Origin of the sequence: Streptomyces sp. AM8-1-1, assembly GCF_032229325.1 — a bacterium.
Classification (GTDB): Bacteria; Actinomycetota; Actinomycetes; order Streptomycetales; family Streptomycetaceae; genus Streptomyces; species Streptomyces achmelvichensis.
In genome coordinates this window covers 5076697-5134367 of the sequence record NZ_CP135086.1, presented here as the reverse complement: position 1 = coordinate 5134367, position 57671 = coordinate 5076697, and the positions used below count along the sequence as shown (strand labels likewise).

Genomic DNA, 57671 nt, shown 5'->3' with positions numbered 1-57671 from the left:
CGACCACCGAGAGGGAGGGAGGTCGACCACCGGGACCGGGGGGAGGCGCGGGATCGGGGGGCGGCGCGGGATCAGGGGGAGGCGCGGGACCCGGGGGCGGCGCGGGACGCCGGCCGCTCGCCGCCGTACTGGCCGCCAACGCCGTCTCCATCACCGGCAATTCGCTCACCCTCGTCGGCGTCCCGTGGTTCGCGCTGGAGACGACGGGCAGCCCTGCCAAGGCCGGTCTGGTCGCCTTCTGCGCCACCGTGCCGGTCGTCGTGTCCGCCCTCACCGGCGGACCGGTCATCGACCGCATCGGCCGCCGGCGGGTGAGCATCGCTTCCGACCTGATCTGCGCCCTCGCCGTCGCCGCGATCCCGCTGCTGCACTACGCCGGTGTGCTGGCCTTCTGGATGCTGTGCGCGCTGATGGCCGTCACCGGCCTCTTCCACGCACCGGGCGAGACCTCGCGCTACGTCCTCGTACCCGACCTCGCGAAAGCGGCGGGGACCCCGCTGTCCCGGGCCGCGAGCCTCTTCGACGCGGTGTCCCGCGGCGCACGCATGGCCGGTGCCGCACTCGCGGGCGCACTGATCGCGTTCACCGGCGCCGAGGCCGTCCTGCTGCTGGACGCCGCGACCTTCGGCGTATCGGCCCTGCTCATCGCCGTGGGGGTCCGCGGACTCGGCGCGGCCGAACCGCGTAAGGCATCCGCCCCTGTCTCGCTCGCGGCCTACCGCCGCGAACTGCGCGAGGGCTGCGCCTTCCTCGTCCGCCACCGGCTGCTGCTGGCCGTCATGCTGATGGTGATGCTCACCAACGGGCTGGACCAGGGCTGGAGTTCGGTGCTCCTGCCGGTCCACGCCAAGGACAACCTCGGTGGCCCGGGCCATCTCGGGCTGCTCGTCGCCGTCTTCGCGGGCTGCGCCCTGCTCGGCGCGCTGCTGTACGGCGCGATCGGCCACCGCTTCCCCCGGCGCGCCCTGTTCACCGTGGCGTTCCTCCTCTGCGGACTGCCCCGGTTCGCAGTGGCGGCCCTGGTGGACGGTACGGCGCCACTGGCCGTGACCATGGCGATCGGCGGACTCGGGGCGGGCATGCTCAACCCGATTCTGACGACGGTCATGTACGAACGCGTGCCGGACGAACTGCGCAGCCGGGTCGCGGGCGTGAGTACGGCCGGGGTGCTGCTGACGACACCACTCGGCGGACTCGCGGCGGGATTCGTCGTCGAGCAGTCGGGCCTGCCGGCCGCGATGCTGACGTTCGGCGCGCTCTACTTCCTCGCCACGCTCGCCCCGGCCCTCTTCCCGGCCTGGCGGGAGATGGACGTGCCAGCGCCCGAGGCAACCCGGCCCGGCCCCGCGGACGGGCAGGCCCCGGAGGATCGGCCCCGCCCGGAGGATCGGCCCCGCCCGGCGGAACAGGTCAGCAGGAAGGGACCTTCGCGCCCTTGTTCAGAGCCCGAAGCGATTCCACGGTGCCCTTCAGAGTCGTGACGGGGATCAGCCGCAGCCCTTTGGGCAGTTCGGCCTGAGCGTCCGAGCACTCCCCCTTCGGCACGAGGAAGACGGTCGCGCCGTCGCGCCGCGCCGCCTGCGTCTTCAGGGAGACCCCACCGACGGCGCCGACCTTGCCGTCCGCGGTGATCGTGCCCGTACCGGCGATCGTGCGCCCGCCGGTGAGGTCGCCGCCGGCACCGTCACCGTCGAGCTTGTCCACGACACCGAGGGAGAACAGCAGCCCGGCACTCGGCCCGCCGATGTCGGCGAGCTCGAGAGTGACCTTCACCTTCGCCGGGTCCTCGTCGAGATAGTCGAGCGCGGCCTGCGAGGCGGCGTCCTGCGACTTGACCATGTCCTCGAGGTTGCGGCGCTCGACCTCCTGGTCCGACTTGCCCGCGGGATAGACGGAGTCCCGGGGCATGACGGCCCGGTCGGTCCGGAACCAGCTGTCGACCACGTCCCCGAGGAAGACGTCGGCGGACGGCCCGGTCGCGATGATCGTCGTCATCCGCAGCTCACCGGACGTCTTGCGGACGGGCGCCCCGCTGATCGTGATGACCGGCTTGCCCTTGTCGCTCCCCAGCACGTTCGCGGTGGAGCCGGGCTGTGCGACGGCGTACGGCAGCGGTGCGAAACCCGCGGCGGCGAGGAGCGCGACGACGGGCAGGGCGCAGACGAGGACAGCGCGGTGACGCGTGAGACTGGAGAGCACGGCGCCAATGTATCTGGGCGCGCTTCCCCACTCCGGTCCGCACCCGGACCGCCGCGCCCGGACCGGACGGTTCCGTGAGGGCGAGCGCAGGGGGTACGCCCTTGCCGCGTCGGCGCCCGGACGGGTCCGGTGGCGGTGTGAGCGCACCCTGTACGCCCGCTTCCTTCGCCTTGTCGACGCCGGGACCGGACCATGTCGGCGTCCCGACGACCCAGGTCGGCAGCTGTCTCCCGCACCGCTCAGCACCAGGGCCGGGCGGCCGTGGTGCTGAGCACCGGGGCCGGGCGGCCGTTCGGCATCCCGGGTACCCGCGTCAGCGCAGCGCGTCCGCCACTTCCTTCGCCGCGTCGACCACCCGCGGCCCCACTCTCTCCGGGACCGAGTCCGCGAGCATCACCACACCCACGCTCCCCTCTATCCCCGTCACCCCCACGAGCGCGGCCGCCGCCCCGCTCGCCCCGGCCTCCAGCTCGCCATGGGTGAGCGTGTACCCGGCCTCCTTGGCGCCCCCCTGGCGGGCCGCCAGGATCGCCTTGCCCGCGGCGCCCCGGTCCAGCGGGTGCCGGAACCCCGCCCGGTAGGCCACGTGGTAGTCCGTCCAGGTCGGTTCGACGACCGCGACCGCCAGCGCCTCCGCGCCGTCGACCAGGGTGAGATGTGCGGTGGCCCCTATGTCCTCCGCCAGCGACCGCAGCGCCGGCATCGCCGCCTCCCGCACCAGCGGGTGCACCTGGCGGCCCAGGCGCAGCACGCCGAGGCCCACCCGGGCCCGGCCGCCGAGGTCGCGGCGGACGAGTGCGTGCTGTTCAAGGGTGGCGAGCAGGCGGTACACGACCGTGCGGTTGACGCCGAGCTTGTTGGACAGCTCGGTGACGGTGAGGCCGTGGTCGGTGTCGGCGAGCAGCTTGAGGACTCGTAGTCCCCGGTCGAGCGTCTGGGAGGTCTCCGCGGTCACAACGCCCTCTCCTTCGGAGTGAAGTGACGGCGGCCCGCTCACGGCAACGACTGACACCGGTCCCGTCGGCGTCGCACCCAGAGGCCGCCGGCAGGCCATGGCACGCCGGCTGCGCTCCGCGGCGGCGCTGCCACGGGGCGTATGCGTTGCCGGGACAGTAGCGAGATGGTCCGCTCAGCGGAAGACCTCGTCCAGAATCCGGGCGCGCCACGGAAACCCGGCCGCACAGGGGAACCGCGGGCACGGGAGTCCCGAGGGGCCGGGCAGGGGGGCTGCCCGGGGGACGGTCAGCGCGTCAGCGCGTACGGACAGGTGCGGGACTGCCGACAGGTGCCGGACCACCGACAGGTGCCCGAGCACGAACAGGTGCGGGACTGCCGACAGGCACCCGAGCACGGACAGGCACCGGCCTCAGCGCATGCGCGTCGCCCACTCCTGGACCTTCTTGATCCGTTCCCGGATCTGCCCGGCCGTCGCCTCCGCGCTCGGCGGCCCGCCGCACACCCGCCGCAGCTCGGTGTGGATGACCCCGTGCGGCTTGCCGCTCTGGTGGACGTAGGCGCCGACCATCGTGTTCAACTGCTTGCGCAGCTCCAGCAGTTCCTTGTGCGAGACGACCGGCCGCCGTTCCGCGGGCAGCTCCAGGAGGTCGGCCTCCTCGTCCGGCTTCTTGCGGCTGTGCGCGATCTGCCGTGCCTGCCGCTTCTGGAGCAGCATCTGCACCTGGTCGGGTTCGAGCAGGCCCGGGATGCCGAGGTAGTCCTGCTCCTCCTCGCTCCCCGGGTGCGCCTGCATGCCGAACTCGGCGCCGTTGTACATCACCCGGTCGAAGACGGCGTCGGACTCCAGCGCCTCGAACGGCAGCATGTCCTGCTCGCCGGTGTCCTCGTCCTGCTGCTTGTTCGCGTCGTCCATCTCCTGCTCGGACTCGGCGTACGGATCCTCCTCGCCGTCCTTCTTCGGCTTGTCGAGGACGTGGTCGCGCTCGACCTCCATCTCGTTGGCGAAGCCGAGCAGCATCGGAATCGTCGGCAGGAACACCGACGCCGTCTCGCCCCGGCGCCGGGAGCGCACGAAACGGCCGACGGCCTGGGCGAAGAAGAGGGGCGTCGAGATGGTGGTGGCGTACACACCGACGGCCAGGCGCGGCACGTCGACGCCCTCGGACACCATGCGGACCGCGACCATCCAGCGGTCGGTGCCCTCGCTGAAGTCGTCGATGCGCTTGGAGGATCCGGTGTCGTCGGACAGGACGACGGTCGCCTTGGTCCCGGTGATCTCGCGGATGAGCTTGGCGTACGCGCGCGCCGAGTCCTGGTCGGAGGCGATGACGAGGCCGCCGGCGTCGGGGATGGACTTCCGTACCTCACCGAGGCGCTGGTCGGCCGCGCGCAGCACGTTCGGCATCCACTCACCGCGCGCGTCGAGCGCGGTGCGCCAGGCCTGCGAGATGGCGTCCTTCGTCATCGGCTCGCCGAGCCGCGCCGCGATCTCGTCGCCGGCCTTGGTGCGCCAGCGCATGTTGCCGCTGTAGCTGAGGAATATGACGGGCCTGACGACTCCGTCGGCGAGGGCGTTGCCGTAGCCGTACGTGTAGTCGGCGGAGGACCGCCGGATGCCGTCGTTGCCTTCCTCGTACGTGACGAAGGGGATCGGGTTGGTGTCGGAGCGGAAGGGCGTACCGGTGAGGGCGAGCCGCCGGGTCGCCGGGTCGAAGGCCTCCAGGCAGGCCTCGCCCCAGGACTTGGAGTCACCGGCGTGGTGGATCTCGTCGAGGATGACGAGGGTCTTGCGCTGCTCACAGCGGTTGCGGTGCAGCATCGGGCGTACGCCGACACCGGCGTACGTCACGGCGACGCCGTGGTACTCCTTGCTGAGCGGTCCGGCGCTGTAGTCGGGGTCGAGCTTGATCCCTATCCGCGCGGCCGCGGCCGCCCACTGCTTCTTCAGATGCTCGGTCGGCGCGACCACGGTCACCTGCTGGACGACGTGGTGGTGCAGCAGCCAGGACGCGAGGGTGAGCGCGAAGGTCGTCTTGCCGGCGCCGGGGGTGGCGACCGCGAGGAAGTCACGCGGCTGCTCCTGGAGATATCTCTCCATGGCCCCTTGCTGCCAGGCACGCAGCTTGTTGGCGGTACCCCACGGAGCACGCCCGGGAAAGGCGGGTGAGAGGTGATGGGAGTGGGAGGCGGTAGTAGTCACGATCTCCGGTTCGCCGCTCGTCCAGATATGACAACCGGGCCACCCTACCGGTGCGACGGGTGCGGGCTGAGGGGGACGGGGCCGGTGACGTGGGTGTTGAGATGTGACTCACAGCGGGCGCGAGCCGTGCGGGTCGCGGGCGCGGGGGTGCGCGAAAGAGCCTCTCCCCTGTTCCCGCACCGCCCTCACCGTTCCCCGAGCCGGGTCCCCACCCAGGCCCCCACCAGCGCGACGGCGGCCATGGGAAGGAACACCGCCGCGAACGCCGCCGGGTGCGAGCCCGCCGCCGAGACGCCGTGGCCGGCGACCGACCCGCCGCCCAGTGCCGCGAACGCCGCACCGCCGATCGCCAGCAGCAGCACGTTCGACAGACCGTCCGAGATCTGGAGCGCCGCCGAGTTCGCGCCGGCCTCCTCGGGCGCCGACAGCTTCAGCAGCAGCACGCTCGTGGAGGCGATCACCATGCCCATGCCGAAGCAGCCGAACGCCCAGGCGACGCCGACGATCCACACGGGGACCTGCGGGATCAGCACGCTCGGCGCCGCGGCGATCGATGCCGCGACCAAGACCATGCCGGTCAGCATCAGCCGCTCCCGGTGCGGTTCGAGCCGCGGCCGGGACTGTACGTACGAACCGAGCGCCCAGGTCGCGCCGCCCACCGCGAGCGAGAGGCCTGCCATCGTGGGCGACAGCCCGCGCTGGGTCACCAGCATCAGCGGGACGAAGGACTCGGCGGCGATGAAGGAGCCCGCGGCAATGCCCCGCAGCAGGACGACGGAGGGCAGCCCGCGCGCCGCGCGGTACGTCCCCGGTGGCAGCAGACCGAGCACCGCCGGCACCAGCAGGGCGGCGCCCGCCGCGGCCGGTACGAGCGAGAGCCAGCGCAGGTCCTGACCCGCGTACTGGAGCAGCCCGGCACCCGTGGAGATGCCCAGCGCCAGCCGGATGCGACGGCCGTCGAAGACGGGCCGCGGCCCGGCGGGATCCGCCGGGCCGGACGCCATCCGCCGGATCGCGGGCAGCGCGAGCGCCAGCGGGAAGACGACCAGCGCGGGGATCCCGACGAACACCCAGCGCCAGCCGAGGTGTTCGGTGACCGTGCCGGACGCGAGCGGCCCCACGACCGAGGGGATCACCCAGCTCGCGGCGAAGGCGGCCATGATGGCGGGCCGCAGCCGCTCGGAGTAGGCGCGCCCGACGACGACGTACAGCGCGACGATCACGAGCCCGCCGCCGAGACCCTGAACGGCTCGCCCCACGATGAACAGCCACATCGCACCGGCGGTCCCCGACAGCAGCAGCCCGGCCCCGAAGGCTGCCATGCCGGTGGCGAGCGGCCGGAGCGGCCCGTCCCGGTCGGCCCACTGCCCGGAGAGCACCATGGCGAAGAGGCTGGTGGTGAAGTACGCGGAGAAGGCGAAGGCGTAGAGCTCGATGCCGTGCAGCTCGTGGGCGGCGACGGGCATCGCGGTACCGACGGCGGTCGCCTCGAAGGCGATCAGCAGCACGACGGAGACGATGCCGACGCTGAGCGCACGATGGGTCCGGCCGAGGACCCCGCCCTGCTCACCGTCGTCGGACGGCGCGACGCCGGTGGGCAGGGGCGGGGTGACCTCGGCGTCACGGGGTTCGAGGACGGTCATGCCCCCCACAGTAAGGGGCAAAGCGCATCGTGAACCCTGTCGCTGGACGGGTCCGGACTGGTCCCTTGGTCGTACGACCATGAACGCCGTGTGGCAGTCGTATTGCAGGGCGCCCGCCGCTCTTGAGCGGCGCGGGGGCCGCGCCTACGGTCGGTGGAGAAGAGAAACACGGCCGTGTGCCCGAGTGGTTCAGGGACTCGCCTGCAAAGCGAGTTACGCGGGTTCGATTCCCGCCACGGCCTCACCGTCCGACCAGGCACGACGAAAGGGCGGCACCCCCGGGTGCCGCCCTTTTGAGCACCATCCGTCTCGAACCCGGTCTCAGCCCCCCACGCGTTCCTCCGCGCGCGGGCAACGCCGGAGGGCCGTCCGCGGGCCCCTTCGCCGGCCGTTGCCGTCAGGTCGTACGCGGGAGGACCGCGGTCGGCCCGTTCGCCTGCGGGACGCCGATGCCGCCCTCGTCCGACGCGGTCCGCGAGACCCGCACAGGGCTCCCGCCTCCGCATCTCCCGTGCCCATTGCCCCTGTTGCGTCTGCGCAGCCCACACCCCCGACGTCTTCGGCTCCGATCGCAGGCCGGGGCAGCGGCCGTTGTCGCCGGAATCCGTGTCCGGGTTGCATCCGCAAGGCTGTTGTCAGGGCCACCCTCCGGGCCGCACCAGCTCGTGAGTAGGCTCCTGTTCGTTCATGAACGACACGGGGGCTCTGCACATGGAACGAGCGCACACGGAAGGCTCGCGCGCGCCCAATCGGCGCCTGATCGGGCCGTACCACCTCATCACCCGGCTCGATCCGTCCGGCCCGGGCTTCCCGCCCGTGCCTCAGCGCCGGTTCATCGCGCGCAGCCCGGACGGCGACCGTACGGTGCTTCTCAGCGCGCCCCTGGACGGAACCGATCCCGCCCGCTTCCTCGTCGAGGCGGACGCGGCCCGACTGCTGTCCGTCCCCTGGGTCGCTCCCGTCACCGAGGTCTCGCCCCCGTCCGGCGCCCCCTGGTACTCCTCCCCCTACCTGCCCGCGCTGCCGCTGCCCGTGGCGCTCGCCGTTCACGGCGGACCGCTGCCCGAACGCACCGTGCGGGTCATCGGCGCGGCACTCGCCGAGACGCTGGCGGGCGCGCACGCCGCCGGTGTCACACACGCCGGACTCTCCCCGGCTGCCGTCCTGCTCGGCGGGGACGGCCCTCGCCTGACCTCCTTCGGCGCCGTGCGGGCCGCGGCACCGGACGGTGAGCAGCGTTCCGGGCTGCCCGGTCTGGAGCCCGGCAGCCTCGCGCCCGAGCAGGCGTCGGGCGGGCGGCCGCGGCCGCCGGGCGACATCTACGCCCTGGGCGCGGTCCTCGCCTACGCGGCGACCGGTCACACCGTTCCCGACAGCGCCGAACTCCCTGCTTCCCTGCGCTCGTTGATCTCCAGGTGCCTGACCCGCGACCCGGCGGCCCGCCCGAGCGCGGTCGAGGTGCTGACGGCCCTTCCTACGGTGTCGGCCGCGCCCTCGGCCACGGTTCTGGACTCGGCCGCGGCCCTGCTGACGCCCGGCTGGCTCCCCGGCCGGGTAGTGGCCGCGGTGGCCCGGCAGTCCGCCGAAGTACTCGCCGCCGAAATCCGTGTCCCGCAGACCCCGGAGCGGTGAGGGGTGCTCTCTCCTCTCACTCACGACGACCCCTCCGGTCTCGGCGCGTACCGGCTGATCGCCCGTCTCGGCACCGGCGGCATGGGCACGGTCTACCTCGCGCGGTCGGCGGGCGGCCGCACCGTCGCGCTCAAGACGATGCACCAGGGCATCGCGTCGGACCCCGCCTCACGCACGCGCTTCCAGCTGGAGACGGACGCGGCGCGTGTCATCGGCGGCCACCACGGCGCGACCGTCGTGGACGCCGACCCCCTCGCCGAGACGCCCTGGCTGGCCACGGAATACGTCCTCGGCCCTCCGCTGGACGATGCCGTCGCGCTGGCGGGACCGCTGCCCGAACCGTCGGTCCGCGCGCTGGGTGCGGCGCTCGCGGGGGCACTCGGTCAGCTGCATCTGTCCGATGTCGTCCACCGCGACCTCAAGCCCTCGAACGTGATGGTCACGGGGTACGGACCCAAGATCATCGACTTCGGCATCGCGCGGGCGGCGGGCGACGACCGCCTCACACGGACGGGTTCGGCGGCGGGCACGCCCGCCTTCATGTCCCCCGAGCAGGCGACCGGCCAGGAACACACCCCGGCGGGTGACGTGTTCGCCCTCGCCGGTGTGCTGGTCTTCGCCGCCTCCGGCCACGGTCCCTTCGGCACCGGGCAGGCCGCAGACCTGATCTACCGCGTCCGCTACGCCGAACCGGACCTGACGGGAGTCCCGGAGGCCCTGATCCCGATCCTGGCGCGCTGCCTCGCCAAGGCCCCGGAGGAACGCCCCGGCACGGCACGACTCGCCGCCGAACTCCACGACGGGCGGGGCGACTTCGCCGACCATCTTCCCGACACCCTCCTCGCGGAGATCGCCCGCCGAGCGACCGAGGTCTGGCAGTACGCCCCGTACCGCCTCCCGGTGCCGGACCATGCCCAGGCGCCGTTCGCCGAAACCGTCGCCGACTCCGGGCTCCGTACCGGGATGAGCCGCCGCAGGCTCCTGTCCGTCTCCGGCGGATCGGCGCTCGCGGCCGCGGGCGCGGGTGTCGGCGCATGGGCGTGGCTGCGGGATCCCGACGGCGGGACGGCCGGCGGGGCCGGCGGTGCGGCAGGCCCGACGGCGACCGCTCAGCCGGTCACCGGGACACCCGCCCCGCCCGTCAAGGGCCAGGCCTGGCGCAAGAACGTCCTCCCCCCGAAGAACGGCGAGGCGGGAGCGGCGGCGCCGCTCGCGCCGCTCCCCGTCGGGGACGTCGTGATGATGGCGACCGGTGAGGGGTTGCTGGGGCTCGCGGCCCTGAACGGAGAGCGCCGTTGGCTCGTGAAGGACGTCCGGGAATCCCGGCACGTCCACACGGACGGCAAGCTGATCCACATCCTGCTCCCCGGCGGCCCGTACCGCGACCGGCTGTTGCTGCACACCGTCGACCCGCTGGGCGGACGCACGACCCCCGTGGCCACGTTCACCACGCCCATGCGCCGGACCGCGCTGCTCAGGGTCGCCGACGGCACGGCGTACGTCGCCGCGGAGCACCGAGGAGGCTTCCTCTGGAGCCTCAGGGCATTCGACGTCCGCACCGGCAAGGAGAAGTGGAGTTCACCCCTGCGCGGGAAGGACGTCGGGAGCTCCGACGACGTCATCGTCGCCGCCGTCGCCGGCGGTCGGCTCATTCTCCGCAGACCGGCGGAGAACGGCAGCGGCCTCGACGTCAGTGCCTTCGACGTCCGCACCGGCCGGCAGGTGTGGCGGATCACCCTGCCCGGCGGGAAGCACGGCGGCTCCGCGCTCGCACCGAACTCACTCGCCGCGGACGACAGGCATGTGTACGTGGGCGGGCAGCGGCTCCAGGCGCTCCGCCTCGCCGACGGCAAGGCGGCCTGGGCCTTCGGCGCGGGCCGGCCGGCGGGCGCGTACGGTACGCCCGCCCTGCGCGACGGTGTGGTCTACGCGGCGGAGCAGGACAAGGGCGTCGTGGCCGTGTCCGCCACGGACGGGAAGCTGCGGTGGGAGGCGGAGACCAAGGACCGGCCCGACCCGGCGGTACCGGTGGTCGTGAACGACAGGTTCGTGTACGTCGTGGCCGACAGCAGCGTGTGCTCCGTCGATCTGGAGACGCACCGCCAGGGGTGGTCCTTCGCACGGGGTTCGCAGAGCCTCGGTCTCCATGAACGCGTCCCGCGTCTCTTCCTCACGGACGACGCGGAAGTCATCGCCGTCAATCTCCTCTTCACCTGAACCTGAACCCGGCCCCCGGACCGAACCCCGGGCTCGGACCCGGGCCTGCCCGGACCAACCCCAGCCCCAGCCGCAGCCGCAGACCCAGACCCAGACCAAGACCTGAGGACGAACCTCCGATGAACCCCCTCGGCCCCGGCGATCCGCTCCGGCTCGGCCCCTACCGTCTCGTCGGCGTCCTCGGTGCCGGTGGCATGGGCAAGGTGTACTTCGGCCACGACAACCAGGGCCGGACAGCGGCCGTCAAGGTCCTGTTGCCGCAGCTCTCGAACGACGCTCACATGGTGCAGCGGTTCCTGCGCGAGGCCGAGGCCGCCCGGTCCGTCACCGGGCGGGGTGTCGCGCGGGTCCTCGCCGCCCAGACCGAGGGCGGCCGCCTCTGGATAGCCTCGGAGTTCCTCGCGGGGCCGACCCTGGAGCAGGCGGTCGACGCTTACGGGCCGCTGCCCGACGACGCCCTGCGCGCACTCGCCGCCTCCCTCGCCGACACCCTCGGGACCATTCACGCCGCCGGGCTGATCCACCGCGACCTCAAGCCCGCGAACATCGTGCTGACCTCGTCCGGGCCGCGCGTCATCGACTTCGGTATCGCACGGCCCGAGCACGGACTCACCCTCACCACCACCGGCCAGGCGCCGGTGACACCGGGCTACGGCGCGCCCGAGCAGGTGCTGGGACAGCGCGTCGGGCCGCCCGCCGACATCTTCTCGCTGGGGGCGGTACTGGCTTACGCGGCCAGTGGCGTACGGACGTACTCGGGCGGTCATGTGGCGGCCGTGCAGTACGAAGTGGTGCACGGGGAACCGGATCTGAGCCGCGTCCCCGAACCGCTGCGCGTGCTCATCGGCCCGTGCCTGGCGAAGGATCCCGCCTTCCGCCCCTCCCCCGACCAGATCCGCACGGCCTTCGCCCCGCCGCGGCGCGCGGATCGGATCTGGCAGCAGGGGGCGCTGGCCGCGGACATCCAGCACCGTGAGACCGGTGCGCGGCAGTGGTCGACCCAGCCCGGCACGGTCGTCGCGCAGCCTCCGGGCCGCCGCCGCTTCCTCACCGGACTCGCGGCGGGCGTGGCCGTCCTCGCCGCCGGAGGCGGCACAGCCGCCTGGCTGCTGAGCCGCGAACAGGCGGAGGGCGCGACCACGGGGAACGGTACGAAGACCGCCCCGGCGGGCACGCGGCTCTGGGGCCCCCTGGCAGTCGCCGATCCGTTCAGCCCTCCGGCGGTCGCGATCGACGGGGTCCTCGTCTTCGGGGCGAAGGACGGCGGTCTCGTCGCCTACGGAGCGGATGACGGCAAGCAGAAGTGGCAGACGTCGAAGGTCACCGCGTCCTTGGAACTCGTGGTCATGCCCAGCGGTCTGATCGCGGCCGGGGACGGGTCCGGCACCGTGCACGCCATCAGTCCGGCGACCGGCAAGGAGCGATGGGCCGCCGGCATGGAGGCCGCCATGCTCCTCGCCGCGAACGACGACGCGCTGTTCGCCGTGACCCACGACGGTGCCATCCGCGCCCTCGACACGAAAACCCACAAGACCTTGTGGACCGCCAAATCCGTGTTCGGCACCGGCTACGCCGCGGCGAGCAAGGACCACCTGGTCCTCCAGTCCGACTCGGGCGCCATCACCGCGCTCGACACCCGTACCGGAGACACTCTCTGGATGCGGCCCAAGGGGAACAGCTTCGGCTCGATGCCGGTGATCCACGAGGGCCTCGTGATCGTGGGCGGTGGATCGCTCATCGCGATCCGCCTGGCGGACGGCAAGGACGCGTGGACGGTCGCCCCCGAAGCGGGGCGGGACTGGGGTTCGCCCACCGTCGACGGGGACCGCGTGTACGTCGCCGCGTGGCAGACCCTGAACTGCCGCCGGCTCAGCGACGGCGGCAAGGTCTGGGCGACCGACATCAAGAGCGTGCCGCTGCCCAGCCTCCGCCCCCAACTCCTCGGGGACCACGTCTGCGACGTCTCCGGCAAGGACCCCAAGTCCTTCGACGCGGTGGCTCTCCACAAGGACACGGGCAAACAGGCCTGGACCCACGCCCAGCACAGCACCAAGTCCCTGAAGCTGACGTCCGACGGCAAGCGGCTCTTCCTGCTGCAGAACGAGACGGTGACGACGGTGTCGGGAGGCGTCGCGTAGAGCTGCTCTCGCGGGGGCGCGCCTCTAGTGGTAACGAGGCCAGTTCGCGTCGGCGACCTGTGGAGCAGTCTTCGGAAGGTTGGTGTCGTTGGTGCAGCCCGCCTGGTCCGCGACCTTGTGTGCGACCTCCAGGACCATGTCGAGGCCCACTTCACGGGCCTGCTTCGCGCTCAGGTGGGCAGAACGCATGGGGTGGGCGAGAACGTTCACCCTCACGTACTTGTCGTTCCGGATGTATTCCGGAGCGTCCTTCGGCTGATCCACATCGCACGGGAAGTAGACCCGGTTCGTGGGCCCCAGGTAGTAGGCGTGCACCCCGGCTTCGAACGTCTTCGCCTTGTCACCCCTCAGAGCACCAGCAGCCTCGAAATCATCCGCCTTGGGAGGCTCACTGCTCCAACTGAGGCTCACGGTCAGCACGGGCTCAACGCCATCGTCACGCTCGACGTCGTAAGCGCAGTAACTCGGCCAGTGGTCCTTGATCACCCTGTACGGCGACTTCTCGAGGGAGAACCGGTTGCCCGGCCCGAGCAGCTTCTGCATCGACCCCTGGCTCGGCGTCCCGTCCCAGCACGGCTTCGCCGGCGCGCTCAGCGGCTTGGCCTCCCCCTTGTCGCCCACCCAGAGCCAGACACCCAGCCCGGCACCCGCGATCGCCAACACGGCAGCGAAAGCAACGACCCTGCCCCGCACGGACATTCTCGACATCGTCATGCCCCCACCCCTAATGGAACCGAGGCCAATTCGGCTCGTCGACCTGTGGAGCACTCTTCGGAAGGTTGGTGTCGTTGGTGCAACCCGCCTGGCCCGCGACCTTGTGGGCAACCTCCAGGACCATGTCGAGACCGACTTCACGGGCCTGCTTCGCCGTGAGATGAGCGGAGTCCATCGGGCGTGCCAGGACGTCCACCATCGCGTACTTGCCGTTGCCGACGTCGCCCCCGGCATCCTTCGGCTGATCCGCATCGCACTGGAAGTAGAGCCGGTTCGTGGCCCGCAGATAGTAGGAGTGCACACCGGCGTCGAACTTCGTCGCCTTGTCGCCGTCGAGAGCCCCTGCGGCCTGGAAGTCGTCCGCCTTGGGAGGTTCGCTCGTCCAACTGAGGTTCACGGTGAGCACATGCTCTACGCCAGCATCGCTCTCGACGTCGTAAGCGCAGTAACTCAGGGAGTGGTCCTTGATCGCCCCGCGCAGTGACTTCTTGAGGAGCAGCTCCTTGCCGGGCCCGAGCAGTTTCTGCACCGACGCCTGGCTGGGCGTCCCGTCCGGTGTCCCGTCCCAACACGGCTTGGCCGGCGCACTCAACGGCTTGTCCTCCCCCTTACCGACGCCCACCCAGAGCCAGACACCCAGCCCGGCAGCCGCGATCGCCAACACTCCAGCGAGAACAAGGACCTTGCCCCGTTTGGACGTCGCTGCCACCGGCATGCCTCCACCTCTAATCGAACTGAGGCCAGTTCGGCTCATCGACCCGTGGAGCATTCTTCGGAAGGTTGGTGTCGTTGGCGCAACCCGCCTGGTCGGCAACCTTGTTGGCGACCTCCAGGACCATGTCGAGACCTACCTCACGAGCCTGCTTCGCGCTCAGGTTGGCGGAAGGCATGGGGCGGGCCAAGACGTCCACCGACACATACCGGCTCTTCTTCAAGTGGGCCGGTGCGTCGGCCGGATAGTCCGGCCGACATTCGAAGTAGATCCGCTGCGTGGCCCGCAGATAGTAGGCGCGAGCACCGGCGGCGAAAGGCGTCGGCTTGTCTCCGGGGCGGGCATCGGCGCCGAGGGGGTCGTCTGCTCCGGGCAGCGCCTGTCCCCAGGCGACATCCATGTCAAGCACCGTGTCCAGCCGCTTGTCACCGAGCGCCTCGTACTGGCAGTGGGCGGACGAATGGTCCGTGACGACACCGAACTCCGATTTCTCGTGCAGCAGTTCCTTGCCCGGCCCGAGCAACTTCTGCAACGACGCCCGGCTCGGCGTCCCGTCCCAGCACGGCTTCGCGGGTGCGCTCAGCGGCTCGGCCTCGCTTTCGCCGTCGCCCGCATAGAGCCAGACGCCCAGCCCGGCGGCCACGATCGTCAACACTCCGGCGAGCACCAAAACCCCACTCCGCACGGACATTCTCGTCACCGACATGCTCGCCTACTTCGGAGGGTTGCGCTTGTAGTGGTCCTTGGCCTCACGCTGTAGTTCCTTACCGTGGTCGTATCCGTCGCCGGTCCGAGTGTGTACTTCCTGGCGCAGCAGGGTCGGGTCGACCCCGTTCGGTGTCCCGGCGGTGGACAGACCGCTCAGTGACTGGTCGGCGGCGGTCTCACGCGCATTGAACGAGCTCTCGCCCGCCTTGTGGGCCGTCTCCGCCGACGTGTTCCGCTCGGCACCCTCGACGATTTCACCGACCACGGTCTCGGTGACTCCGGTGACGATCTCGCCGGCGATGGGGACGCGCTCGGTGGCAAGGCCGACCGTCGAACCGAACACGGTGTTGAACATGTCGGCGCGCTTCTGCAGCTGGTCGTTGTAGTCCTGGTCGCTCAACTGGCCCTTCGTGAGGATCTCGTCGTGGCGTGCGCCACCCAGGATCCCCTCGACGGTGCCCGTCCCATAGGCGATGTGCTTGAGGTTGTCCGCCGGGTTGCCGGTGAACCCGTCCGGGTTGTTGACGACCTGGTGCATCAACGTCGCCGAGTAGTTCTCCGCACCGAATGTCGCCTCGGCGTATGACTCCGGGTTCCGGCCGACGGTGTCCAGGAACTCGGTGGTCGCGACAGCATTGAAGCTGGTCGGATTGCCATACAGATCGGCGAACGTATCGCCGAGCCGCAGCGTGTTGTTGATCTCCGGCATGTACTCGCCCGCCATGCGCCCCATGCTGTCGGCCATCTTGTCGTCCATCAGCTTGGGGTCCCCCGCCAGCGAGTTGACCACCTTCTCCATGATGGCCAGGCGCTCCGGCGTGTGCTCCGGGTGCGGGGACACCGGGCCGTGGTCGAACGGCATGCCCGTCGTCGCCGCCTCCAGCGCGTGGCCGAGCGCGTCCTTGCCGAAGACCTTGTCCTCGCCCGCGGTCATCGGGGACGTTGCGTCGGGGATCCAGGTGCGGGCGCCCTCGCCCTTGCCGTCGGAGCCCATGCCCATCAGGTAGTCGAGGTTGGTCATGCTCTCGCCGGGACCCGCGACATTCGCCTGGAGGAAGGCGGTGGAGGCGTCGGGGTTGCGGCCGTACGCCTCCAGGAGGCCCGTGAGCGGGTCCCAGCCGCCTCCGCCGGTCGCGTCGGCGTTGAGGCCGAAGCCCTTCATGCCCGCGTAGCTGCCGTCCGGGCGGGACCAGGCGCCGCCGTCCAACTCCCGTTCGTACGCGATCATGTCGTTGCCGACCTTGTCGAGAAAGCCCTTCTCGTACGTGCCGTGGCGCAAGAGGGTGCCGAGCACCTGGTAGCCCTTGGGCTCGATGCGGTTGCCCAGCATCTCCAGGTCGAGGTTGCTGCGCCCGAGCTTCATCAGCTCCTGGGTGTACTCGTCGCCGAGCTTCGGCTGCGCGGTGGCGAGCGCGACGCCCATGCTGTCCTGGATGCTGCGGGCGAGCTGGAGCTGGGTGCCGCCCTCCGCGGTGCCGTCCAGGGAGATCTGTGCCTGGAACCTGAGCGCGCCCTCGGGACCGAGGTCGCGGTAGAGCTTGGTGGCGAAGGGCTGGTCGTCCGCGTTGTACTTGAGGATCGTACGGAGCTCCTTGAGCTCCTCCTCCGACAGCTCCTTGCCCTCCTTGTAGAGCTTGAGGCTCCTCTGGGCGAGTTCGGCGGCGCGCTCCTCCTGGGCCGCGTCGAGCGAGTCGTAGTTCGTGTGCCCGAAGTTGTTCGGGTCGTTGCCGTGCGACTTGCCGAGCGCCCGCGACACCGAGGCGTCGATCTCCGACGCGTGTCCGATCAGTCCGGCCACACGGTCGGCGAGGGCCTGGGCCGCGTCCCGCTGTGCCTGTGTCCGCTCGTCGGTGTCGCCCCGTACGTGCGGGAAGAACCAGCGCACGGCCCCGCCGCCGATGTCCTCGATGCGGCAGCCGAGATTGGCCGCGTCCGTGCCGACGGCCGTCTTCACCTTCTTCTGGATGCCGACGAGTTCGGAGTGGGCGTCCTCGAGGAGCTGGTACGTCGTCTGGGCCTGCGCCTGGGCGTCGGCGAACTCCTTCTTCGTCTTGCGGACGAAGTCGCGGGTCACCGTGGCGTTGTCACCTTGCCAGCGCGCACGCTCCGACTTGGCGTACATACCGCTGTCGGCGTTGCCCGCCAGCTTCTTGAGGCTGTCGGCGGCCTTCTTCCAGTCCGCGACGGCCGCGCCCAGCTTGCCGAGATCGACCTCGACGAGGTCTGTGAGAGTGAGGCTGCCCACCGCTGTTCCCCTGTTCCGCCCGTTTCCCCGCGCTTACTTGAAGTACTCGTTGATCTTCGACCAGGACTCCGCGCTGCCGTCCCGATGCCGCAGTGAAGCGGCGATCTGGGCGTCGTCGTTCGCGTGCTGTCCCTTGCTGTAGTCGAGGTGGTTGGAGATGTGCGCGCAAGCCTGCAGCAGGGTCTTCAGGGACGTGTCCCACATGCTGAGGGCGGTTCCGAGGGCCGGGCCCAGGGCGAAGTGGTTCCGCGAGAGCTCCGAAGAGGCCTGCATCGTCGATCCCGCCCCGCTCTTGTCCGCCCCCATCCCGGCGAGGTCCGCACCCTTGCCCAGCTCGCCGTGCAGAATGAACGCCTCGTGCCCGACGGCTCCCAGGTCGTCCTGGTTCACGACGAGTCCTCCCGTGCCGGACCCTCCCGGGTCCGCGGGCACCTGATTGAGCTGCATCCCGGTCGGCTGTTGCCCGCCCGCCGTGCTCTTGAGCTGCTCCCAGTCGTCCCACGCCATGAAGGTTCCTCCCCCGCGCGTCCCGTCGTATGGGCACACTGCGGCTCGAACCTAGTGCCGCATCAAGCAACGCTCGCCCTGTCTTGGGGCGGCAGGTAGCTGTTGGGTGCGCTCCGCGTAGTCTCGCGGAGTGCACTCTCATCTGAGCTTCGAGAACCCTCCCGCGCTGCCTCACGAGGTAGTGGTCGAGACGATGGAGCGGGCCCTGCGTGACCGCTCAGCAGAGGGCGAAGCAGCGGGAGTCCTGGTCGGGACCGCATTGAACGACGACGACGCGGGATTCATCGAGCACTGGTGCGTACAGGTTGGGACGCGGGCTGTGTCGGGTAGTCCGCTGCTAGGACTGGCCGGCCTGTGTCTGGGACACGCCGCTCGACGCTTCGGTCGTCTCGGTGATGAAGCCCTGGCGCTGGCGGAGTCGCTGTCGGCGAGGGCCCAGGCGGATCCGACGGACGTGGACGGTCGGGCCCTCGACGGCTATGACGATGTCCGGAGTTTCCTGCACCTGTGGTGACGCCGCCCGCCGTAGCAGGTCAGGCGACGTTTGCCCTGCTCACGAGGGCTTTGAGGCGCTTGTCGGCGGCGTTCTTGTTCCGCCAGATGATGTAGCGGCGGATCATGCTGCCCTGGGCCTTGTGGGTGGGGTGGTCGGTGCCGTCGAGGGCAAAGTAGCGCAGGGCGGTGAACTGGGCCTCGATCCGGTTGAGCCAGGAGCTGTTGGTCGGGGTGTAGGCGATCTCCACGTTGTTCGCCGCCGCCCAGGTCCCGACCCGCTGGCAGCGTTTGGTGGTCAGGTGCGGGGAGTAGTTGTCACAGATGATCGCGATGCGTGTGCCGGCTGGGTGGAGGGAGCGCAGGTAGCGGCAGAACTCCAGGAACTTGGAGCGGGTCTTGGTCTTCTTGATGTGGCCGTAGAGCTGGTCTTTGCCCAGGTCGTAGGCGGCGAACAGGTGCCGCACGCCGTGCGGTCGGGTGTAGGTCGCACGGCGACGCGGCCGCGGTTCACGGTCGGGGTCTTTGTACTTGCCACCGCGTGCGGCCCACTGCCTGCCGGGGTGGGGCTGGAGGTTGAGCGGCCCGAACTCGTCCATGCAGAACACGACCTCGGGCTCGCCCGCCTCAGCTATGACCTCGCCGTCGGCGATGGCGTAGAGGTGCTCGACGCGGGCCTTCTTGGCCGCGTAGTCGGGATCCTTCGAGGTCTTCCAGGTCTTCAGGCGTTGAAGGGTGACGCCTTCCTCGCGGAGCAGGATGCGCAGGCCCTCGTGGCTGATGTCGTCGACCACCCCCTCAGCGACCAGGAAGTCGGCCAGCTTGACCAGGCTCCAGGTCGAGAACGGCAGGCCGTGCTCGACCGGCCTGGACTTGGCGATCTTCTTGATCTCGCGCCGCTCGGGAAGCGTGAACGTCCTGGGCCGACCGCCTTTGTACTTCGGGTAGAGCGAGGAGAAGCCGTCGGCGTTGAAGTTGTGGATGACATCCCGGACCCGGTCGGGGCTGGTGAACGTCACCTCGGCGATCTTGGCCACGTCCATGCCCTGGGCCGATAAGAGCACTATCTGGGCCCGCCGCCAGGTCACCACCGATCCGGTTCCCCGGCGGACGATCCGCAGCAGCCGTTTGCCCTCGTCGTCATCGATCTCACGCACCCGCACACGCTCGGCCACTCGCAGAGCATGACGCACAACGAGCCGCCCGGATCACCATCCGGACGGCTCGTCACAACAGGGCCAACGTTGCTTGATGCGGCACTAGTGAACGGCTTCACTCACTTGCAAGTGCTACGGGTCATGCGCGTTCAGCTGTTCCCCGCCTCCAGCACGGCGGAAGCGGGGAGTCGACAGCGGGGAGTCGGTCGATCCCGGGTCCGGTGCGGCCGGGGCGGTGTTCAGGAGGGACCGCCCGGGACACGGCCTAGCCCTGGGGAACCGCCACCGCCGCCTGCGGTCTGATCGGGAGTCTGTTGATCGGTCTGCCCGTCGCCGCCCGTACCGCCGCCGCCACCGCCGCCGGGGACGTCACCACCGGGACCGCGCTGGCCGGTTTGGCTCCGAACGGGGCCACCACGTCCCGTTCCTCGACCAGCTTCACGATCCGGATGTCCGGGGCGTCCAGGGAGGTCGGGAGGGCGTAGCCCGTCAGGTCCGGGTGGCGGACCAGGCCGCGGGCCGTGCGGAGGTTTTCGGTGAGGGCCGTGCCGACGCCCTGGGTGACGCCCGCCTCGATGCGGCTGGCGAGCTGGGCGGGGTTCAGGATGCGGCCCACGTCCTGGGCCACCGCCATTTCGACCACGCGGATCGAGCCGAGCTCGATGTCCACGTCGACCACCGCGCGCACCGCGCAGAACGCCATGCCCACGAACGCGTCGCCCTGGCCCGAGCCGTCGAGAGGTTCCGTGGGGTGCGGGCGGCACTGGGCGGTCGCCCACAGTTCCTTGCCGTCCAGCGCTTCCGTGACGGTCGTGGACAGCACTCCGTCGTACGACGTGATCTTGCCGTCGGTGATCTGGAGCAGCTCGGTGGACATGCCGAACTTGTGGGCCAGCGGCTGGAGCAGCTGTGTGCGGACCATCTTCGCGGCCCGCTCCACCGCGCCGCCCGAGACCCAGGTGTGGCGGCCGTGGGCCGCCGGGCCGGCCGGGGGCTGGTCCGTGTCGACCGAGGCCACGTGGACCTCTTCGACGCCGAGCGTCTCCTGGACGATCTGGCGGGCGAGCGTGGAGAAGCCCTGGCCCGTCTCGACGGCCGCGCAGATGACGGTGGCGACCCCGTCGTGCACCTTGACGGTCGCGGTGGAGACCTCGTCGGTGCCCTCGGCGCCGAGCATGTGCACCATGCCCAGCGCGTAGCCGACGCCCCGGCGGACGGCGCCCGGTTCGCCGGCGCCCTCGGGTCCGCCGGGCAGGAGCCAGTCGTCCTCCGGCGAGTCCTTGGGCAGGGACGGGAGCGGGAAGTCCCGTACGGCCTGGAGCAGTTCGGCCACCGGGGCCGGGCAGGTGACCGTCTGGCCGGTGGGGAGGATGTCGCCGGTCGCGAGGACGTTGCGCAGCCGGACCTCGGTCGGGTCGAGTCCCAGCTTCACGGACAGCTTGTCCATCTGGGCCTCGTAGGCCGCGCACACCTGCATGGCTCCCTCGCCGCGCACATGGCCGGAGGGCGGGTTGTTCGTACGGACGGCCCAGCCCTCGATGAAGGCGTGCGGGACGACGTAGGGGCCGCAGGCGAACGCGACGGCCGCGGCGAGGGATTCGGAGGAGGCGTCGGCGTACGCGCCAGCGTCCAGCAGCAGTTGGGCCTCGACCTTCACCAGGCGGCCCTCGGCGTCCGCGTGGTGGCGGTAGCGCAGCAGGGTCGGGTGGCGGTGGGCGTGGCCGAGGAAGGACTCCTCGCGGGTGGCCGTCAGTTTGACCGGGCAGCCGGTCTTCAGCGCGAGCAGGCCGAGCGGGAGCTGGAAGCCGGGATCCTCGCGGTCGCCGGTGGCGCCGGGGACGCCCGTCACGACGACCTTCACCCGCTCGGCGTCCAGGCCGAAGCACGAGGCGGCCAGGTCGCGGTCGGTGTGCGGGTCGGTGGAGGCGACGTACAGCTCGACCCCGCCGTCGGGGCGCGGGACGGCGAGACCGGCCTCCGCGCCGATGGGCGCGGGGTCCTGGCGGCCGATCCGGTACAGGCCCTCGACGACGATGTCGCCCGCGATGTCCGGGTCGCCGTAGCGCAGCGGGATGTGCCGGATCAGGTTGCCGTCGGGGTGCAGGGGTTCGGCGGCGAAGGCCTTCTCGGGGTCGGTGACCGGTTCGAGCACCTCGTACTCGACGGCGATGGCGGCTGCCGCGAGACGGGCGGTGTCGGGGTGGTCGGCGGCCACGGCCGCGAGCGCCTCACCGTGGTGGCGGACGATCTCGGAGGCGAAGACGGGGCGGTCGGCGATGCGCCTGCCGTACGCGGTGTCGCCCGGAATGTCCTCGTGCGTCACCACGGCGCGTACGCCCGGCATCTCCTGCGCCGCGGAGGTGTCGATCGACAGAATCCGGGCGTGCGGGTGCGGGGAGCGCAGGATGGCCGCCCACAGCAGGCCCTCGGCCCACAGGTCGGAGGCGTACGGGAAGGTGCCCTCGGTCTTGGCCCGGGCGTCGGCGGGAGGCAGGGAGGCACCGAGGCCGTGGGTCGGCTGGTCGGGGCGGGGTGTACCGGCCGTCTGGGGCGTCGCGGTGGTGGCCGCGTCACTGGTCACGCCATGCCTCCGTCGTGCGGGTGGGGCTGCACACTACCGGCACCGGGCGGCGCCTGGTGCGGAATGCGCGCTTCCTCACTCGCCTCGGCGGCGGCCGCCGCGCTCGCTCCGCGCTCGGCGACGACCTCCTTCACGGCGTCGAGCACGCCGCGATAGCCCGAGCAGCGGCAGAGGTTGCCGCAGAGGGCCTGGCGGGTCTCGAGCTCCGAGGGGGCGTGGTTGCCCTCCAGCAGGTCGTGCACGGTCATCGCGATACCGGGGATGCAGAAGCCGCACTGGACGGCGCCGCAGGCCGCGAGGGCGCGCTGCACGTCGGACGGTTCGCCGTCGCCGGCGAGCCCTTCGACCGTACGGACCTCGGATCCGGCGGCGGTCGCCGCCGGGACCAGGCAGGAGGCGACGAGACGGCCGTCGACCTGGACGTTGCAGGCGCCGCACTCGCCCTGGGAGCAGCCGTCCTTGGCACCGGCGAGGCCGAGGCGCTCGCGCAGCACGTAGAGCAGCGACTCGCCGATCCAGGCGTCGGTGACGGGCCGGTCGGCCCCGTTGACGCGCAGGACGTAGGAGGTGGGCGGGTGCTCCTCGGTGCCGGTCGAGGAGAGGGGAGCATCCGCTGACGCTGCGGGCTCGGGGGACGAGGCGGGCTCGGGGGGCGAGGCGGAAGCGGAGGGCTCCGGGGCGTACGCGTCCCGCGACGGCTCCCCCGCGCTCTCCTCCTCGCGCCGCTCGGCCGACGCGTGCTCGGCCGACGCGTGCTCGGCCGACGCGTGCTCGGCCGGGGCGTCCTCCGCCGGCGGCGGCTCCGCGGCCTCAGGCTCTGGCGTGCGCTCGTCGTCCGCGGCGCTCCCGCCGGCGGGCGCGGTGGCCCAGGGCGCGGGTGCGCCGCCGGGCAGCGTCGCCGGTGCCTCGCTCGCCCACGGCGCGGACGCGCCGCCCGGCAGGGTCGCCGGTGCGGAGCCCCACTGGGACTGGAGCAGAGAGGCGGCGAACTCGCCCGACTCCTCCGGCAGATCGCCCTGGGCGACCGGGATGGTCCACTGGCCGGTCACGTCGGAGGCGGGTGCGGGCTCGCCCTCGGTGAAGCTCCACTGGCCGGTGACGTGCGCGTCAGCGGAGTACCGGTCCGTGTACTGCTCACCGTGGCCGGCGGACCCGCCGGGTTCGGGCCACTGCACGGTCTCGGGCTCGCCGGTGGGCTGCTGGACGTGCCAGCCCTCGGGCACCGACGGGTCGGACACCGGCGTCAACGGCATGATCATCGGCGGTACGTAGCCGTGCCCGGGTGCCGCGAGCGGCGCGCCGTCCTGCGAGCCCTCGGGGGGCAGTTGGAAGAAGCCGGTCGCCTCGGCGTCGTACTCGCCCTGAGGCGTCGGCTCCCAGCCGCCGTGCTCCGGCGCCCGCCCCCGCGGATTCTCTTCGTTGCTCACGACAGCGCCCTCCCCAGTGCACGTCGGGCCAGCGCGGCGACGGTGCGCCGCAGATGCAGTACGGCGGGCGGCAGCACGGGCTGCTCCTCGCCCGGCGCGGCCGGGGCCGGGTCGGGGATGCACGCCGCCGCGACGTACTCCCCGAAGGCCGCCAGTGCCTCGCCCGCGAGTCCGCGCTCGCCGTCCCAGTCGATCAGTGACGCGATCCAGCGCTCGGCCTCCAGCGGCCGCAGCGGCATCGGCGCGATCGCACCGACCGCGCAGCGCACCCCGCGCCGCACCGGGTCGAGGACGACCGCGACGGACGCGGTGGCGCGGCCGGGGCCGGTGCGGCCGGTGGCCTTCACGAAGACCTGCGGGGCGTGCAGCAGGGGCACGCGTACGAAGCCGATGAGTTCGGCCGGTCCGAGCATCTCGCGGCCCGCGAGCAAGTGGGACACCGGGATCTCCCGGCGGCTGCCGCCGGGTCCCGCGATGACGAGGTCCGCCTCCAGGGCGGCCAGGACGGGCAGGGTGTCGCCGGTCGGGGCCGCGGTGGCGATGTTGCCGCCCAGGGTGCCCGCGTTGCGGATCTGGGGCGGGCCGGCGGCGCGCGCGGACGCGGCGAGTGCGGGGATGAGGGCGGCGAAGTCGGGGCGTCCCATGCGGGCGTGGGTGAGGCCGGCGCCGAGCAGGGCGTGTCCGTCCAGGTAGCGCCAGCCGCGGATCTCGCTGATCCGGCCGAGGCCGACGAGTCCTGCGGGGCGCAGCTGGCCCCGGTTGACGGCGGCCATGAGGTCGGTGCCACCGGCGACCGGCACGGCGGCGGGCATGTCGGTCAGCGCCGCCACGGCCTCGTCGAGCGAAGCCGGCAGCGTCACCGACTGCGATGTCTGCGGTGCGTGCGTGGTCACCCAGCTGCCCCTTCCCGGTGTCCGGCTGTCCCGCCCGTGCTGGCCGTACCGTACGTGCTCACAGCCCGGACGTGGCAACTCTGGCACATCTTCCGAGCCGACCGACGAACGGGTCCGCGAAGGGTGCATCCGCACCGGATGCACCCTTCGCTCGGTCTTCGTCCTATTTGGAACGCCATCGGAATCACAGGCGGATTGCCACTCTTCGGTGACCGTTGCGGGTATTCCTCACGGCCCTACCACCGTGACAGGATGCGCGGCCCCGAGCACCGGGCTTGCGCCGGGCTCACACGTTTGGGGGCGCACCCTCGATCGGGCGTCCGAGACTGCCCGTCATTCCTTCGGGCAGAGGGCGCTTCTGCCACGGCAACGGGCCGCCGGGCGGCCGGTAGTCGACGCCGAGTGCGTCAAGGCGGCGGTAGTGCACGGTCATGCGTCCCTCGAAGTCCGCGAAGTCCCGTTCGCCGGACGCGGGCAGCGCCGACCAGGCGACCTCGGCGAAGGCCGCGAGCCGCGGGAAGACCTGGTAGTCGACGCGGGCCCGGTTCTGCATCACCTCGGTCCAGACGTTGGCCTGGGTGCCCATGATGTGCGCGGCCGCCTCCGGGGACAGCCCCGGCGGAACGGGTTCGAAGCGGTAGACGTCCTCCAGGGTGCGGACGTAGCCGATGGGCATGGGCTCGTCGGGGCCGCCGTCCTGCCGGTGGTCCAGATACACCTGCTGTTCGGGGCACATCACGACGTCGTGGCCGGCCTCCGCCGCCGCGATACCGCCCGCATAGCCGCGCCAGGAGGAGACGGCGGCGCCGGGTGCGAGACCGCCCTCCAGGATCTCGTCCCAGCCGATCAGCCGGCGGCCGCGGGCGGACAGCCAGGTGTCGAAGTGCCGGATGAACCAGGACTGGAGCTCGTCCTCGTCGGCGAGGCCCAGCTCCGCGATACGGGCCTGGGCGGCCGGGGATGCCTTCCACTGGTCCTTGAGGCACTCGTCGCCTCCGATGTGGATGAACGTGGAGGGGAAGAGCGCCAGGACCTCCTCCAGCACGCCTTCGTAGAAGCGCAGGGTGCTGTCGGTGGGGGCCAGGACGTTCGGGTTGATGCCCCAGGTGTCCCAGACGGCCAGGGGCTTGCCGTCGGGAGAGGTGGAGACGTCGGTGTTGCCCAGTTCCGGGTACGCGGCGATGGCGGCCTGCGAGTGGCCGGGGATGTCGATCTCGGGGACGACGGTGATGTGCCGTTCGGCGGCGTACGCGACGATCTCGCGGATGTCGTCCTGGGTGTAGTAACCGCCGTGCGGGGTCTCGTCCCAGAGGTCGGAGGCCCGGTGGCCGTATTTGGTGCGCGTGCGCCAGGAGCCGATGTCGGTGAGACGGGGGTGGCGCTCGATCCGGATGCGCCAGCCCTGGTCGTCGGTGAGGTGGAAGTGGAAGACGTTCAGCTTGTGCGCGGCGAGCAGGTCGAGTTGGCGCAGCACGTCGGTCTTCGGCAGGAAGTGCCGTGAGACGTCGAGCATCATGCCGCGCCAGGCGAACCGGGGACGGTCCGCGACGGCGATGCGCGGCAGGTCCCAGGTGCGGCCCGCGGGCGGCAGCGGCGCGGCGCGGAAGGCGTCGGGGCCCAGCAGTTGACGCAGGGTCTGCGCGCCCCAGAAGACACCGGCGGGGCTGCCGCCCTCGATGACGACCGCGGCACCCGTGGCGGAGCCGTCGGTGCAGAGCCGGTAGCCCTCGGGCCCCAGTTCCCGCTCCACGTCGGGGCTGATGCGCAGGGCGATGCCGTGCGGGTCCGCGCCGTCGGGGAAGGTGAGACCGGTGGCGGCGCCGAGCACGGCGCGCAGCCACCGGGCGGTGCTCTCGGTCCCGGCATCGGCGTCGAGGCGGGTGTGCGCGCCGAGCGCCAGCCGGCCGTTCCCGGGCCGGGCGGAGCCCTCCGGTGCGGCCCCGGGGGCCTCGACGAGCACGGGCCGGGGGATCAGGGACGCGTCGTCTTCCATGACGGCAGCCTTTCAGGGTGGGAGCGGGGTGGGGCGGGCGGGCTGCCGTGTCAGTCCTTCACGGCGCCGCCCAGGCCGGACACCAGGCGCCGTTGCACGAGGACGAAGAAGACCAGGACGGGCACGGTCATCACCGTGGAGCCGGCCATGATGCCGCCCCAGTCGTTCTCGTCCGGCTTGAAGAACACCAGCAGCGCCATCGGCAGGGTCGACTGCGAGGTGTCGCTGATGATGAAGGACTTGGCGAACAGGAAGTCGTTCCAGGTGGAGATGAACGAGAAGACGCTCGTCGCCACAAGTCCCGGGAACACCAGCGGGAACAGGATCTGCCACAGGAAGCGTGTCCGGCTCGCACCGTCGATGTACGCGGCCTCCTCCAGCGCCTCCGGCACCGCCTTCACGAAGCCCCGCAGCATCCAGATCGCAAACGGCAGCGAGAACGCGATGTGCGGAAGGATCAGCGAGCCCAGGGTGTTGAGCTGGCCGAAGTCCCGCATGAGGAAGAACAGCGGGATCGTCAGCGCCTCGATCGGCACCATCTGCGCCACGAGGAACATGATCAGCAGGGTCGTGCGGAACCGGAAACGGAACCGTGTGACGGCGGTCGCCGCGAGGAAGGCGATCAGGGCGGACGCGATGACCACCACCCCGGCGACGAACAGGCTGTTGAGGAAATAGCGGCCGAATTCCTGCTGTTCGAAGACGCGGCGGAAGGAGTCGAGCGACGGCGAGAGCGTCCAGGGACGCGGGTCGGTGGACTGGATCTCGCCGGCCGGTTTGAACGCGGAGAGCACCATCCAGTACAGCGGGAAGGCCACGATCACCGCGATGACGAGCGCGGATGCCTCGGCCGCGAGGCGCCAGGGACGGCGGATACGGAGCGAGCTCACAGTTCTTCTCCCTGGCGTCGCAGAAGGCGCAGATAGACGAGGGTGACGGCCAGCAGAATCAGCAGCATGACGATGCCGATCGCGGAGCCCAGGCTGTACTGCGAGGACGCGAAGGCCTTCTGATAGGCGTACACATTGAGCACGAGATTCTGGCCGGCGATGCCTCCGCCGTTCGTCATCACATAGATCTGCGTGAAGACCTTGAAGTCCCAGATGATCGACTGAATGGTGACGACGACGAGAATGGGCCGCAGCATCGGCGCCATGACGGAGCGCCAGATACGCCACTGCGACGCACCGTCCAGGGAGGCCGCCTCCAGCACCTCGGAGGGGATCGACCGGATGCCCGCGTAGACCGTGACCATCACGAACGGGAACGAGCACCACACCACTTCGAAGAGCACGAGGGCGAACGCGCTGTAGCGCCCGTAGGTCCAGGAGTGGTCGCCGAGACCGAGGATGCGGTTGACCGGACCGAAGTCCGGGTCGAAGAGGAAGACCCAGACGGTGGAGCCGGTGATGGCGGGGGTGGCCCAGGCGCCGAGCGCGGCCATCATCAGCGCGAGCCGGGGCACCGCCCGGATGCGCGTCAGCAGCACGGCGAGCGTGCAGCCGACGGCGAGGGTGGCCACGACGCAGGCGGCCGCGAAGACGACGGTGGCGAGCAGGACCTCCCAGAACTGACTGTCGGCGAAGAGCGTGCGGTAGTTGCCGAAGCCCTGGAAGGTGGTCGGTTCGCCGCCGCTGACCTGTGCCTGGGTGTATTCGAGGAACGAGATCAGGCCGAGCTGGTAGATCGGATAGACGAGCAGTCCGGCGAGGACGACCAGGGCGGGCGCGAGATAGACCCAGGGGGTCCAGCGTCCGTCGCGCCGTTTCGTGCGGCGGCTTCCGGCCGGGGCCGGCGCGGTCCTGACGGGGACCGCGGCCGGCTCGGCGGCTGTCGCTTGGTGCGTCATGGCGGTCAGCCCGCGGCGGAGAACGCCGTGTCCATCTTCTTGGCGGCGTCACCCGACGCCGCGGCCACGTCCTTCTTGCCGCTGACGATCTCCTGGAACATCGTCGGCAGGACGAGCGAGGAGTCGATCTGTCCCCATCCGGGCGAGGCCGGCACGAACTTGGCGCCCGAGGCGAGCGTCTCGACGAACGGGGCGACGAACGGCTCCTTCTTCGCCACCTCGGAACGCACGTCGGTGTACGTCGGCAGGAAGCCCATCGCCGCGAACAGCTTGCGCTGCGTCTCCTTGCCCGCGAGCTCCTTCATGAGGTCCACCGCCAGCGTGCGGTGCGAACTGCTCTTGAGGACACCGACGTTGTTGCCGCCGGCGAAGGCGGGCGCCGTCTCCCCGGACGTGACCCCCGGCAGCGGCACGACCGCGTACTTGCCCTTGACCGAGCCCGCCTCCACGGCCTGGTGGCTGAAGTCGCCGCCTATCGCCATGGCCGCCTTGCCGGACGCGAAGGCGGTGACGGTCGCGTTGCCGCCCATGGAGGCGCACTTGGCGGCCGGGCAGTTGTCGTCGCCGAACAGCGAGGTGTAGGCCGTGATGCCCTTCTGGGCGGCCGGGCTGTTGATGGCGGACTTGTAGGTACCGCCGTCCTCCTTCGCCAGTTCACCGCCGTTGGCCCAGATGAAGGGCATCGCTCCGTAGGTGTAGGCGCCGCCGACCGCGATCCCGTACAGGTCGGGCTTCTCGGCGCGGATCTTCTTGGCGGTGGAGATCAGCTCGTCCTGCGTCTTCGGGGGCTTCAAGCCCAGTTCGCCGAAGACGTCGGTGCGGTAGTACAGGGCCCGTACACCGACGAAGAAGGGCGCGCCGTAGATCTTGCCGTCGACGGTGACCGACTGGGTGGCCGTCGGGTCGGCGGACTTCGCGTCCTCCCACTCCCCGAACTCCTTGCTGACGTCCTCGAGTCCGCCGTCCTTGACGTAGCCGGCGGTGTCGGTGTTGCCGTACTCGATCAGGTCCGGGGCGCTCTTCGGGTCGTTGAAGGCCGCCTTGATCCGCTGGGCGCGGGTCTCGACGGGGATGTACTCGATCTCGACCTTGCTGCCCTTGTGCTTCTCGGTGAAGGCGGCGACGGCCCCGTCGACGACCTTCTCCTTGGGCTTGTTGTTGACCTCCTGGAACAGCCAGACCCGCAGGGTCCCCTTCTTCTCGTCCTTGTCGGCACTGCTGTCGGAGGTCTGCGGGGCACAGGCGGTGGCGGTGAGGCCCGCCAGGACAAGTGCCGCGACGGGTGCGGCGATTCGGGCGCTGAGCTTCATGGGTGATCCCCTACGGGTCATCGTTGCAACATACGCAACCAACGTTTCGTGCTGCACAACACGCAGGAGGCTAGAGCCGCTCAAACACGGGGACAAGAGGTCTCAACCACCTTGTGACCGCCGGGTGCACTCCGTGCAACGCGAACGGCCCCTGCGGCGCGCACAGATGCGCGCCACAGGGGCCGTACCGGTTCGGGGTTCCGGCCGCCGGGACCCGGTGGGTCCGCGGCCGGGGGTTACTTCTTGTCCTTGCCGCCCTTGTCCTTGTCGCCGCCCGGGCCCATGGACTCGTAGATCTCCTTGCACATCGGGCAGACCGGGTACTTCTTGGGGTCGCGCCCCGGCACCCAGACCTTCCCGCACAGCGCCACGACGGGAGTGCCATCGAGGGCACTCGCCATGATCTTGTCCTTCTGGACGTAGTGGGCGAAGCGCTCGTGGTCGCCGTCGCCGCTCGACACCTGCGGCGTCGGTTCTACGAGGGTTCCCGTCCCAGTCCCGCGCTCGGGCTCAAGAGTGCTCATGAGCTCCAAGGGTACTCACACCCGCGACCCCCCGGCGCCGTCGGTCCCGGCTCGCCGTCGGCCCGCGGTGCCACCCGCCGGTCAGTTCAGCGAGGGGTCGTCCGGATACGTCGCGAACATCGCCAGTTCGTTGCGCTGTCTGCGCAGCACCGCCCGCCACAGCGTCTCCGGCTGCGGCGACGAGACATCGCCGGGCTCGGACTCCACGACGTACCAGGCACCCTCGCCGAGCTCGTCCTCCAGCTGGCCGGGCCCCCACCCCGCGTACCCGGCGAAGATGCGCAGCGAGCCGAGCGCCGCGCCGAGGAGCTCCGGGGGCGTCTCCAGATCGACCAGGCCGATCGCGCCGTAGACCCGGCGCCAGCCGAGCGGACCCTCGTCGCCCGGGATCACGGCCACACCGAGCGCCGAGTCCAGGGAGACCGGGCCGCCCTGGAAGACCACACCGGGGTCGCCGGCCAGCCCGGCCCAGGGCTCCAGGATGTCGCCGACGTCGACGGGGGTCGGCCGGTTGAGGACCACGCCGAGGGAGCCCTCGTCGTCGTGGTCGAGCAACAGGACCACCGCCCGGTCGAAGTTGGGGTCGGCGAGGGCGGGTGTGGCGACGAGCAGCCGCCCTGTGAGCGAGGACACCTCGGTCATGCGAGACATGATCCCGCATCTTGGCCCGGCGCGTGGCCCGAGCGAGGACAGTGTGAGAACCGGCGCAGCTCAGGACGGGCCGCGGCACCGGCCGGAGCCCGCCCTCGGCGGTGACGCTCCGCGAAACCGCATGAACCGTACGTGTTGTACCGAATTCATTACGCGTCTGAAGCGTCCTTGCCCTTACGGGGCAGGGGTGACAGCCCCTTACCCTTTTCTCTGGCCCCCTGTCCGACCTTCCCCTCGTACCACTGAGGGGGACCCTCCGGAACGCGAGATTCATGACCGGCACAGACGATGTACTGCTTGTCCACGGCGGAACCCCGCTGGAGGGCGAAATCCGCGTCCGCGGCGCCAAGAACCTGGTGCCGAAGGCCATGGTCGCCGCTCTGCTCGGCAGCGGGCCGAGCAGGCTGCGCAACGTGCCCGACATCCGCGATGTGCGGGTCGTCCGCGGACTGCTGCAGCTGCACGGTGTGACGGTGCGGCCGGGCGAGGAGCCCGGCGAGCTGGTGCTCGACCCGACGCACGTCGAGAGCGCCAACGTCGCCGACATCGATGCCCACGCGGGTTCCTCCCGGATCCCGATCCTCTTCTGCGGCCCCCTGCTGCACCGCCTCGGCCATGCCTTCATCCCCGGCCTCGGCGGCTGCGACATCGGCGGCCGTCCGATCGACTTCCACTTCGACGTGCTGCGCCAGTTCGGCGCGACCATCGAGAAGCGGGCGGACGGGCAGTACCTGGAGGCCCCGCAGCGGCTGCGCGGCACCAAGATCCGTCTGCCGTACCCGTCGGTCGGCTCCACCGAGCAGGTGCTGCTGACGGCGGTGCTGGCGGAGGGCGTCACCGAGCTGTCGAACGCGGCGGTGGAGCCGGAGATCGAGGACCTCATCTGCGTGCTGCAGAAGATGGGCGCCATCATCTCCATGGACACCGACCGGACGATCCGGATCACCGGTGTCGACCAGCTCGGCGGCTACAACCACAAGGCGCTCCCGGACCGCCTGGAGGCGGCCTCCTGGGCGTCCGCGGCGCTCGCCACCGAGGGCAACATCTATGTGCGCGGCGCCCAGCAGCGCTCGATGATGACGTTCCTGAACACGTACCGGAGGGTCGGTGGCGCGTTCGAGATCGACGACGAGGGCATCCGCTTCTGGCACCCGGGCGGCTCGCTCAACGCCATCGCGCTGGAGACGGACGTGCACCCCGGTTTCCAGACCGACTGGCAGCAGCCCCTGGTGGTGGCCCTCACGCAGGCCGCCGGGCTCTCCATCGTCCACGAGACGGTCTACGAGTCCCGACTCGGCTTCACCTCCGCGCTCAACCAGATGGGCGCACACATCCAGCTGTACCGCGAGTGCCTGGGCGGCTCCGACTGCCGCTTCGGCCAGCGCAACTTCCTGCACTCGGCGGTCGTGTCGGGCCCGACGAAGCTCCAGGGCGCGGATCTGGTCATTCCCGACCTGCGCGGCGGCTTCTCGTACCTGATCGCGGCACTGGCGGCGCAGGGGACCTCCCGCGTCCACGGCATCGACCTGATCAACCGCGGCTACGAGAACTTCATGGAGAAGCTCATGGAGCTCGGCGCCAAGGTCGAGCTGCCCGGCGGCGCGCTCGTCTGACGCCGTAGGGCGTAGGAGACGTCAGAGAGACCGACAACGCACAGAAGGGCGGCCACCCACTCGGGTGGCCGCCCTTCGTGTCGCCAGGGAGTGTCCACGGAGTGCCGTCGTCCGCCCGGAGGACGGGGGACGACACTTCGCGGACACCACCCAGGTGCTTACTTGCCCTTTGCGGCTTCCTTGAGCTTCGAGCCCGCGGAGACCTTCACGCTGTAGCCGGCCGGGATCTGGATCGGGTCGCCGGTCTGCGGGTTACGAGCGGTGCGAGCGGCACGGTGGGTGCGCTCGAAGGTCAGGAAGCCGGGGATGGTGACCTTCTCGTCACCCTTGGCGACAACCTCGCCGACGGTCTCGGCGAGGGCGGCCAGCACGGCGTCGGCGTCCTTGCGGGTCACCTCGGCGCGGTCGGCCAGCGCGGCCACCAGCTCACTGCGGTTCATGTTCTTACTCCCGTGTTCTTCTTGCCTGTCAGGCGTGAGATCGAAGCCGATGCTGCCAGGGCCCTCGGACAGTCCCCGGACCCGGGTCTGCAGTTCCAGACCCTCGCGCCCGATTACGCATCCTGCCCCCACCAACGGCGGGAAAGCCAATCCGGCACCCTCCAGAGTCACACGAAAAGCGCCACTGCCTCGTCGTGGTGACGTTCCGTCCACTCGCTGGAGACTCCCTGGAGCCGCCGGGCTATGGTCCGCCACCCTAGAGCGGCGGCCGGGGCCCCGCGACTCACGACGCGCCGGTGGTCGCGCCCACAGCCTTCGCGGCGTTGCGCACCGCACCGGCGACCGCCCCCGCGACCTTGTCGTTGAAGACGGAGGGGATGATGTAGTTCGGGTTCAGCTCGTCCTCGGTGACGACGTCCGCGAGCGCGGTCGCGGCCGCGAGCATCATCTCGGTGTTGACGGTGCGGGAGTGAGCGTCCAGCAGACCGCGGAAGACGCCCGGGAACACCAGGACGTTGTTGATCTGGTTCGGGAAGTCGGAGCGGCCGGTGGCCACAACCGCCGCCGTCTGACGCGCGATTGCCGGGTCGACCTCGGGGTCGGGGTTCGCGAGCGCGAAGACGATGGCGCCGTCCGCCATGGCCGCGACGTCCTCGCCGCCGAGTACGTTGGGGGCCGAGACGCCGATGAAGACGTCCGCACCGACCGTGGCCTGCTTGAGCGTGCCGCGGACACCCTCGGGGTTGGTGTTGTCGGCGATCCAGCGCAGCGCGGAGCCCGGGGCCGCGTCCACGAGGTCCTCGCGCTCCGCGTGCACCACACCGTGGATGTCGGCGACGACGGCGTGCTTCACACCCGCCGCGATCAGCAGTTTCAGGATGGCCGTACCCGCCGCGCCGGCACCGGACATGACGACCCGTACGTCACCGACCTCCTTGCCGACCACACGCAGGGCGTTGGTCAGCGCGGCCAGCACCACGATGGCGGTGCCGTGCTGGTCGTCGTGGAAGACGGGGATGTCCAGGGCCTCCCGCAGCCGCGCCTCGATCTCGAAACAGCGGGGCGCGGAGATGTCCTCCAGGTTGATACCGGCGAAGCCCGGGGCGATCGCCTTGACGATCGCGACGATCTCGTCGGTGTCCTGGGTGTCCAGGCACAGCGGCCAGGCGTCGATGCCGGCGAACCGCTTGAACAGGGCCGCCTTGCCCTCCATGACGGGCAGCGCGGCCATCGGCCCGATGTTGCCGAGGCCGAGGACGGCGGAGCCGTCGGTGACCACGGCGACGGAGTTGCGCTTGATGGTGAGGCGGCGGGCGTCCTCGGGGTTCTCGGCGATCGCCATGCAGACCCGCGCCACACCCGGCGTGTAGATCATCGAGAGATCGTCACGGTTGCGGATGGGGTGCTTGGACTGCATCTCGATCTTGCCGCCGAGGTGCATCAGGAACGTACGGTCGGAGACCTTGCCGACGACGACACCGATGATCTCGCGCAGTTCCTCGACGATCTCGTCGGCGTGCGTGGTGGAGCTGGCCGCGATCGTCACGTCGATCCGCAGCTTCTCGTGGCCGGAGGCGGTCACGTCCAGGCCGGTCACGGAGCCGCCGGAGGACTCCACGGCCGTGGTCAGCTGGGAGACCGCGGTTCCGCTCGCGGGCACCTCCAGCCGGACCGTCATCGAGTACGAGACGCTGGGCGCCGTTGCCATGACCGGGTTCCTCTGCTTTCCCTAGCTTCATTGCCATGCGGCCGTGGCTACTGCCCGGCGACGCCTTCCGATGGTCGCACCTACCTGCGGGTAGCAGGTAATACTGGTCGTTTAGTTTTCGGAAAGCTTTTTCCACCATACGAGATATGCAGGGGAAACAGAAGAGGCCCACGGCCCCGAGGGGGCGTGGGCCTCTTCCGATGTGGTGTAAGTGACACCGACCCGCCATGCTCGCCTCGCGGCAAGTGGTCGCTCTGAGCGACGAAGGTTGGGCCCGGGGGCTTGGATCGGGCCGGTGTCACGACAAGGCTAACAAAGACTCCCCGAAGGTGATTCCCCTACGACGAGTTGACCGCGGATCAATCCCGCAGCAGGTCGGGGACCCCGTCCGCGTCCGGGTCGTCGCGGCGCCCCGACACCACGGTGAGCTGCTGTGTCGCACGGGTCAGCGCGACGTACAGCACCCGCAGCCCCGCCGGGGACTCGTCCGCGATCTCCGCCGGGGAGACCACCACGGTCGCGTCGTACTCCAGTCCCTTCGCCTCCAGCGAGCCGAGCGCCACCACCCGCTCGCCGAGCCCCTTCAGCCAACGCGCCACCTCGGCGCGGCGGTTCATCGCCGCCACCACACCGACCGTGCCGTCGACGCGGTCCAGCAGGCGCTGCGCCTCCTCCCGGACGGTGCCGGCCAGGTCGTCGCCCCGGACGACCGCGAAGCGCGGCTCGACGCCCGTGGAGCGCACCGCGGACGGGGACTCCATGCCGGGCATGGCGAGCGCCAGCACCTTGGCGGCGAGTTCCGCGATCTCCGCGGGGTTGCGGTAGTTGACCGTGAGCTGGAAACGCCGGCGCGGGCGGCTGCCCAGCGCCTCGTCGCGCGCCTCGGCGGCCTCGTCCGGGTCCGACCAGGACGACTGGGCCGGGTCGCCGACGATCGTCCAGGTCGCGTGCCGGCCGCGGCGGCCGACCATCCGCCACTGCATCGGCGTGAGGTCCTGCGCCTCGTCGACGATGACGTGGGCGTACTCCTCGCGCTCCGCCGCGAGACGCTCGGCGCGCTCGCGCTGGGTCTCCTCGCGCTGCGGCATCAGCTCCTCCAGACCGGTGAGCTGGTCCAGCGGGTCGAGTTCGCGCCTGCGGCGCGGGCGCGCCGGGGAGCCGAGCAGGGTCTGGAGCTCGTCGAGCAGCGCCACGTCGTGCACGGACAGCGGGCCCTGGCCCTCGGGCCCGATCCTGCGCAGCGAGCGTGCCAGCCGGCGCACCTCGCCCGGATTGAGCACCCGGCGGGCCCAGCGCCCCAGCCGCCGCTCGTCCGCCATCGCGACGAGCACTCGGCGCGGGGTCAGCTCGGGCCACCACGCGTCCAGGAAGGCGATGAAGCTTTCCTCGCCGGTGATGTCCTCGTCGAAGGAGGACCGCAGCTCCGCGGCGAGCTCGGGGTCCGTGTGGCGGGAGCCGGCCCCGGACTTCGCCCACAGGGCGTCGAGCAGCAGCCTGCGGGCGCGCGGGCGCAGCAGGTTGACCGGTGTGGTGCCACCGAGGACGTTGTGGCGGATGCGCCCGAGTTCCTCGGCCTCGAGTTCGAGCCGGCGGTTGAAGGCGACCACCCGCAGACGCGAGGGCGGGCCCGTCGGCGCGTCCTGCGGCTCCTCGCCGAAGGCCAGCTGGCCGTTGCGGTGCCCGCTGCCGTCGCCGTTCTGCGGTGCGGTGGGTCCGGAGAGCTCCAGGGCGCCTCTGGCCGCCTTGCGGAGGACCTTCAGCATCCGGGACGAGCCCTTGATGCGCGCCACGGCCGGTTCGTCGTACGCCGTGGCCTCGGCGCCGTCGACCAGATGGCCGACCGCGCGGATCGCGACCTGCCCCTCCTCTCCCAGCGAGGGCAGCACACCCTCGGTGTAGGAGACGAGCAGCGGGGTCGGCGAGACGATCAGGATGCCGCCCGCGTAGCGACGGCGGTCCTGGTAGAGGAGATAGGCGGCCCGGTGCAGCGCCACGGCGGTCTTGCCGGTGCCGGGGCCGCCCTCGACGTATGTGACGGACGCGGCGGGGGCGCGGATCACCAGGTCCTGCTCGGCCTGGATGGAGGCGACGATGTCCCGCATGGTGTGGCTGCGGGCCTGGCCGAGCGCCGCCATCAGCGCGCCGTCGCCGATCACCGGGAGCCGGTCGCCGCCGAGTGTCGCGGTGAGCTCGGGTCTCATCAGGTCGTCCTCGACCCCGAGGACCTTGCGGCCCTTGGAGCGGATCACCCGGCGGCGCACCACGCGGCCGGGGTCGACCGGGGTCGAGCGGTAGAAGGGCGCGGCGGCCGGCGCGCGCCAGTCGATGACCAGGGGCGCGTAGTCGGAGTCGAGGACGCCGATACGGCCGATGTGCAGGGTCTCCGCGATGTCGGCGGTGTTGTCGGCTCCCACCGCGTCGTCCGCGGGTTCCACCGAGGTGTACGCCCCGTCGGGTCCCTTCTGCCCGTCCTTGCCGAGCAGCAGGTCGATCCGTCCGAAGAGGAAATCCTCGAACTCGTTGTTGAGCCGATTGAGGTGGATGCCGGCGCGGAAGACCTGGGCATCCCGCTCGGCGAGAGCACCCGGTGTGCCGACCTGGCCGCGTTTCGCGGCGTCGTGCATCAGGAATTCCGCCTCGTGGATCTTCTCCTCGAGGCGGCGGTACACCTGGTCCAGATGTTCCTGTTCGACACCGATTTCCCGGTCCCGGACAGAGTCGACAGCGGCTTCCTGCGCGGCCACCGAGGGCCCCCTTCTGACGTGCACTGGGCAGCCGTCAACCCTATGCGAAGGGGGCGTTTCTGTCAGGCCTCGACTTCCACCAGCTTTTTGCCCTCGAACGTACGGACCTCGAAGTGGTCGATGTCGTTACTGTCCATCGCCGCTCCGCCGTGGACGTACAGCGGCTTCTTGCCGGCCGGGTTCGGGCTGTCGGGAATGCCGTAGCCCCACTCCGGGACGGCCCAGGAGGTCACGATCTCCTCCTCGCCGGTCTTGGAGACGGCGATCAGATTGCACTTGAGCGGCCCTTTGACGTTCTTCAGTTCCAGAACGGTGTGGGTGCCCCAGGCCTTCTTCTCCATGCCGACCGCGGCGCTGACCTTGGTCGTCGCGTCCGTGTGGTCGACCTTGTCCTGGATATGGGCGAAGGCGTCCTCGGCGGGGGACGTGGAGTGCGGCTGGGCCTGGGTGCTGCCCGTGTCGTCCGCCGTCACCACGACGGCCGCGGCGGGGCCACCGATGATCAGGGCCGCGGCGGCCGCGACCAGGTACATCCCGCGCCGGCGCTTGGCCGCCCGCTTGGCGGCGACCTCGTCCAGCAGGCCGTTCAGCACCTTGGGGCTGGGGGGAGCGGGTACGACGGGAACGGGCCGCGAGGGCGGGGCGTCCATCCAGCCCGGCGGCTGCATGCTCCGCATGCCCGGCAGATTGACCACATTGCTGCTCGGTCCCGGAGCGGGGGCCTCGGCCAGCATCGCCAGCATGGGCTCCATACCGGAGAAGTCCTCGAGGTTGGCGGCGCAGATCTGGCAGCCGGCCAGATGCATCTCGAAGGCGGCGGCGTCAGCGTCGTCGAGCACGCCGAGCACATACGCGCCAACGGCATCGTGGACGGATTCCTGCTCGTGCATGGTCATGCCCTGACCCCCCTTTCCTCCAGTGCGAGCTTCATGGAACGGAGTGCGTAGAACACCCGGGACCGCACCGTCCCACTGGGTATGCCGAGAGTCTCGGCAGCCTCATTGACCGTGCGCCCCTTGAAATACGTCTCGACAAGAACTTCCCTGTGGGCGGGCGTCAAATCATCGAGTGCATCAGAGAGCGTCATCAGCCACAACGCCTTGTCGATCTCGTCCTCCGCAGGCATGACCTCCAGCGGCGACGGATCGACCTCCTGCGGCCGGGCCTGCCGGCTGCGGTGACCGTCGATGACGATGCGGCGTGCGACCGTCACCAGCCAGGGTCGGACAGAGCCGGTTGCTCGGTTGAGCTGACCGGCGTTCTTCCAGGCACGGATGAGCGTCTCCTGCACCACGTCCTCGGCACGCTGGCGATCGCCGGCAACGAGGCGCAGTACATAGGCGAGCAGAGGACCCGCATGTTCGCGATAGAGCGCGCGCATGAGTTCCTCATCAGGTGCTGAGGAGTCGGTGCGTGGCTTATCGCTTCGATGGCGTGCCCTCTGCGGACGGTCATCGGCCACGGCGGCATCCTTGCGCACCTGAACCTCCCGGTCGAGACCCTGTTTCGGCTGGCTGCTTGTCCCCCTTCACTACGGGGTACGCAGGAGGATCACTCAATGAGTGGCCGAAAAACTTTCAAGATCTTTTCAGGTGTCCGGTTCGGGCCGTTACGGGAGGTCTCAGGCCCGGGCCACGGAGGCCCGGCGCCGGTGCCGGGCGACCCGTTCGCGGTTGCCGCAGACCTCGCTGGAACACCACCGCCGGCGCCGGCCGCGGGAGGTGTCCAGATAGACGCGGCGACAGCTCTCGCCCTGGCACTGCCGCAGCCCCGCCCTGGCCGCAGGATCGGTCAGCAACTCCACGGCGTCACGGGCGATCGCGGCGAGCAGGGAGGCGCAGTCGGGTGCCGAACCGAGGGCCCGTACGAGCGTGCCGTCGGCGTGCCGGACGGCACGGGGGGCGGGCGGCGCGCCGGCCACGGCGAGGGTGTTCACCCGCTCCAGGGCGGATTCCGCGTACCGGCCGTCGATCTCGGCGCGTACCAACTGACTGAGTGCGCCGCGCAGTTCGACGAAACGGTCCGCCCAGCGGGCGTCCGCCTCACCGAGCGGCGTGCCGGCCGGCACCAGTCCGGCGCCGGTCAGCCAGCGCCCGAGCCGGCCTGCTCCGGCCAGCGGTTCACCCTCGCCCGGCTCGGCCTCCGCGGTCGCCATCAGGTCCAGGCAGAGGCGCCCGGAGTCGAACCGCCAGTCGTACGACGCCGTACCGGTCGCGCCTGCGGTCATGCGCCTGTCACCGCCTCGGGGTCACCGCCGGGTGTCCCCACCAGAGTGCCCGTCCGGAGGTGCGGCCGGAACCCCTCGTTCTGGTCCGTCCGGCCGCACCCGGGACCTCAGTCGCGGACGAGCGAGGGCGCGATGTCCTCATGGCGCTCGACCGGGGTCGCGCTGCGCGCCGCGGCGGGCTTCTTGCCGCAGAAGGCGGCCTCCAGCGTCAGCGGCATGACATTCAACACATCGCTGGTGTTGGAGGTGTTCGCGGCGGAGGTGATGGTGCGCTTTCCGTCCTTCGAGGTGAAGGAGTACGTGTAGTAGCCCTGCACGGTGCCCGTGTGTCCGTAGACGGAGACACCGCAGGACAGATCACGGCGGCGCAGCCCGAGACCGTAGCCCTGGGTGCTGTTGACCGGCACCCACTCCTGCATCTGCGCCAGCCGGACCGGGGACATCAGCTTCCCGCGCAGCAGGGCGGAGACGAAGGTGTTCAGGTCGTGGGTGCTGGAGATCATGGCACCGGCGCTCTGCGCCCAGGAGGCGGTCTGCCGGGTCGAGTCCACGAGCGGTGCGCCCGCCTCGTCGGGCCGGAGGTAGCCCTTGACGTGGCGGCCGGGGATCGCGGTGCCGGGGTGGACGTAGAAGGTGTCCGTCAGCTTCAGCGGCTTGATGATCCGGTCGCGGTACTCGGTCTGCACCGTGCGGCCGGTGGCCTTCTCGATCAGCATCCCGGCGACGACGAAGTTGGTGTTGGAGTACGCGTGGGTCGTGCCGGGCTCGACGGTGAGCGGCTTCCGCAGCGACAGCCTCACCAGCTCACGGTGGCTGAACACCTTGGTGCGCACCGCCTCGAAGCCCGGGACGGTCTTGGCGAACATCTCGTCGGTGTAGTCGTACAGCCCGCTGCGGTGGCTGAGCAGATGGCGCACCGTGATCCGGTCGTCCGGCAGCAGTCCGGGCAGATATGTGTTCACCGACGTGTCAAGGTCCAGGCGGCCCTCGTCGACCAGCTGGAGCACGACCACCGAGGTGAACGTCTTGGTGACGCTCCCGATACGGAAGCGGTCGTCGGTGTTCATCGCCCGGCCGGTGGCCTTGTCCGCGACGCCCTCGGTCAGACGGCGGACCGCGCCGTGGTCGTCGATCCGGGCCATCGCGCCCGGGGCGCCCTTCGCCAGGGCCGAGCGCAGGGCCTCGCGCAGAGCGGTCAGATCGGGCGCCGGCAGCGTCGTGGCGCCGGCCGCCGCGCCTGCCGCCGCGCCTGCCGGTGCCGCCGGTGCCACGCTGTCCGCGGCAGGGGCCGCCGGTGATGCGAAGGCGGTCGGTGCGGGGACTGCGAGGAGGGACAGCAGGGCCGCGCCCAGCGCCGTACCTCTGCCCACCATGCCTGCGACCATCAGGTTCTTCTCCCATGTCCGGTTGCGTACGGCAACGTCCGTTGCCGGCCGGGCCGCTGACGCGACGTCGGCACCACTTGTACGCGCCGGCCCACCGATCGGGTTGCATGCCGGGAGAGGAATCCCTCGTGCGTGTCGCCCGCACGCCTCCGTCAGAGTGGCGGCGGGTCGTCGTGAAGGATGCGCTGGAAGAGCAGATGGTCGCGCCATGCGCCGTTGATGTGCAGGTACTTCGGGGCCATGCCGATCCGCTCGAAGCCGCACTTGGCGAGCACCCGCTGCGAGGCGGCGTTGTCGAGCAGGGTGTCCGCCTCCACCCGGTGCAGGCCCAGGTCCTCACGGGCGGCCCGGCAGACCTCCTCGACCGCGCGGGTGGCGAGCCCGCGTCCGGTGAACTCGTCGTCGATCCAGTAGCCGAGCTGCGCACTGCGGAACGGGCCGAGAGCGATGCCGGAGAGGGTGAGCCCGCCGACGATCCGGGTGCCCGCGTGGAAGTGCCAGCGCCGGGTGGTGGGATCGGGTGCCAGCCGGACTGCCTGCCCCTCGGCCGTGTAGAACAGCTCGGGGCGGTCCGGTTCGCAGGGGCGCATATGGGCCCGGTTGCGGGCCAGGGCGCGGGCCACGGGTCCCGCGAGGCGCTGGGCGGCGTCCGGCCCGTCGGGCAGCAGAAGCGGTAGGTCATCGCTCATCCTGCGTACCGTAGACGCCCGGACATGCTCCTGCGACGCTCGCCCATGGAGAGTCCTGGCCGCCCGCGCTGAACTGGTCACATGACACAGAACACGACGGAGAACAGGTCAGGAGGACGCGGCGGCAGGGCGGTCCTCGCGGCGGCGACGGCGACCACCGGTCTGGTGGCGGGCATCTGGTTCGCGTACGCGATATCGGTGATGCCCGCGCTCGCGCGCAGTGACGACCGCACGTACATCGAGGTGATGCAGAACGTGGACGACGTGATCCAGAACCCCCTCTTCTTCCTCGTGTTCCTGGGTGCGCTCGTCCTCACCGCGATCGCCGGCCGGCAGCAGTGGCGGTCACCGCTGCGCCCCTGGGTGCTCGCGGCGCTGGTGCTGTACTCGGCGGCGTTCCTGTCGACCGTGATGATGAGCGTGCCGCTCAACGAGGAGCTGGTCGCGGCCGGGGATCCGGCACGGATCGCCGATCCGGCGGCCGTGCGGGACGCCTACGAGGACCCGTGGGTCGCCTGGAACATCGTGCGCGGGGTGCTGAACACCGCCGCCCTGGGGTGTCTGTGCTGGGCGAGCACTCTGATGCGTCAGACGTCGCCGTACTTGGTGTCCGCGGCCGGGTCCAGCGCGAGCCGGTAACCGCGCTTGACGACGGTCTGGATCAGCTTGGGCACGCCGAGTGCGGTCCGCAGCCGGGCCATGGCGGTCTCGACGGCGTGCTCGTCCCGGCCCGCGCCGGGCAGGGTGCCGAGCAGATCGGCGCGGGAGACCACCCAGCCGGGGCGCCGGGACAGGGCCCGCAGCATGGCCATCCCGGCGGGCGGCACGGGCCGCAGTTCGTCGTCGACGAGGACGGCGTGGCCGCGGATCTCCAGACGGCGTCCGGCGACCGGGAACGTACGGGCACGCGACGGCAGTTCGGCGCCCAGCACCTGCACCAGCGGGCCGAGCCGGAAGCGCTCGGGCTGGACGGTCGGGATGCCGCGGGCCTGGAGCGGCAGCGCGGTGACCGGTCCCACGCAGGCGGCCAGCACATCGTGTTCCAGCGCGTGCAGCAGCGGTTCGAGCTGTCCGCGCGTCTCGGCGCGGGAGAGCAGCGACGCGGCGGCCGGCGCACTGGTGAAGGTGACGGCGTCCAGGGAGCGCGCGACGACCGCGTCCAGCAGCCGGTCCACGGGCGCCAGGTCCTCCGGGGGCATCCACCGGTAGACGGGGACGAGGACGACATCGGCGCCCGCCGCCCGCAGCGACTCGACGAACCCGGGCAGCGGTTCGCCGTGCAGCTGGAGGGCGATCCGGCGGCCGGAGACTCCTTCGGCGAGGAGCCGGTCGAGGACCTCGGCCATGGACTCCGAGGCCGGTGACCACTCCTCGGTGAGACCCGCGGCGCGGATCGCGCCCTTCACCTTCGGGCCGCGGGCCAGCAGTTCGACGCCCCGCAGACGGGCCAGCAGCTCCTCGCCGTACCCCCAGCCGTCGGCGGCCTCCACCCAGCCGCGGAAGCCGATGGCGGTGGTGGCGACGGCGACATCGGGGGCGTGGTCGATCAACTCCTTGGTGGCCGCGAGGAGTTCCGCGTCGTCGGCGAGCGGGACGATCCGCAGCGCGGGAGCGTGCAGGACGGTGGCGCCCCGGCGGTGCAGCAGCGCGCCGAGTTCATCGGCACGGCGGGCGGCCGTGACACCGACGGTGAAGCCGGCGAGGGGCCCGTGGACGGAACGCTGCGGCTCCTGAGCCCGCTGCGGCCGGTCGCTCGGTGCCTGCCGGTCGCGCTGTGCCTGCCCATCGTGCTGTGCCTGCCCGTCGCGCTGTGCCTGCGGCCCGCCCGGTGTCTGCGGCCGGCCGTTCTCCTGCTGCTCGTTCTGTTGCTGCTGCTCGTTCTGTTCCTGCTGGTCGTGCATCCGGTGTCCCCACTCTGCCGCCCATCCTGCGCGGATGAGGCGACCGAGCCTGTCAAGGGTGCGTGACAGGCTCGGTTCGCCGGTATTTCCCCGCCGTTACGGACGTGTCCGGCTCAGACCCGCGCGTATCCGAGCTGCGGCTCCGCCTCGGGCGCCTCGGTGGCCACCGGCGCGGGCGCGGGCCGGCGAAGGTATACCGCCCAGGTCACGACCGAGCACACCGCGTAGAAGAGCAGGAAGCCGACGAAGGCCCCGGTGCCCGTACCGGCGCTCTGGAACGACTGGCGGAAGGCGAGGTTGATACCGAGCCCGCCGAGCGCGCCCACGGCGCCGATGAGCCCCATCGACGCCCCGGACAGCCGCCGGCCGTAGGCGGCGGCCGCCTCGCCCGTCATGCCCTTCGCCAGCGCCTTCGCCTGGAAGATGCCGGGGATCATCTTGTACGTCGAACCGTTGCCCAGCCCGGTGAGCACGAACAGGGCGATGAAGCCGACGAGGAAGACCGGCAGGGACTCCTGCACGGAGGCGGTGACGACCACGCCCGTGGCAGCCGCCATCGCGAGGAAGTTGCCGAGCGTGATGCGCGCCCCGCCGAAGCGGTCCGCGAGCGCACCGCCGACGGGCCGGATGAGCGAGCCGAGCAGCGGTCCGATGAAGGTGAGGGAGGCGGCCTGGAGCGGGGTGCGCCCGAACTGCGTCTGGAGCACGAGGCCGAAGGCGAAGCTGTAGCCGATGAACGAGCCGAACGTGCCGACGTAGAGGAACGCCATGATCCAGGTGTGACCGTCCCGGACGGCTTCCCTGGCGGCGCCCGTGTCGTTCTTCACGGGCGCGAGGTTGTCCATCCACAGCGCCGCGCAGACCGCGGCGACGACGATCAGCGGGATGTAGGCGCCGAGCACGATACGCGGATGGGCGGCGCCCGCGGTCCCGATGACGAGCAGCCCGACGAGCTGCACCACCGGCACCCCGATGTTGCCGCCTCCGGCGTTGACGCCGAGGGCCCAGCCCTTCTTCCGCAGCGGGAAGAAGGAGTTGATGTTCGTCATCGAGGAGGCGAAGTTGCCGCCGCCGACGCCGGTGAGCGCGGCGACCAGGAGGAAGGTGCCGTACGAGGTCCCCGGCTCCATCACGGCGTACGCGGCACCGGTCGGCAGCAGCAGCATCAGGGCGCTGAAGACCGTCCAGTTCCGGCCGCCGAACCGGGCGACCGCGAAGGTGTACGGAACCCGGATCACGGCGCCCACCAGGGTGGCCGTGGCGATCAGGAAGAACTTCCCGGCCGGGTCGACGCCGTACTCCGGTCCCATGAACAGCACCATCACCGACCACAGGGTCCAGATGGAGAACCCGATGTGCTCGCTGAGTACGGAGAAGACGAGGTTCCGCCGGGCGGTCCGCTCCCCCGTCGTACGCCAGAAGGTCTCGTCCTCCGGGTCCCACTGTTCGATCCACCGGCCTGCCATGACGCGCCTCCACGGGTATCGGGTCGTGGAGGCGACGCTAGGCACGGCGCGTTTCGGCCCCGATGGCAGCAGGTGACCGGTGCGCAACCTTGCTCTCACCCGGCGGTCAGCGCGTGTGTGAGCCGCGCTTGCGCTGCGGGGTGCCGTCGGGCCACAGCCGGGGCCGCCGTCTGGCCGCGATGTCCTCGGCGGGGCCGAACAGCAGGATGCACAGCGCGATCAGTGCCCAGGCGAGCAGCAGGACGGGCACCCAGCTCTCCAGCAGCCACGGCGCTCCCTCGCTCAGCGCGTCGAGCGACCACATGCGGTCCCACAGCGTCGCTGCGGCGAGGATGCACACGTTGTGCCAGAGGTAGACGGTCACGGCACGGGAGTTGAGCAGGGTGACCACCCCGTCGAGGCGGCGCAGCCGCCGCGGCCACTCCTGCCACGACGGACTGAAGTGGAGCAGCAGCAGGACCGCGCCGAGCGACCAGAGGGCCTGTGCGGTCGGGATGCCGTCCAGCTCCACCCCCGGCTCGCCGAAGCCGTGGCGGGTGGCCCACCACAGGCCGGCCGGCATGAGGAGCACCGGGGCGAGGGAGGGGACGACATAGCGCGGCAGCCGGGCGAGCAGTCCCTCCTGGTGCGCCATGCCGAGCATCCAGCAGGCGCCGAAGGTGCTGAAGTCGGTGACCGCCGAGTCGATCCGTGTGGGCAGCGAGAGCTGTCCGACGCTCAGCAGGACCGAGAGGGCCACGGGCGCGAGGAGCGCCGGCCAGGGAAACCGCCGCAGCAGCCGCAGGAGCAGGGGCGACAGCAGGACGAACCACAGATAGGCGCGCAGGTACCAGAGCGGCTCGGCCATGTCCGCGGCCCATTCGGTGGCCAGGAACGGCGGGTCGCTCAGCGGCAGGATCCAGAACACAGCGGACGGCCCGGGCCGCCAGCCGTTGACCACCATGAGGGTGCCGCAGACCGCGCCGAGGACCCACACCGGAGGCAGCAGACGGCGTACCCGGCTGCGGATCACCTGGAGGGCGGGACGCTCCAGCGAGCGGGCCATCAGCGCACCCGCGAGCGCGAACATCACCCCCATGGAGGGGAAGAGCAGCGGCAGCCAGGCCCAGCCCACCAGGTGGTAGAGCACGACGCGGAAGAGGGCGAGCGCGCGCAGCAGGTCGAAGTAGCGGTCCCGGCCGGCGGGCGGGGCCTCGGTCGGCGCAGCGGCGTGCGCGGGCGTCGTCCCGGTGAGGGAGGGGGTCATCCGACCGGCCTCCGGTTCTCGTCGCTGCGCCGCGGAGCGGGTACGGCGCCGGGCGCCTCGACCGTTCCGGTGCGCCGCAGCTTCTGCCAGCGCAGCCGGCCGCCGGTCAGGGCCGTGATCCAGGACTGGAGCAGCACGACGTACATCAGCTGGCGGTAGAGCAGTTGCTGGAGGGGCAGCGAGATCAGATGGATCATCTTCTCGCCGTCGAGCCGGAACGCGTAAGCGGCGCAGACGACCTGCACGGCGAGGACGCCGAGCCACGCGGCGATCGTCTTCAGCGTGGGCCCGAAGACGAGTCCGTAGAGCAGGAAGACGTCGATCAGCGGGGCCAGCAGCGGTGCGAGCACCATGAAGAGGGAGACCAGGGGCAGTCCGACCCGGCCGAAGCGGCCGGACGGGCCGCGTTCGACGAGGGCCCGACGGTGCTTCCAGATCGCCTGCATGGTCCCGTACGACCAGCGGTAGCGCTGCGACCACAGCTGCTGCACGCTCTCCGGCGCCTCGGTCCAGGCGCGGGCCTTCTCCGCGTAGACGACATGCCAGCCGTCGCGGTGCATGGCCATGGTGATGTCGGTGTCCTCGGCGAGGGTGTCCTCGCTCATACCGCCGACGCGCTCCAGCGCCTCGCGGCGGAAGGCGCCGACCGCGCCGGGGATGGTGGGCATGCAGCGCAGCACGTCGTACATACGGCGGTCGAGGTTGAAGCCCATCACGTATTCGATGTGCTGCCAGGCGCCGATGAGGGTGTCGCGGTTGCCGACCTTGGCGTTGCCGGCGACGGCGCCGACGCGCCGGTCGCCGAAGGGCTGCACCAGTTCGCGGACGGTGGAGGGCTCGAAGACGGTGTCGCCGTCCATCATCACGATGAGGTCGTGACGGGCGTGCCGGATGCCGTTGTTGAGGGCTTCCGGCTTGCCGGAGTTGACCTGGCGGACGACGTGCACATTGGGCAGCCCCATCGCGTCGACGAGATCGGCCGTGCCGTCCGCGGACCCGTCGTCGATGACGACGACCTCGATGGGATGGTCGCTCGCCATCAGGGAGCGGACGGTGTTCTCGATGCACTCCTTCTCGTTGTACGCGGGGACCAGCACCGACACCGGTTCGGTGACCGGTGGGCCCCAGCGGAAGGTGCGGCGGCGCACCTTGCGGGCGTGCGCGAACGAGAGAAGGAGCATCAGGCCGAACCGGGCGAGCACCAGGACGCCGATGACGGCGAGCCCGGCGACCAGGACGCCGGTGGTGTTCTCCGAGACGGCGACCGCGGCGACGAATGCCTTGCCCTTCCACAGGTCGGTGCCGGTGACCGGGGTGTGGGCGCTGGGTGCGCCGAGCGCCTCGGTGAGGTTGGCGAAGGTGTAACCCCTGGCCTTCATCTGCGGCAGCAGCCGTTGGAGCGCGGCGACGGTCTGCGAGCGTTCGCCGCCGGAGTCGTGCATCAGCACGATCGAGCCCTTGGTGCCCGGGGGCGTGGCCCGGTCGAGGATGGCCTGGGCGCCGGGGCGCTTCCAGTCCTCGGAGTCGGTGTTGTTGAAGACGGTGATGTAGCCGTGGCTGCCGATGTACTGGGCGACCGGCCAGGACTTGTTGTCGAGGGCCTCGGAGGACGAGGAGTAGGGCGGCCGGAACAGGGAGGTGCGGATGCCGGCCGCCCCGGCGAGCGCGAGCTGGTTCTGGGAGAGCTCCCAGTCGATCCGGTCGGTGGACTGGAAGGCCAGGTCGGGGTGGTTGAAGGTGTGCAGCCCGATCTCGTGGCCCTCCCGCACCATCCGCGCGACGAGGTCGGGGTACCGGGACGCCATGGTGCCGGTGATGAAGAAGACGGCGTGGGCGTCGTGCGCCTTCAGGGCGTCGAGGACCCGGGGCGTCCAGACCGGGTCCGGACCGTCGTCGAAGGTGAGCACCAGTTTGCGGTCGGGGACGGTCAGGGCCTTGGGGTCGGCCTTGTCGCGTACGTCGATGACCGGCCCGCCGTCGAGGATCTTCTGCGGCACCTGGTCCGACGGGGCCGGTGGCCGCACGCGGTGGTCGGCGAGGATCTCGCTGTGCACATAGCCGCGCAGCATCAGCATGGCCGCCAGCGCGATCAGGAAGACCACGGGGAGCAGATAGCGCATGGGAAGTCGCCGGCGAACGCCGGACCGGGGCCTCCGCCGCTGCGGGGCCCCTCTGCCGTGACGGGTCATCGAGGGTCTTTCGTTGGGATCAGGCCGGGTTGGTGAGTGGGTTCTGGTGCGTGCGATCGCAAGGCGGAGGAAGGAGCCGACGCGGTGGGGGCACCTCCCGTGCCGGAAGGAGGGCCACGGGGGACGTCGGCGACTGACGACAACGCGGCGTGGGGGTACCGCCCGTGCCCGAAGGGCTACGGGGGAGTGCGTGCCAGGGCACGCGAGCCCCGGCAAGATCCCAACGAGAGGCCCTAACGAGCGCCTTCTTGCGCGGGGGGTTCGACGGGCGCGCTCGTGGGCGCGGAGGGAGAGGGCGAGGGGTCCACCGGGCTGGCCACCGGCTCGGGCACGGGGTCGCCGCCGCCCGGGGATGCGGTGGGCGACGGGCCGCCGCCGGGTGCGGGAACTCCGCCGCCGGCGGAGGGTTTGGCGGGTGTGGGGGCCGACGCCTTGGCGCCGGGGACCACCGGAACCCCCTTCGGGGCACCGCTCGACGCCGTGCCCGAGGGCCGCTGCGGCAGTACGGCGCCGGTGGAGTCGGTGGGCGCCGGGGCTCCGGGGCGGTAGCCCGGGGCGTCGCCCGCGGAGACCGATTCGCTGGGAGCGGGCTCGACCTCCACCTTCTCCTTCTTCTTGCTCTCCGCGAACTGGCTGATGCCGGGCAGCCACGGTGCGGTGGAGCTGCCGCCGACGAGTGCGGTCACGAGGGTGACGGCGTAGCAGGCGCAGACGGCGGCCAGCACCCAGCCGACCCGGCGGAACTTCTTGCTTCTGCGGCCGCTCTCGTCCACGAACACCGGGCCGTCCGAGCCTTCCTGGGCGGGCGGTTCGGACGCCGGCTCCCCCAGCTTTCGGCCGAGTCCGTCCAGTTGGACGGTGACGTCGTTCGGCTCATGCGTATGCCCGGTAAGAGCATCTTCTTGCCAATTTTCCACAGCTGTGCGCACATCCCCCACTGGCTCAATACGGATGCGCGGACGTATGTCATGAACTCGGCCTGGGTCCCCACCCGCCCCGAGCGCCCTCTGTTGCACCGCATCCGGAGGGACGAACGTAGCCCACACGAGGTACTGAACGGGGGCTTCTGTCAGTTGTTGTCACACATGAGCGCGATGTCGCAATCCGGCAACCATTCCGAAGCCTCCCTTTCCAGCCAGCCCTCCCGCGCGCCCAGTTCGTCGACCGCCGCATGCAGGGCGTCCGCGCCCGGATGGCGCATTCCCCTGCGCCACACCATCGACAGCGGCGACAGCGGAACAGGGTCGACGATCGGGCGCATGACCGTGCCGGCCACGGCCGGGAAGTCCACCACCGCGAGGACCGGTTTGCGGGTCTTCGCCATCACCCGGCGGAACTCCTCGACACCCACCGCCACGGGCGCGGGCGGCGCGAGCGCGATCCCGCGGCCCTCGAACAGGCGCCGTGCGAGATCCGTCCACTCCAGCGTCCGGGGGTTGCCCGCACCGGCGTAGACGGTCTCCCCCGCGAGTGCGTCCAGCGGGACCTGCTCGCACGCGGCCAGCGGATGATCGTCCGGCAGGACGACGCCCAGCGGTTCGTACCGGACGATCCGATGGGACAGCAGCGCCCGGACCGGGCCCTCGAGTCCGGCGAAGCGCCCGAAGGAGACGTCGAGCCGCCCCGCGACGATCTCGGCGGCGGCTCCCGTCAGCCCGCTCTCGAAGCGGGCCATCAGCTCGCAGTCGGGGGCGAGTTCACGCGCCCGCGCCAGGATGCGGCCGGACACCATGCCCTCGCTGTTGAGGTCCACGAGCAGCGGCCGGTCGGCGGCGGCGAAGGCGGCCCTCAGCTCGTCGTGCGCCGCGAGGACGGCCCGCGCGTACGGCAGCAGGCGTTCGCCGTCGGCCGTGAGTGTCACCCGCCGGGTGCTCCGTACGAACAGCACGGCCCCCAACTCCCGTTCCAGTCGCCTGACATCGCGGCTCAGCGCCTGCTGGGCGACGTACAGCCGGGCCGCGGCGCGGGTGAAGTGCAGTTCCTCGGCGACGGCGGCGAAGGCACGCAGCAGCCGCGGTTCTATGTCCATGGGCACCGGGCGAATTTACAACGCCGGTGCGTCAATCGGCCCCTCACAGGTGTTGGACCCCGTTCTGACCTGCGGCGATGGTGGTTCCATGCCGTACGCCAGACTCTTCGCGACCCCGGGCACCCGCGCCTTCACCGCCGGGAATCTCCTCGCCCGTCTCCCCATGGGGATGTTCAGCGTCAGCGCGGTCATCATGATCGCCGGATCGCGGGGCTCCTACGCGCTCGCCGGCGCCGTCACCGCGACCGGTCTGGCGGCCACCGCGCTCGTCGCCCCGTGGACGGCCCGGCTCGTGGACCGCCACGGGCAGGCCCGCGTGGCCGTACCCGCGACCGCCCTCGCCGTGCTCGGCTCCCTCGCCCTCCTGCTGTGCATACGTTTCGACGCACCGGACTGGACGCTCTTCGCCGCGTACGCCGCCACCGCCACCACTCCCAACACCGGCGGCATGTCCCGCGCCCGGTGGGCCCACATCCACCGGGAGCCCACACCCGAGAACGCGGCCGCACTGCACACGGCGAACTCCTTCGAACAGGCCGCCGACGAGCTCTGCTTCATGCTCGGCCCGGCCCTCGCCGCCCTCCTGTGCTCGGCCCTCTTCCCGGAGGCGGGCACCCTGACCGGTGCGGTTCTGCTGCTGACCGGCGTCCTGATCTTCGCGGCCCAGCGCTCCACCGAGCCGCCGGTCTCCGACCGCACCCCCGGTGCGCGATCCCCCCTGCGCGCCCCGGGCATGACCTCCCTGCTCGCGGTCTTCCTGGCCACCGGCATGGTCTTCGGCGCCCTGGAGGTCAGCACGCTCGCCGTCCTCGACGGCCCCCGGGCCGGGCTGCTGCTGGGCCTCCAGGCCGCGGGTTCGTGCGCCGCGGGTCTGCTGTACGGAACGGTCCGCGCGGCCGGGAACCTTCCGGGCCGGCTCGCCGCCTGCCTGGCGGCCATGACCGCCCTGATGATGCTGCCCCTGCTGGCGGCCCGCACCGGATCGGCCGTCGTTCTCGCGGCGGCCCTGCTGCTGGCGGGCGCCGCCACCGCACCGACGATGGTGACGGGCATGTCCTTGGTCCAGCGGATGACCCCCGAGGGCAGCCTCAACGAGGGCATGACGCTCGCCGTCACGGCGATCCTCGGCGGCATCGCGGCCGGCTCGGCCACGGCGGGCTGGACGGTCGAGCACGCGGGCGCTGCGTACGGGTACGCGATCCCGGTGTGTGCGGCCGCGCTGGCGCTGCTGCTGGCCGGCGTGGCAGGAGCAGACGCGGCGAAGGCCCGGCTGTCGTAGGGCGGGCCTTTCCGCCCACGTCAGGGGCCGACTTCTCCGGACGGCTGTTGCTCCGGCACCGGCCCGTGGTTCACTAGTCTGAGAACGAACTAGTCGAACTCACGGAGTAGAGAGCAGAGTTGACTATAGATGGCCGCTGTGGAGTCGGGCTGGCTGCGGGGCGCGCTCCCGCTGGCGCTCGCCGCCGTGCTCGCCGACGGCGATCGGCACGGGTACGCGCTGGTACAGGAGTTGGCCGCCCGCGGGTTCGGCACGATCCGCGGCGGCGCCCTGTACCCGGTGCTCGGCCGACTGGAGACCGACGGCGTGGTGGAGGCGCGGTGGGAGCCCGGTGAGGGCGGCCCCGGGCGCAAGGTCTACCGGCTCACCGACGCGGGGCGGGACCGGCTGCGTGAAGAGACCACCAGTTGGAAGCAGTTCTCCGACGCGATGGAACAACTCCTCGCCCAGAGCAGGCAGGCGCCGGAATGACGGATGAGACGACCCGGTGGAACGCCCGGGTGCGACTGGCTCTGGCCGCGGAGTCGGTGGACAGGACGCTCGCGGACACGGTGCTGGACGAAGTCGCACAGCACTGCGCGGACAGCGGCGAGAGCCCCGAGGAAGCCTTCGGCACACCGGAGGCGTACGCGGCCACGGTGGTCGGTGAGCGTCTCCCGCCCGAGGAGCGTCTTCGTCACCGCATCCGGCCCGCTGCGACGATCCGCACCGCACTCGTCCCGATCGGTACGGCCGCTCTGGTGGCGGGTGCCGGTCTGTGGGCCATGGCCGGATTCACGCTGTCCCTGACCCCTGCCGGGCTGGTCGGCTCGTCGTTCGTCGCCGTCGCCCTGGCGGGCTGCCACTTCGGGGCCACCGCCACGCGCTCCCGGCTCCGCACCGCGGGACGCGTGCTCGTGGCCGCCGCGACGGTGCTGGGCGCGACGGCCTTCACCACCCTCTCCCGCGAGACCGTCGGCCATCTGCCCGCCCCGGCCCTGTGCATCCTGGGCCTCGCGCTGCTCGGGTGGGCCACGCAGGACAAAGACACCGCAGACCCTGAAGGAGAAACGATGCAGCAGAGGACCGGCACACCGAGCACGGGCGGGCGCGAGGAATGGCTCCGCCGGCTGCCCCAACTGCTCGAAGAGCGCCACGCCGTGCCCCGTGCGCGCGCCGCGGAGCTCACCAGGGAAGCCGCCGACCACCTCGCCGCCACCGGCCACGCGCCCGAGGAGGAGTTCGGGCCCGTGGAGCTGTACGCGCTGCGGCTCTCCGAAGAGGAGTCTCCCCGCCCGCGGTGGTGGCAGCGCGGCGACATCCAGAACGCGATACTCGCCGTGATCCTCGCCGGCTATCTGGTGGCGAATCTGGCTTCCGGCGGCCCGTTCTGGCAGACCGCCCTCGCCGCCGGCGCACTCGCCGTGAGCCTGGTGCTCGTTGCCCTTCCTGCGGTGCGCAGGCAACGCAACGGCTCGTCCCGTCGTCAACACCACTGACGGCTCCGCGGAATCGGTGCCGACGGCGCCCGCTGACCAGGAGCCCCGTCGACCGGCCCGCCCCAAGGACCGTCGGGGGACCTCCGGGCCGTGGTGCCCGGTCCGTCCGACCACGGGGGTGGGAGCCGTCATGGCGTCCGGTCTGTTCCTCGTGCCGGTCCCTCGCGGTCCAGGAACGCCGGCGCCGCCCCCGGGGCCGACGACCCGGCGCGCGGACGCCGTCCCCTCCCCGTCTCCTCCCCCCGAGAGAACTCCTGCCATGCTCAGAGCCGAGTCCGGCTTCAGTGTTCTGTCCGACGATTACGCCGCCGACCCCTACCCGTACTTCGCCGGGCTGAGGGAACGACAACCGGTGCACTACGAGCCGGCGATCGACAGTTACTTCCTCTCCCGCCACCACGACGTGAAGCGGGTGCTGACCGACCATCAGGCGTTCAGCACCGAGACACTGCAGGTACGCGCCGAACCGGTGATGCGCGGTCCGGTCCTCGCCCAGATGACCGGGGCCGAGCACACCGCCAAACGAAAGATCGTCGTCCGGGGCTTCACGGGGCAGGCCCTTCAGGACCACGTACGCGCCATCCACGCCAACGCCGCCGAGCTCATCGAACCGTTCCTCCCCCGCGGCCGGGTGGATCTCGTCAACGACTTCGGCAAGCCCCTGGCCGTCCATGTGACGCTCGACGTCCTCGGCCTGGACAAGGAGGACTGGCAGCAGGTCGCCGACTGGCACAGCGGGGTCGCCGAGTTCATCACCAGCATCGTCCTCACCCCGGAGCGCCGCCGGCACTGTCTGGACTGTGCCGAGCAGCTGGAGGCCTACCTCGTCCCGATCATCGAAGAACGGCGCCGTCACCCGGGCGACGACCTCATATCGACGCTGTGCACCGCAGAGTTCGACGGCATCGGCATGAGCAATCGCGAGGTCACCGCGCTGATCATCAATGTCCTTGCGGCCTCCACCGAGCCCGCCGACAAGACCCTCGCCCTGCTCGTCAAGCATCTCGTCGACCACCCCGAGCAGCTGGCCCAGGTCCGCAGCGACCCGGCCCTGCTGCCCGCCGCGATCGCCGAGACCCTGCGGTACACCCCGCCGGTCCAGCTCATCCCCCGCTCGTCGGAGAAGGAGGCCGAGTTCGCCGGCACCACCGTCCCGGCAGGCGCCACCGTCTTCTGCATGATCGGCGCGGCCAACCGCGACCCCGACGCCTTCAGGGCCCCGGACACCTTCGACATCCACCGCCCGGACCTGGGCACCGCCCGCTCCTTCACCGCCGCCGCCCAGCACCTGGCCTTCGGCACGGGGCTCCACCAGTGCGTCGGTGCGGCCTTCGCGCGCGCCGAGATCGAGACCGTCGCCGCGATGCTCCTCCCCCTGCTCGACCGGGTCCGCTTCAGCCCCGGGTTCGTCTACCGGGAGACCGGCCTGTACACCCGCGGCCCCGCATCGCTGTCCCTGGACTTCTCCCCCGTCCACGAAGGCTCCCCCGGCCCCGCGTGACACCCCCCCCCGGACCGGTGCCCGGCGCTCCGGCCGGTGATGGCCTTCCCCGGCTCCCCGAGCCGGGTCCGCACAGAACCGCCACCCCCCTCCAGGAAGAGACCCCCGTGACGCCGACCGACATCACCAGAGCCATCAACGACCTGCTGTTCACCCCGGGTCTCGACCTCGCCGAAGCCATCGACCGGCACTTCACCCCCGACTACCGTCAGCGCACCGACGGCGTGTGGAGCGACCGAGCCGCCTTCACCCAGCACATGACCCGTCTGCGTTCCCTGGTCCGCAGCGGTCACATCGAGGTCCAGGACGAGTTCCGCGACGGACTGCGCTACGCCGACCGCCACACCGTCACCCTCACCCAGGAGAACGGCCGCACCTCCCGCACCGAGGTGTACCTGTTCGCCGAGCTGGGCCCCGACGGGCGTTTCCGACGCGTCGAGGAAACGACTCTCCTGCTCACCGGCCACCCCGACGACGAGAATCTGGGCCGCGTCGACTGACCTACGGGGCAAGGCTTCTGTCAGACCCCAGGGAGGTACGGCGGCGTGGAACGGCCTTCGTAGCGAACGGCCTTCGTACCTCCGCGGGGAAAGCACACGAACACCCGGAACACGGAAACACCGGAAGACCGAAAACGAGGTGGGGAGCCGTCATGGGGTCCGTCGGGGAAAGACTGAGCAGCGCGCGAGGGCGCGCCTTCATCGGCCGGGAAGAGGAACTCGACCGCTTCGCACAGGCGTTGACCGGCGATCCCCACGCCCCCCTCGTGTTCTACGCGTACGGGCCGGGCGGCATCGGCAAGTCGACTCTGGTGCGGCGTCTGGCGGACCGGGCCCGTACGGCGGGCCGCTCGTCCGTAGAACTCGACGGACGTTTCGTCAGCCGTGACCCCGCCGACTTCGAGCGCGCCGCCGCCCCGTTTCTGGACGTCCCCGGAACGGTCCTGATCGTCGACTCCTTCGAGCACTGCCAATGGCTCGAGAGCTGGCTGTGGCAGCACTTCCTTCCCCGCGCCGCGGACGGCGCCCTGGCCGTTCTGGCCGGGCGTCTCCCGCCGCAGGCGCAGTGGAGTGCCGATCCCGCGTGGGCGGGGGTCCTGCACGTCACCGAACTGAAGCCCTTCGCCGAGGACCAGGCCCGCAGTCTGCTGGCCGCGGCGGAGCTCCGTCCCGAGCTGCGTGAGCGGGTGCTCCGCTTCGCCGGCGGCAACCCGCTGGCTCTGTCCCTGGCGGCCGCCGCCGGCTCGGGATCGGCCGGCTGGAGCACGGAGGAGATCTGGGCCCCCTCCGCCGATGTCCTGCGCACGCTGCTGGCCGGGCTGATCGGCGAGGTGCCCACGGCGGCCCACCGCCGGGCCCTGGAGGTGGCGGCGCAGGCCCACTCCACGTCCGAGGAACTGCTGTCCTCGGTCTTGCCCGACGAGGACGCCCACCTGCTCTTCTCCTGGCTCCGCGACCTGCCCTTCATGGAGTCGGCGCACCGGGGCCTCCACCCGCACGACGCCGCACGCGAGACGCTGGCCGCCGACCTGCGCTGGCGGGCGCCCCATGCCTTCGTCACGATGCGCCAGCGACTGGCGGACGAGTACCTGCGCCTCCTGCGCGAGGCACCCGAGGAGCGGGTGTGGACCGTCACCGACGAACTCTTCTACCTCTTCAAGGAGATGGAGACCCTGGCGCGGGTGCGTACCTGGTCCCGCGAGGACGAGGTCCACGACCGCCCGCTGCACCCCGGTGACATCGATGTCGTCCTCCGCATGGCCGAGGAGACCGAGGGTCCCGCCTCGGCGGACATCGTCCGCCACTGGGCGCGGCGCCAGCCGCAGGCCTTCAGCGTCTACCGTCTCGTGAGCACGGGCCGGACCGTGGCGTTCACGACCCGGCTCGTCCTGCCGGCCCCGCCCGACCCCCAGGACCTGGCCGCCGATCCCGTCGTCGCGGCGGCCTGGGCGCACACCGAGGCCACCGCGCCCGTCGGCCCCGGCGAGCACATCGGCATCAGCCGTTTCTCGGTCTACCCCGAGCGGTACCAGGTCCCCTCGCGCGTCATCGACCTGAGCAGTTCCCGGGCCCAGGCGGAAGCGGCCCGTGCCCGCGGACGCGCGTACGGCTTTGCCGTCTTCCAGGACGCCGACGCCTGGGCCGTACGCGTCAAGGGCTCCCTCTTGGACACCGGTGCACGGCCGCTGGTCGGCGAGCACACCTACGGTCTGTTCTGCGTCGACTGGCGCCGGGAGACCGTCGAATCGTGGCTCCATCGCTTCATATCGGCCACCGAGCCGCCCGCCCGGTCCGGGCCCCCGGGCATCTCCCGCAGCACGTTCGACCAGGCCGTACGCGAAGCCCTGGCGCACTGGCGGGATACGGGAGCCTTCTCCGCCTGTGCGCTGATGCGCGCCCGCCTCACGGCCGACCTCACCGAACCCGTCGAGGAGTTGCGCGCCCTGCTGCGCCAGGCCGTCGACGAACTCGCCCGCGACCCGCGTGGGGTACGCGCCCGCGACGCCCTGACCGCGGGGTACTTCTCCGGCGCACCGACCCAGGAAGCCGCCGCCCGCCGTCTCGGCCTCCCCTACGGCACCTACCGTCGCCACCTCCGGCAGGGCCTGGACCTGCTGTGCGAGGCGCTGTGGCAGTGGGAGCTGCACGGCCCCGACGGGGACGAGCGGCGCCCGGTGCCGACGCAGACGTGAGCGCGCACGGGGCCGGCGCACGCGTCAGCGCACACGGGACAGGCGCAGACGTGAGAGCCGGGGCCGTCGCGGACTGAGGCCGCCGGGTGCGCCCGGACCTGGGCCGCGTGGACAGGTGCGGACAGGACTGGACAGTCAACGCCCCTGCCGGGCATGGAAAGTGGACACCGCCCGACATGAGGCTGTGCGCCATGAACCTTGGACGCACGAAGGACCAGGCATCCCCCGCCCGCCGGCCGGGTGCCGTGCTCGCGGCGCTCGCCGCTGCGCAGTTCACCGTCATGCTCGCCACCTCGATCGTGAACGTGGCGCTGCCGCAGATCCGTTCCGGTGTG

The 57671-nt window shown here is 71.1% G+C and carries 47 protein-coding genes and 1 tRNA gene (1 of these 48 running past the window's edge); 15 read left to right on the top strand and 33 right to left on the bottom strand.

What is annotated here, in order from left to right:
- Positions 1 to 128 precede the first annotated feature (128 nt).
- Positions 129 to 1481 (top strand): MFS transporter, encoded by a 1353-nt coding sequence (locus tag RPQ07_RS23095; RefSeq protein ID WP_313948991.1) that lies wholly within the window; start codon positions 129 to 131, stop codon positions 1479 to 1481.
- Here the strand turns inward: RPQ07_RS23095 and RPQ07_RS23090 are convergent.
- The 4 genes from RPQ07_RS23090 to RPQ07_RS23075 form a co-directional block, all read right to left on the bottom strand.
- Complete coding sequence (locus RPQ07_RS23090) at positions 1411 to 2199, bottom strand: S16 family serine protease (RefSeq protein WP_313946080.1); 789 nt, start codon at positions 2197 to 2199, stop codon at positions 1411 to 1413. The two genes, RPQ07_RS23095 and RPQ07_RS23090, sit on opposite strands and share 71 nt — an antisense overlap.
- 313 nt (positions 2200 to 2512) lie before the next feature.
- The gene (locus tag RPQ07_RS23085) at positions 2513 to 3154 is read right to left on the bottom strand and encodes an IclR family transcriptional regulator (protein WP_313946079.1); all 642 of its coding nucleotides are present in this window, start codon (positions 3152 to 3154) and stop codon (positions 2513 to 2515) included.
- A gap of 411 nt (positions 3155 to 3565) precedes the next feature.
- Positions 3566 to 5359: a DEAD/DEAH box helicase gene (locus RPQ07_RS23080; protein ID WP_313948990.1), complete on the bottom strand. Its 1794-nt coding sequence runs from the start codon at positions 5357 to 5359 to the stop codon at positions 3566 to 3568.
- Between the two features lie 182 nt (positions 5360 to 5541).
- Entirely contained in the window at positions 5542 to 6999 is a 1458-nt protein-coding gene (locus RPQ07_RS23075) for an MFS transporter (protein ID WP_313946078.1), read from the bottom strand.
- Positions 7000 to 7169: 170 nt separating this feature from the next.
- Between RPQ07_RS23075 and RPQ07_RS23070 the strand changes: the two genes are divergently transcribed.
- The 4 genes from RPQ07_RS23070 to RPQ07_RS23055 all read left to right on the top strand — a co-directional run bounded on the left by RPQ07_RS23070 (position 7170) and on the right by RPQ07_RS23055 (position 12986).
- A tRNA-Cys gene (locus tag RPQ07_RS23070) sits at positions 7170 to 7241 on the top strand.
- Positions 7242 to 7686: 445 nt separating this feature from the next.
- Complete coding sequence (locus RPQ07_RS23065) at positions 7687 to 8631, top strand: serine/threonine protein kinase (RefSeq protein WP_413777768.1); 945 nt, start codon at positions 7687 to 7689, stop codon at positions 8629 to 8631.
- A gap of 3 nt (positions 8632 to 8634) precedes the next feature.
- Positions 8635 to 10848, top strand: a complete 2214-nt coding sequence (locus tag RPQ07_RS23060) for a protein kinase domain-containing protein (protein ID WP_313946077.1) — start codon at positions 8635 to 8637, stop codon at positions 10846 to 10848.
- A 119-nt stretch (positions 10849 to 10967) separates the two neighbouring features.
- A complete protein-coding gene (locus RPQ07_RS23055; RefSeq protein WP_313946076.1) occupies positions 10968 to 12986 on the top strand; it encodes a serine/threonine-protein kinase in 2019 nt (672 codons plus the stop codon).
- Between the two features lie 24 nt (positions 12987 to 13010).
- On the opposite strand, the gene RPQ07_RS23050 is transcribed toward RPQ07_RS23055, so the two are convergent.
- The 5 genes from RPQ07_RS23050 to RPQ07_RS23030 form a co-directional block, all read right to left on the bottom strand.
- Entirely contained in the window at positions 13011 to 13649 is a 639-nt protein-coding gene (locus RPQ07_RS23050; protein WP_313946075.1) for a hypothetical protein, read from the bottom strand.
- Between the two features lie 61 nt (positions 13650 to 13710).
- On the bottom strand, positions 13711 to 14415 hold the full coding sequence (locus RPQ07_RS23045; RefSeq protein ID WP_313946074.1) for a hypothetical protein: 705 nt from the start codon (positions 14413 to 14415) through the stop codon (positions 13711 to 13713).
- 10 nt (positions 14416 to 14425) lie between these two features.
- Positions 14426 to 15067 carry a hypothetical protein gene (locus RPQ07_RS23040; RefSeq protein ID WP_313946073.1) on the bottom strand — a complete coding sequence of 214 codons (642 nt, stop codon included), beginning with the start codon at positions 15065 to 15067 and terminating at the stop codon, positions 14426 to 14428.
- 57 nt (positions 15068 to 15124) lie between these two features.
- The gene (locus RPQ07_RS23035; RefSeq protein ID WP_313946072.1) at positions 15125 to 17365 is read right to left on the bottom strand and encodes a DUF6571 family protein; all 2241 of its coding nucleotides are present in this window, start codon (positions 17363 to 17365) and stop codon (positions 15125 to 15127) included.
- A 33-nt stretch (positions 17366 to 17398) separates the two neighbouring features.
- Positions 17399 to 17872: a hypothetical protein gene (locus RPQ07_RS23030; protein WP_313946071.1), complete on the bottom strand. Its 474-nt coding sequence runs from the start codon at positions 17870 to 17872 to the stop codon at positions 17399 to 17401.
- 130 nt (positions 17873 to 18002) lie between these two features.
- Between RPQ07_RS23030 and RPQ07_RS23025 the strand changes: the two genes are divergently transcribed.
- Complete coding sequence (locus RPQ07_RS23025; protein WP_313942391.1) at positions 18003 to 18386, top strand: hypothetical protein; 384 nt, start codon at positions 18003 to 18005, stop codon at positions 18384 to 18386.
- A 19-nt stretch (positions 18387 to 18405) separates the two neighbouring features.
- Here RPQ07_RS23025 and RPQ07_RS23020 read toward each other — a convergent pair whose 3' ends face one another.
- From RPQ07_RS23020 to RPQ07_RS22975, 10 genes are all read right to left on the bottom strand, one after another.
- A complete protein-coding gene (locus tag RPQ07_RS23020) occupies positions 18406 to 19539 on the bottom strand; it encodes an IS630 family transposase (RefSeq protein WP_313942390.1) in 1134 nt (377 codons plus the stop codon).
- A 247-nt stretch (positions 19540 to 19786) separates the two neighbouring features.
- The gene (locus RPQ07_RS23015; protein WP_313946070.1) at positions 19787 to 22102 is read right to left on the bottom strand and encodes a xanthine dehydrogenase family protein molybdopterin-binding subunit; all 2316 of its coding nucleotides are present in this window, start codon (positions 22100 to 22102) and stop codon (positions 19787 to 19789) included.
- Positions 22099 to 23529: a (2Fe-2S)-binding protein gene (locus RPQ07_RS23010; protein WP_313946069.1), complete on the bottom strand. Its 1431-nt coding sequence runs from the start codon at positions 23527 to 23529 to the stop codon at positions 22099 to 22101. The genes RPQ07_RS23015 and RPQ07_RS23010 overlap by 4 nt, the downstream gene beginning before the upstream one ends.
- Entirely contained in the window at positions 23526 to 24422 is an 897-nt protein-coding gene (locus RPQ07_RS23005) for an FAD binding domain-containing protein (protein ID WP_313946068.1), read from the bottom strand. The genes RPQ07_RS23010 and RPQ07_RS23005 overlap by 4 nt, the downstream gene beginning before the upstream one ends.
- Positions 24423 to 24708: 286 nt before the next feature.
- A complete protein-coding gene (locus tag RPQ07_RS23000) occupies positions 24709 to 26415 on the bottom strand; it encodes a beta-N-acetylhexosaminidase (protein ID WP_313946067.1) in 1707 nt (568 codons plus the stop codon).
- A gap of 50 nt (positions 26416 to 26465) precedes the next feature.
- On the bottom strand, positions 26466 to 27305 hold the full coding sequence (locus tag RPQ07_RS22995; RefSeq protein WP_313946066.1) for a carbohydrate ABC transporter permease: 840 nt from the start codon (positions 27303 to 27305) through the stop codon (positions 26466 to 26468).
- Positions 27302 to 28264: a sugar ABC transporter permease gene (locus RPQ07_RS22990; RefSeq protein ID WP_313946065.1), complete on the bottom strand. Its 963-nt coding sequence runs from the start codon at positions 28262 to 28264 to the stop codon at positions 27302 to 27304. Before RPQ07_RS22990 ends, RPQ07_RS22995 begins: the two co-directional genes overlap by 4 nt.
- 5 nt (positions 28265 to 28269) lie before the next feature.
- Positions 28270 to 29574 carry an extracellular solute-binding protein gene (locus RPQ07_RS22985; protein WP_313946064.1) on the bottom strand — a complete coding sequence of 435 codons (1305 nt, stop codon included), beginning with the start codon at positions 29572 to 29574 and terminating at the stop codon, positions 28270 to 28272.
- 236 nt (positions 29575 to 29810) lie between these two features.
- Complete coding sequence (locus RPQ07_RS22980; protein ID WP_313946063.1) at positions 29811 to 30098, bottom strand: DUF3039 domain-containing protein; 288 nt, start codon at positions 30096 to 30098, stop codon at positions 29811 to 29813.
- A gap of 81 nt (positions 30099 to 30179) precedes the next feature.
- Positions 30180 to 30740 carry a YqgE/AlgH family protein gene (locus RPQ07_RS22975; protein ID WP_313946062.1) on the bottom strand — a complete coding sequence of 187 codons (561 nt, stop codon included), beginning with the start codon at positions 30738 to 30740 and terminating at the stop codon, positions 30180 to 30182.
- Positions 30741 to 31021: 281 nt separating this feature from the next.
- On the opposite strand from RPQ07_RS22975, the gene murA reads away from it, so the two are divergent.
- Positions 31022 to 32362 carry a UDP-N-acetylglucosamine 1-carboxyvinyltransferase gene (gene murA, locus RPQ07_RS22970; protein ID WP_313946061.1) on the top strand — a complete coding sequence of 447 codons (1341 nt, stop codon included), beginning with the start codon at positions 31022 to 31024 and terminating at the stop codon, positions 32360 to 32362.
- A 158-nt stretch (positions 32363 to 32520) separates the two neighbouring features.
- On the opposite strand, the gene RPQ07_RS22965 is transcribed toward murA, so the two are convergent.
- From RPQ07_RS22965 to RPQ07_RS22930, 8 genes are all read right to left on the bottom strand, one after another.
- Positions 32521 to 32802 (bottom strand): HU family DNA-binding protein, encoded by a 282-nt coding sequence (locus tag RPQ07_RS22965; protein WP_004571953.1) that lies wholly within the window; start codon positions 32800 to 32802, stop codon positions 32521 to 32523.
- Positions 32803 to 33085: 283 nt separating this feature from the next.
- Complete coding sequence (locus tag RPQ07_RS22960) at positions 33086 to 34510, bottom strand: NAD-dependent malic enzyme (RefSeq protein WP_313946060.1); 1425 nt, start codon at positions 34508 to 34510, stop codon at positions 33086 to 33088.
- Between the two features lie 359 nt (positions 34511 to 34869).
- The gene (locus tag RPQ07_RS22955; protein WP_313946059.1) at positions 34870 to 37254 is read right to left on the bottom strand and encodes a HelD family protein; all 2385 of its coding nucleotides are present in this window, start codon (positions 37252 to 37254) and stop codon (positions 34870 to 34872) included.
- A gap of 62 nt (positions 37255 to 37316) precedes the next feature.
- The gene (locus RPQ07_RS22950) at positions 37317 to 38150 is read right to left on the bottom strand and encodes a zf-HC2 domain-containing protein (RefSeq protein WP_313946058.1); all 834 of its coding nucleotides are present in this window, start codon (positions 38148 to 38150) and stop codon (positions 37317 to 37319) included.
- Positions 38147 to 38734, bottom strand: coding sequence for a sigma-70 family RNA polymerase sigma factor (locus RPQ07_RS22945; protein ID WP_313946057.1), 588 nt, complete (start codon positions 38732 to 38734; stop codon positions 38147 to 38149). The genes RPQ07_RS22950 and RPQ07_RS22945 overlap by 4 nt, the downstream gene beginning before the upstream one ends.
- 141 nt (positions 38735 to 38875) lie before the next feature.
- The gene (locus RPQ07_RS22940; RefSeq protein WP_313946056.1) at positions 38876 to 39481 is read right to left on the bottom strand and encodes a CGNR zinc finger domain-containing protein; all 606 of its coding nucleotides are present in this window, start codon (positions 39479 to 39481) and stop codon (positions 38876 to 38878) included.
- A gap of 107 nt (positions 39482 to 39588) precedes the next feature.
- Complete coding sequence (locus RPQ07_RS22935) at positions 39589 to 40866, bottom strand: serine hydrolase domain-containing protein (RefSeq protein WP_313946055.1); 1278 nt, start codon at positions 40864 to 40866, stop codon at positions 39589 to 39591.
- A gap of 152 nt (positions 40867 to 41018) precedes the next feature.
- Entirely contained in the window at positions 41019 to 41555 is a 537-nt protein-coding gene (locus RPQ07_RS22930) for a GNAT family protein (protein ID WP_313946054.1), read from the bottom strand.
- 81 nt (positions 41556 to 41636) lie between these two features.
- Here RPQ07_RS22930 and RPQ07_RS22925 point away from each other — a divergent pair, with 81 nt between their 5' ends.
- Complete coding sequence (locus tag RPQ07_RS22925; RefSeq protein ID WP_313946053.1) at positions 41637 to 42194, top strand: DUF1772 domain-containing protein; 558 nt, start codon at positions 41637 to 41639, stop codon at positions 42192 to 42194.
- Here RPQ07_RS22925 and RPQ07_RS22920 read toward each other — a convergent pair.
- The 6 genes from RPQ07_RS22920 to RPQ07_RS22895 all read right to left on the bottom strand — a co-directional run bounded on the left by RPQ07_RS22920 (position 42143) and on the right by RPQ07_RS22895 (position 50386).
- A complete protein-coding gene (locus tag RPQ07_RS22920) occupies positions 42143 to 43456 on the bottom strand; it encodes a uroporphyrinogen-III synthase (protein WP_313946052.1) in 1314 nt (437 codons plus the stop codon). The genes RPQ07_RS22925 and RPQ07_RS22920 overlap by 52 nt on opposite strands.
- Positions 43457 to 43569: 113 nt before the next feature.
- Positions 43570 to 44922 carry a nitrate/nitrite transporter gene (locus RPQ07_RS22915; protein WP_313946051.1) on the bottom strand — a complete coding sequence of 451 codons (1353 nt, stop codon included), beginning with the start codon at positions 44920 to 44922 and terminating at the stop codon, positions 43570 to 43572.
- Positions 44923 to 45028: 106 nt separating this feature from the next.
- The gene (locus RPQ07_RS22910) at positions 45029 to 46168 is read right to left on the bottom strand and encodes an acyltransferase (protein ID WP_313946050.1); all 1140 of its coding nucleotides are present in this window, start codon (positions 46166 to 46168) and stop codon (positions 45029 to 45031) included.
- The gene (locus tag RPQ07_RS22905) at positions 46165 to 48288 is read right to left on the bottom strand and encodes a bifunctional polysaccharide deacetylase/glycosyltransferase family 2 protein (RefSeq protein WP_313946049.1); all 2124 of its coding nucleotides are present in this window, start codon (positions 48286 to 48288) and stop codon (positions 46165 to 46167) included. Before RPQ07_RS22905 ends, RPQ07_RS22910 begins: the two co-directional genes overlap by 4 nt.
- 302 nt (positions 48289 to 48590) lie before the next feature.
- Positions 48591 to 49274 carry a hypothetical protein gene (locus tag RPQ07_RS22900; protein ID WP_313946048.1) on the bottom strand — a complete coding sequence of 228 codons (684 nt, stop codon included), beginning with the start codon at positions 49272 to 49274 and terminating at the stop codon, positions 48591 to 48593.
- Positions 49275 to 49426: 152 nt separating this feature from the next.
- Positions 49427 to 50386 carry a LysR family transcriptional regulator gene (locus tag RPQ07_RS22895; protein ID WP_313948988.1) on the bottom strand — a complete coding sequence of 320 codons (960 nt, stop codon included), beginning with the start codon at positions 50384 to 50386 and terminating at the stop codon, positions 49427 to 49429.
- Between the two features lie 88 nt (positions 50387 to 50474).
- Between RPQ07_RS22895 and RPQ07_RS22890 the strand changes: the two genes are divergently transcribed.
- From RPQ07_RS22890 to RPQ07_RS22860, 7 genes are all read left to right on the top strand, one after another.
- Positions 50475 to 51665 (top strand): MFS transporter, encoded by a 1191-nt coding sequence (locus tag RPQ07_RS22890; protein WP_313946047.1) that lies wholly within the window; start codon positions 50475 to 50477, stop codon positions 51663 to 51665.
- Between the two features lie 129 nt (positions 51666 to 51794).
- Positions 51795 to 52136 carry a PadR family transcriptional regulator gene (locus RPQ07_RS22885; RefSeq protein ID WP_313946046.1) on the top strand — a complete coding sequence of 114 codons (342 nt, stop codon included), beginning with the start codon at positions 51795 to 51797 and terminating at the stop codon, positions 52134 to 52136.
- Positions 52133 to 53143 (top strand): hypothetical protein, encoded by a 1011-nt coding sequence (locus tag RPQ07_RS22880; protein ID WP_313946045.1) that lies wholly within the window; start codon positions 52133 to 52135, stop codon positions 53141 to 53143. Before RPQ07_RS22885 ends, RPQ07_RS22880 begins: the two co-directional genes overlap by 4 nt.
- Before the next feature lie 259 nt (positions 53144 to 53402).
- Positions 53403 to 54644: a cytochrome P450, cyclodipeptide synthase-associated gene (locus tag RPQ07_RS22875; RefSeq protein ID WP_313946044.1), complete on the top strand. Its 1242-nt coding sequence runs from the start codon at positions 53403 to 53405 to the stop codon at positions 54642 to 54644.
- 107 nt (positions 54645 to 54751) lie between these two features.
- Positions 54752 to 55144, top strand: a complete 393-nt coding sequence (locus RPQ07_RS22870; RefSeq protein ID WP_313946043.1) for a nuclear transport factor 2 family protein — start codon at positions 54752 to 54754, stop codon at positions 55142 to 55144.
- Positions 55145 to 55296: 152 nt separating this feature from the next.
- Positions 55297 to 57336 (top strand): AAA family ATPase, encoded by a 2040-nt coding sequence (locus RPQ07_RS22865; protein ID WP_313946042.1) that lies wholly within the window; start codon positions 55297 to 55299, stop codon positions 57334 to 57336.
- 191 nt (positions 57337 to 57527) lie between these two features.
- Positions 57528 to 57671: the 5' end (the start) of an MFS transporter gene (locus RPQ07_RS22860; RefSeq protein WP_313946041.1), read on the top strand. It continues 1359 nt past the right edge of the window; the window shows 144 of its 1503 coding nt (coding positions 1-144); its start codon is at positions 57528 to 57530; its stop codon lies off the right edge, out of view.

What these genes read in the sequence shown, in the direction of transcription:
- RPQ07_RS23075 (WP_313946078.1), bottom strand. Translation starts at nt 6,999, where the DNA reads ATGACCGTCCTCGAACCCCGTGACGCCGAGGTCACCCCGCCCCTGCCC.
- RPQ07_RS23065 (WP_413777768.1), top strand. Translation starts at nt 7,687, where the DNA reads ATGAACGACACGGGGGCTCTGCACATGGAACGAGCGCACACGGAAGGC.
- RPQ07_RS23055 (WP_313946076.1), top strand. Translation starts at nt 10,968, where the DNA reads ATGAACCCCCTCGGCCCCGGCGATCCGCTCCGGCTCGGCCCCTACCGT.
- RPQ07_RS23045 (WP_313946074.1), bottom strand. Translation starts at nt 14,415, where the DNA reads ATGCCGGTGGCAGCGACGTCCAAACGGGGCAAGGTCCTTGTTCTCGCT.
- RPQ07_RS23030 (WP_313946071.1), bottom strand. Translation starts at nt 17,872, where the DNA reads ATGGCGTGGGACGACTGGGAGCAGCTCAAGAGCACGGCGGGCGGGCAA.
- RPQ07_RS23000 (WP_313946067.1), bottom strand. Translation starts at nt 26,415, where the DNA reads ATGGAAGACGACGCGTCCCTGATCCCCCGGCCCGTGCTCGTCGAGGCC.
- RPQ07_RS22990 (WP_313946065.1), bottom strand. Translation starts at nt 28,264, where the DNA reads ATGACGCACCAAGCGACAGCCGCCGAGCCGGCCGCGGTCCCCGTCAGG.
- RPQ07_RS22985 (WP_313946064.1), bottom strand. Translation starts at nt 29,574, where the DNA reads ATGAAGCTCAGCGCCCGAATCGCCGCACCCGTCGCGGCACTTGTCCTG.
- RPQ07_RS22980 (WP_313946063.1), bottom strand. Translation starts at nt 30,098, where the DNA reads ATGAGCACTCTTGAGCCCGAGCGCGGGACTGGGACGGGAACCCTCGTA.
- RPQ07_RS22975 (WP_313946062.1), bottom strand. Translation starts at nt 30,740, where the DNA reads ATGACCGAGGTGTCCTCGCTCACAGGGCGGCTGCTCGTCGCCACACCC.
- murA (WP_313946061.1), top strand. Translation starts at nt 31,022, where the DNA reads ATGACCGGCACAGACGATGTACTGCTTGTCCACGGCGGAACCCCGCTG.
- RPQ07_RS22965 (WP_004571953.1), bottom strand. Translation starts at nt 32,802, where the DNA reads ATGAACCGCAGTGAGCTGGTGGCCGCGCTGGCCGACCGCGCCGAGGTG.
- RPQ07_RS22960 (WP_313946060.1), bottom strand. Translation starts at nt 34,510, where the DNA reads ATGGCAACGGCGCCCAGCGTCTCGTACTCGATGACGGTCCGGCTGGAG.
- RPQ07_RS22950 (WP_313946058.1), bottom strand. Translation starts at nt 38,150, where the DNA reads ATGACCATGCACGAGCAGGAATCCGTCCACGATGCCGTTGGCGCGTAT.
- RPQ07_RS22940 (WP_313946056.1), bottom strand. Translation starts at nt 39,481, where the DNA reads ATGACCGCAGGCGCGACCGGTACGGCGTCGTACGACTGGCGGTTCGAC.
- RPQ07_RS22935 (WP_313946055.1), bottom strand. Translation starts at nt 40,866, where the DNA reads ATGGTCGCAGGCATGGTGGGCAGAGGTACGGCGCTGGGCGCGGCCCTG.
- RPQ07_RS22930 (WP_313946054.1), bottom strand. Translation starts at nt 41,555, where the DNA reads ATGAGCGATGACCTACCGCTTCTGCTGCCCGACGGGCCGGACGCCGCC.
- RPQ07_RS22925 (WP_313946053.1), top strand. Translation starts at nt 41,637, where the DNA reads ATGACACAGAACACGACGGAGAACAGGTCAGGAGGACGCGGCGGCAGG.
- RPQ07_RS22920 (WP_313946052.1), bottom strand. Translation starts at nt 43,456, where the DNA reads ATGCACGACCAGCAGGAACAGAACGAGCAGCAGCAACAGAACGAGCAG.
- RPQ07_RS22915 (WP_313946051.1), bottom strand. Translation starts at nt 44,922, where the DNA reads ATGGCAGGCCGGTGGATCGAACAGTGGGACCCGGAGGACGAGACCTTC.
- RPQ07_RS22910 (WP_313946050.1), bottom strand. Translation starts at nt 46,168, where the DNA reads ATGACCCCCTCCCTCACCGGGACGACGCCCGCGCACGCCGCTGCGCCG.
- RPQ07_RS22905 (WP_313946049.1), bottom strand. Translation starts at nt 48,288, where the DNA reads ATGCGCTATCTGCTCCCCGTGGTCTTCCTGATCGCGCTGGCGGCCATG.
- RPQ07_RS22895 (WP_313948988.1), bottom strand. Translation starts at nt 50,386, where the DNA reads ATGGACATAGAACCGCGGCTGCTGCGTGCCTTCGCCGCCGTCGCCGAG.
- RPQ07_RS22890 (WP_313946047.1), top strand. Translation starts at nt 50,475, where the DNA reads ATGCCGTACGCCAGACTCTTCGCGACCCCGGGCACCCGCGCCTTCACC.
- RPQ07_RS22885 (WP_313946046.1), top strand. Translation starts at nt 51,795, where the DNA reads ATGGCCGCTGTGGAGTCGGGCTGGCTGCGGGGCGCGCTCCCGCTGGCG.
- RPQ07_RS22880 (WP_313946045.1), top strand. Translation starts at nt 52,133, where the DNA reads ATGACGGATGAGACGACCCGGTGGAACGCCCGGGTGCGACTGGCTCTG.
- RPQ07_RS22875 (WP_313946044.1), top strand. Translation starts at nt 53,403, where the DNA reads ATGCTCAGAGCCGAGTCCGGCTTCAGTGTTCTGTCCGACGATTACGCC.
- RPQ07_RS22865 (WP_313946042.1), top strand. Translation starts at nt 55,297, where the DNA reads ATGGGGTCCGTCGGGGAAAGACTGAGCAGCGCGCGAGGGCGCGCCTTC.